This is a genomic window from Amaricoccus solimangrovi, assembly GCF_006385685.1.
In the GTDB taxonomy this organism is placed as follows: Bacteria; Pseudomonadota; Alphaproteobacteria; order Rhodobacterales; family Rhodobacteraceae; genus Amaricoccus; species Amaricoccus solimangrovi.
On the sequence record NZ_VFRP01000005.1, the window covers coordinates 1 to 51611 of the forward strand.

Consider the following 51611-nt stretch of genomic DNA (forward strand, 5'->3'; position numbering starts at 1 on the left):
CTTCGTCTACGTCGCGTTCGTCATCGACGCCTTCGCCCGACGCATCGTCGGCTGGCGCGTGTCGCGCGTCGCCAAGGCGGAATTCGTGCTCGATGCCCTCGATCAGGCGTTGCACCAACGCCATCCTTTCGAGGGTGGCCGGCTCATCTGCCACTCAGACCGAGGGTCGCAATATGTCAGCATTCGCTACACCGAGCGTCTCGCCGAGGCCGGGATCGAGCCCTCCGTGGGCGGCGTCGGCGACAGCTACGACAACGCGCTCGCCGAAACGGTGATCGGCCTCTTCAAGACCGAGGTCATCCACCGCCGAGGGCCCTGGCGATCCTTCGAGGCCGTGGAGTTCGCCACCCTCGAATGGGTCCACTGGTTCAACGAGCGCCGCCTCCTCGAGCCAATTGGAAACATCCCGCCTGCCGAGGCCGAAACGAACTACTACGCCGAACTGGAGACACCCGCCGTGGCGGCGTAGGACTCAAACCAAAACGCCTCCGGCAAACCCGGCGCGCTTCACCTTCGGCGTCATGTCCGCGACTGGCTGCTCGCTTACAACTACGCCAAGCAACTCCAGGCGCTCCGCTTCAGGACGCCCCTCGAAGCAATTCAGCGGATCGCCGTGGAAAGGCCGGAACTGTTCGTTCGTCAGCCAAGCCAAGACATGCTGGGACTAAACATTCCGTTCGTCCCGCGATGTCGGTCCTTGGGTCGGGCTGACGCCCCGACGCGATCAGTCCGGTGAACGCGATCTCGTCGGGCACATCACCAAGGCGGGAGACGCGATGCTGCGAACCGTCCTGTTTCAACGCGGCGACGGTGATGATGCATCGGGCTCGCCCCTGCTGGCTCAAAGCCTGGGGGTCGCGGGTGGCCGGCCGGCGTGGGCAAAAGCGCGCGACGGTCGCGGTGGCGCGCCGCATCGGGTGGCTCTTCACCGCATGTGGATGGACGGCACGGACTTCCGCATGACCCGAGACACGGAAACAGTCGCGGTCTGAGGATCAACTGGCCAGAGCAACAACGAGGCTTTTCAACTCTCGGCGCTGCGATCGCGCCGTGACGATGTCCCCACCGGGACGTGGTTCCTGGAGACGCCGGATATGTCCCTGTCGCCGAACATGCGTTCGAGCACGTTTTCAAGATGGGCGCCCGGGAACCGATCTCACCGACATCATGTTGGCGGCCTCGCGCCGACCACGGACGAACAGGAGTCAGCGGCACGGCCATTCCTGAGCAGGGCCCAGACGATCCTGGCCATGCGATTGGCCAAGGCGATGGCGGTAGCCATAACGGCCGCACTCTGTCGCCAGCGCGACGATGTCCGCAGTGAGCGCCGCGTCATCGGCCCGGCCTCTCGGCGTCTTTCCTTGTGTCGAGCGATGCTGCCCCAGCACGCGGCACGCCAGCCTCTCCGACACGCTGAACTTTGTCCTGACGTGATCGACGCGGCGACGGCGGCGGGTGACCTCGCCGAGCGCGTCGTCATGGGTCTTGCCGTGCTCTGCGGAGATCGCCTCGGCGATGCGGTCGGCGTTTTCCTGGAGGAGGAACTTCAACCTGTCGGGGATGCGCGCGCTCTCCGCCGGCTGCCACATCGGCGACCTCCCTTCCTTCGCCTCCGGAGGTCCAGACCTTCTGGACCGAGTTCCGCCGCGGCCTGGCGGATCGCGGCCTGCGCGGTGTGATGATCGCCGCCGACCACAAGGGGCTGCGTACCACTGCGAGACAGGTGTTCGACACCACTCCCCGGCGCCGACGCGTTCATGCGCCGCGGAACGCGCCGGCGAAGCCAGGCAGGGCCGCGGTGCTCAAGACGCCGCGCGCTTCGTGAGAAGCGGCGCGGAGGCGCGCGCCTTCTGGTCGCGATGTTGCGTCATCCGTCGGCTTCCCTCAAAGAAACATGGCGTCGAGCCGCGCGATACACCAGAACGCCGCGATGGTGCCGATGGCATAGGCCGCGACGGCGGACGCCCGGCGCGGAAAGACGAAAATCCGGCGGAACGCGGCGCCGACCGCGAGGATCGCCGCGATGAACAGAAGTTGCCCCAGTTCCACGCCGAGGTTGAAGGCGAGGAGCGCCATCGGGATGTCATCCGGCGGCAGGCCAATGTCGCGCAGCGCGCCGGCGAAGCCCAGGCCGTGGATCAGGCCGAAGCCGAAGGCGACCAGCGCCGGGAAGCGCTCGGCCACCGGGTCGCGGCGTTCCGGGGGCAGAGCGAGTTCGTGGGCGAGAAAGACGATGGACAATGCGATCACCACCTCGACCGGGGCCGAGGGCAAGGCCAACCAGCCCAGCGTCGCCGCGACCAGCGTGATGCTGTGGGCCAGCGTGAAGGCGGTCACCGCCAAGAGCAGGCGGCGGGGATCGCGGACAAGCAGGAGCAGCGCGAGCACGAAGAGCAGGTGATCGGCGCCTTCGAGAATATGCGTCACCCCGAGCGAGACGTAGCTCGCGAATACCTGGAGGCGACCGGGATCCTTGGGCACGATGAACCCGGGGGCGCCGGGCGTCAGGCGTTGCGTCACGGCCTTGCCCGGTCTGGTTTCGTAGCGCACCAGCGTGTCGGTGCGGGTATTCTCCAGCCCCTCGACGCGGATCTCTCCGCCCGCGAGGCCGCCGGGGCAGGTCGCGACATAGGCCGTGCTCCAGCCGCGCCCGTCGAAACGCGGGGCCGGTGGATCGTCGCTGGCGCAATTCCCGGGCAGCCGGGGGGCGATCGGCATCGGGCTTCCGCCGACATCAGGCATCCGCCAGGTGACCCGCCAGCGATCCCCGTCCATCGCCGACAGTTCCAGATAGCCGGGATCCAGCGCATGGGCGAGGACCGCGACCGGCCAGGGGATCGCCAGCACGAGCACCAGAAGCGCCGCGCGAAGCATCATTTCGGATCCCCGTCCGCGATCGTCGGCAATTCGAGGGTGTAGCGCCCGAGCAGGCTCCGCAGATAGCTCTCGCGCATCTCGCGGGCCTTCGCGGCCCGCCAGTCGGCCAGGACGCGATCGCGCACCTTCGCGAGCGGCGGCGGCGCGCCGGCCCGGCGGCTCTCGAGTCGCACCAGATGCCTGCCGTAGCCGCTCGTCACCGGACCGGACCAATGGTCGAGCGGCAGCGCCGCCACCTCGCCACCGAAGCCCGCCCCGAAGACGCGCTCGACCGCCGGGGTCGCCATGGCCTCGACGAGCGGCGGCAGCATGGTGGAGGCGCTGAGGTCGCCGGGATCGGCGCCTTGTTCGAGCTTCGCCTTCACCGCCTCGACCTCGTCGGGGCCCGCGTCGGCGGGAAGCAGGACCTGCTCGAAGCTCAACGCGCCATCGCGTGCGAAGCGCGCGGCGTTCGCCTGGTAGTAGGCTTCGAGCGTGGCGTCGTCCGGGATCAGCGCGGCCGCCGGGGCCTCGGCCAGGAACTCGACCTTGCTCCGCAACCGGTTTCGGATCATCGCGTCGCCCTGGTCCAGCCCGAGCGCCAGCGCCTCGCGCACCGAAGCCTCCTCGACCGCCCAGTCGCGGATCAGGCCGCGAACCTCCTCGGGATCGGGGGTGCGATGCCGGGCGGCGATGAAATCCATCACCAGCCGCTGGGCATCGGTTTCGGACAGCCGCAGCACGTCGTCGCGCGGCGGCTGTTTCGAAGCGGGGTTCGTCAGATCGTAGGCGAAGAAGACCAAGCCCCCGAGAACGAAGAAACGCAGCAGCGGCGAGGCGAGCACCGCGCGGATCCGGGTCACCGGCATCGTGTCCTCAGCCCTTGGCCCCGCCCCGCAAGGCGAGGGCGACCCGGCCCAGCCGGGCCGAGGCATCGGCGCCGAGTTCGACGATTTCGGGCGTCCGCCCCAGATCCCCGATGCTCATCATCGAGGCCGCGTCGATGATCCGGACGACGCGGCCCCCGGGGGTGTCCTCGATGGTCACATTGCAGGGAAGCAGCAGCCCGACCTCCGGCCGGGCGGTGACGGCCTTGTGGGCGAGCCCGGGATTGCAGGCGCCGAGGATGGTGTATCTATGGAAGTCCCGGCCCAGCTTCTCGGCGAAGGCCTTGTCCAGATCGATCCGCGAGATCACGCCGAAGCCCTCGGCGGCGAGCGCGGCGGTGACGGCCTCGACCGCCCCGTCGAAGGGGAGGTCGAGGGTCACGGTGGAACCAAGCGCGCTCATGTCTCACTCGGCCGGGGTGTACCAGATGGGCGAGCTGTAGGCGCGTTCGTTCACGGTCATCGGCACGTCATCGGTGAATTTCGAGTCCTTGAAATAGGCAGCGTCGTAGGCCGTCCAGCGCGGCGTCGGGATCTCGAGCACCCGGGCATAGTAGAAGGCCTTGAGCGCCGGATCGAAGTCGGGATCGGTCCAGACGGTGATCAGCTCGGGCGCCCCGATCGTGTTGGTGAAGGTCGCATGCTCGACATCCACGGTATTGCCGACGGGGGGCAGCTTGCCGTCGGCATCCGGTTCGCGGTCGCCCGACCAGGCAACGTCGTAGATCTTTTCCCGCATCCCGCCCTCCGCGTCCAGCCAGCCCTTGATGATCTGGATCCGGTCGAGGTTGCCGGAGAAGGGATCCTTCATCGCGGCGACGAGGAAGTTCGGGCCGCTCGCGCCCTCGGGGGCGGGCATCAGGTCGCCCCCCATCGGCACGCCCTTGCCATAGCCGATATTGGCCGGGGTCCGGCCGAGGGCATCATCCGGCACGAAGTCCCAGCCGCCGAAGAAGCGCAGCGTGATCCGCGTGCCGGTGGTGCCGTAGACCTCCTTGCGCTTCATCGCGTCCCAGATCGAGGCCCGGGTGTTCTCGGGCGCCCAGACGGCGGTCAGACCCGAGGCCCCCAGCTTCCAGTCCTTCACCGTGCGGCCGTCGAAGTCGAAAGCATTGCCGGTCGAGCGCTCCGGCCCCGGCTCGCTGGCCGGGAACTTGCCCCAGAAGTTGTTCTCCTCGGTGGAGGAGACGCCGGTATGGTCGTCGGTCGAGCCGATCAGCCCGAACTTGAACGGGTTGGTGCCGAATTCCTCCTGCAGCTTCAACCCACGCTTCAGCGCCTCGCGGGCATATTCATAATCGATCATGCCCGGCTCTTTCGGCACGACGTTCAGGTTGCCCTTGTCCCAGATCTCGAAATCGGCGAACTCGTCGCTCGGGGCCAGTGAGGGGTGCTGTTCCGAAGTGCCCTTGCTCTGGGTGACCTCGTAGAGCGGCTCCCAGCGGGCGCGGGTCTCGGCCCATTTCGCGTCGATCGGCTTGCCGTCCGGGGTCTCCGTCGCGAACATCAGCCCGTTCGAAAGGTTGCCGTTATGCGGCACGGCCAGGACCTGACCGCCGGTCTTGTCCTCGTAGGCCTGCATCCAGTCCCAGAACTTGTTGGGGATGTCGCTGTCGAAGGTCGTCATCGGCCGGACCATGTCGGCCTTGTCCTTTCCGTCGCGGTAGACCACGTTGCGGTGCAGGTTGTTGCCCCCGCCATAGTTCGACGTCCATTCGTACCCGATCAGCGCGGTGAATTTTCCGGGATCGTTGTGGCTTTCGACGATCTCGGTCATCTTGTGCCAGATATCCATCTGGGTATTCGGGTCGGTCATCGGCTCGGGAACCTTGCCCTCGCCCTGCAGGGTGATCATCTCCATCACGACCGCGCCGGCCGCCGCGCCGCCCTTCTGCATCTCGTCATGCCAGCGCTTGAGCGTCGGGTCGGCCATCATCGTCGCGTCACCCTCGTAGATGCTGGCGACGACGCCCAGGGCGTCGGAATGGTCGGCGACCATCAGGAAATCATAGGGACGCGAGAGCCGCACCGGCTGGCCGGTGCTCGAGGTGATCTCCTCCCCCTCGGCATAGCGCAGCGCCTCGTCCGGTCCGACGCGCGTCCCGCCGGCGAACGCGTCCGGCGACCAGCTGGTGTGCAGGTGTATCTCGCCCCAGAGCGGCTGGGTCGCGAAGTTTCGCCCGGCATAGGGGGAATAGCCCGGCTGGTTGAAGAAACGCTCAACCATGGCGGGATTGATCGTGCCCGCGTCGGTATTGACCTGCGCCGCGAGCGGACTGGCGAGGAATGTGGAGGAAAGGGCGAGAAGAGCTAAGCGTCGCGTCATGATCCGACCTTTCGGCAGACAAGTTGGGATCTCGGGTATGGGATGAAGATCAGAACCTCCGAACCCGCGGGTGAATCGCCATGGCCCGCGGATCGTAACACGGAATCCGCCGCGGGCACCCGACAACGACGTCGCCGCGGGCGCGGGCGCCACGCCGGAAGGACCCCTTCACCCACGAGATCATCCCCACGGCGGCCAGCTATTTCCGCCGCGCCTCCGCGGCCCTGTCCAAAGTCCTGGGCCGCTCCTCGGAGGGGAGGGCCAAACCTGGCGACCCGCATGCCTATCAGCGCCAGCGGGACCAGCGGCGGCCGCGGGGACGGCTTGTCCCTCGCGCGCGGGATCAGATCCCCGGCGCCGATCATGGATTTGTCCATGTCACGAGCCGCACCGGAAGCACGACCCCCGGTCCGTTCGCCGCGCAGGCGCCGCCCGGGTGGGAATTCACCCCCGCCGGTATCGGAAAGGTGTGAGCCCTGCCCCGCCCGCGCGGCCGCCGACCAGGCGATGACGGCGCCGGAGCGGCTCGATCGGGGCCGTCAGGAGGGATAATTTCGCGGTATGGGCCGGAGGTACGGGATGGCCGCGCCCCTGAAGACAAAAACTTCGGTCTCCCTCGACGCATCCGCGCTCGACGCGCCGCGGGAGTTCGGTGTGAACGTGTCGGCCGTCGCCGAGGTCGCGCTGAAACAGGCCGTCGCTGAGGCGCGCCGACGGAAATGGCTCGAGGACAACGCGGCGGCTTTCGCGGGACACGCGCGACGGCCATCCGCTGGCGGATATCCTCGCCGCCCCTGGCCGGACGTCATGGAGCGGTTGAGGCCTTGAGGGCGTTCGGAAGCCGATCCGGTTCCCCGCCCGCCGCGCGTTCGTATCCCCGAGCGAGTCGCAGCACCGAGAGATCGGCCTGGCGCGGGCCGATGATCTGGATCCCCATTGGCAAGCCCGATGGCGAGAAGCCCGCCGGCAGGCTGATCGTCGGGCAACCGGAGAGGGAGCCGGGCACGACGACTTCCATCCAGCGATGATAGCTGTCCATCGGACGGCCCGCGATCTCTCTCGGCCAAGCCTCTTCCACCGGGAATGGAAAGACCTGCGCGGATGGGAGGGCGAGGAAATCGTAGCGCTCGAACAGCTTCAGCAGGGCGGCGTACCAGGCACTGCGGATCGTGTTCGCCCCGTGGACGTCGGCCCCCGACAGCGCGAGACCGCCCTCGACCTCCCAGCGCGCCTCGGGCTTGAGGTGCCGGCGCTTGGCCGGATCGGCGTGGAGCGCCCCGAGCAGGCCCGCGACGCCCCAATGGCGCAACGTCAGCCAGCACTGCCAGAGCCGCGCCGGGTCGAAGTCCGGCACCAGCTCGTCGACCTCGCAGCCGAGATCCCGAAAGGTGCCGAGGGCGTTCTCGCAGAGCGACAGGATGCCCGGTTCCATCGGCAGGTATCCCCGCCAGTCGCCGATCCAGCCGACGCGGACTCCCTTCAGGTCCCGGTCGAGGCTCCCGGCGAAGACGGCGGGATCCTCGTTGATGGAGAGCGGCGCCCGCGGGTCCGGCCCGGCCTGCGTGGCGAGCATCCGGGCGAGATCCGCGACGGTGCGCGCCATCGGTCCCTCGGTCGCGAGCTGCTGTCCGAAGACCTCGGGCGTCGGGCCGAAGGGCACGCGACCGAAGGATGGCCGCAGGCCGTAGACGTTGTTGAAGGCGGCGGGATTGCGGAGCGAGCCCATCATGTCGCTGCCGTCGGCGACCGGCAGCAGGCGCATGGCCAACGCCGCCGCGGCGCCGCCGCTCGATCCGCCGGCGCTCCGGCCCGGATCATAGGCATTGCGGGTCGCGCCGAAGACCGGGTTGTACGTGTGCGAGCCGAGGCCGAACTCGGGCACGTTGGTCCTGCCGATGATGATCGCGCCGTCGCGCCGGATCCGCTCCACCATGATGCTGTCCGAGCCCGGAACGTGATCGGCGAAGAGCGGCGAGCCGAGCGTCGTCCGGTGGCCGGCGGTGGCGGAGAGATCCTTGATCGCCTGCGGAATGCCGTGCAGCCAGCCCATGGACTCGCCCTGGGCGAGCTGCCGGTCACGGACGTCCGCCTCGCGCAGAAGCGCGTCGCCGTCGCGGAGCGAGACAATGGCGTTCACCGCGGGATTGTGCCGCTCTATGTGGGCGAGGTAGGCGGCCATGACCTCGCGGCAGGAGATCTCCCGGGCGTGGATCGCCCGCGACAGCGTCAGGGCGTCCCAGGCAACGGGTTCCGGCGGGAGCTGGCCGGGCGGGTTACCGGTCCCGGTCCTTGTCTTGGTGAGCACGGTCATCGTCTTGTCCTTTCGCGCCAGCGGACGCCGCGGTTCAGTTGACCCGGCGCTGCCCGGCCGGACGGAACCTTCCGACATTGGTCAGCACGACGGCGGCGATGGCGAGGATGCCGGCGCCGGCCGCGCCGAAGATCTCTGGGACCGGCGACAGGAAGACTACGAGGCCGGCGAGGATGCCGGTGAGCGCGTCGCGCCGGGTGGCGCCGCTCATGAACATCACCAGGACCGCGCCGTAGAGGGCGGGCAGGGTGTAATCCTTGACCGCCTGAGCGACCGGAGCGGGCAGGATGTCGATCAGGGCCTTGCCGATCACCACCAGGGCGATCAGGAAGACAAGGTTCACCAGCACCGAGACAGCGATGCCGATCACCGCGGCGACCTCGGCCTTGCGGCTGCCGGCCTCGGCCTCGATGGCGTTCTGGCAGGAGACCACCACGGGCATGCGCATGTTGCCGATATTGCCCGACAGGAAGCTCATGTAGGTGCCGCAGACGCCGAGAACGGGGAAGTAGGAGATCGGCTCGACCACCCACATGATGCCGACGAAGGCGGCGATCGCGAGAAAGCCGGTCAGGATCACCCCGACGCCGGGAAAGGCGCCGAGCACGAAGGACAGGTAGAGCGCCGGCAGCAGGCAGAACACCATGGCGACGAGCAGGGTGAGCCGGCCGATACGGTGCGCGCGGGGGATGAAGCGGGTCCGGTAGAACCCTTCGAGGGTCTGGTCGGTCATTGGGACGGTCTCCGGGATGATGGGGCGATCAGGCCAGGGACTGGCTGACGAGATAGCCGGCCGCGAGGCCCGCGACGAGGCTGAGGCCGACGCTCCATTCGCGGAGCCACGGGCGGCCGCGGCCGGCGAAGTGAAGCGCGACCATGCAGAGCGCGCTGACCGCGACCGCGGCGAGATCGTCCATCGCGACGGTGATGTCGCTGAGCCACTGCTTGTCGACGGCGGCGTTGGCGCCGAGGATGAAGAAGATCGCAACCGGGGTCGCGGTGCCCATGGCCCGGATCAGCGCGGGGTTGCTGACGCTCAGCTTCTCCTGCGCGCGGTCGAGCGTCTTCGTCATGAAGAATGTCGAGAGCAGCCAGCCCATTCCGCCGAGCGTCATCACCCAGACGGCGGCGGTGAAGGCTTGCAGCGTGAAGCTGTCGGTGCCGAGCTGCGCGCCGGCGGCCCGCGCGCCCTGGTCGGCGGCGACGAACTCGAAGATCGCCGAGCCTATGACGCCGACCCGCATCAGCGTGACTGGGCTGCCGACCATCGCGACCAGAGACACCGCGACGAAGAACACGGCGATCGCCGGCCCGATCGAGTTGATCGTGGCGGTCTTGAAGACGATCCGCCGCTCTTCCCCGGTGAGGATCCGGAAGCGGTCGGAGAACGACAGGGTCATGCGCAGGTAGAGCAGCGCCTGCGCGACGACGACGCCGACGATGAGTGTCGCCAGGAGCCACAGTACCGGGCTGTTGGCGATCCGGAGGACCTGATCCATGCTGTTTCTCTCGGTTGGAGCTGCGTCGGGCTTGCGTCAGGCGAGTTCGAGCTGGACCAGCCGGCAGAAATAGCTGGCGACGACCGGGATGATCTCGTCGTTGAAATCATAGCCGGGATTGTGCGGCATCGCACCGGGGCCGGCGCCGACCCAGATGTAGTTGCCCGGAAGATCCTCGACCATATAGGCGAAATCCTCGCTGCCGGGGATCGGCCGCGCGTCGCCATCGACCTTGTCCGCGCCGACCGTGTCGATCGCGGCCGCGAGGGCCATCGCGGTCGCGTCCGGATCGTTGACGAGAGGGACGAAGATCTCCTCGAACTCGATCTCGACCGCGCCGCCGTAGGTCGCGGCGACTCCCTTCGCGACCGCTTCCAGCCGCTCGGCCATCTCGGTGCCGACCTTCTTGTCGAAGTAGCGCAGGCAGCCCCTCAGCGACGCCTTGTCGGGGATGACGTTGAAGCTGTTCGTCCCGGCATAGACGTCGGTGAACGAGACGATGCCGGTCTCGATCGGGTCGACGTTGCGGGCGACGATGCTTTGCGCCGTCGTCACGATGTTCGAGGCGATCTGCGTGGCGTCGATCGTGGACTGCGGCATGGCCGCGTGCCCGCCCCGGCCCTGAACGCGGATGGTGAAGAACATGCTGCCCGCCATCAGCCGGCCGGGCCGGGTGAGCATGTGGCCGACCTCCCAGCCGGGCATGTTGTGATAGGCGTAGATCCGGTCGCAGGGGAAGCGCCGCAGCAGGCCGTCCTCCAGCATGGCGAGCGCCCCGCCGAGCCCCTCTTCCGCGGGCTGGAAGATGAAGACGACCTGGCCCGCGAAATCCCGGTCGCGGGCGAGCTGCCAGGCGGTCGCCAGCAGCGTCGCGGTATGCCCGTCGTGCCCGCAGGCATGCATCACGCCCGGCACCCTGGAGGCATAGGGCTTCCCGGTCTCCTCGGCGATCGGCAGCGCGTCCATGTCGGCGCGCAGGCCGATCACCCGGTTCGACGGGCGCGCGCCACGCAGCACGCCCACGACGCCGGTGCCGCCAATGCCGGTATGCACCTCGTCGAAGCCGAACTCGTTCAGCTTGCGGGCCACCAGTTCGGCCGCGAACGTCTCCTCGAAGCCGAGCCCGGGGTTTTCGTGCAGCGCGTGGCGCCAGGCGACGAACTCGTGCTTGCGCGCGGCGATATCCTCGAGAACGCTCATCTCGGGTTCCTCCTGTTGTATATCTTTTTTCAAGACAATATCATTTTAAGACAATTGTACCAAGAGATTTTTTGCCCTTTGCTACGCGCGGGCAAGCGCGGCGACAGGTCGTTGAAATTTTAGGGAATGAGGCGAACCATGGTCAGAAACTGGTCAGAGACCTTTCACCGGGGAAACCCCATCTACCAGCTGAACATGCTGGCGAGCGTCACGGTCGATTCGGTCGAGGATCGCTTCGTGGAGCACGTGGGGCTGGATGTCAGAACGGTCCGGGTTCTCCGCCTGGTCGGCGACAATCCCGGCATCACCTTCGCGGACATCACCGTCAGGGCCGCGCTGGAGCGCAGCCTCGCCTCGCGGCTGATCCAGAACCTCGTCCGTGGCGGCCAGATCGAACGGCGCAACTTCGAGTCCGACGCCCGCCGCTTCGGCCTCTACATCACCGAGGCCGGGCAGGTGGCGCGGTCGCGGGCGGACAGGCTCACCGAGATCGGGCTGAAGCTCGTTTTCGAAAAGCTCGATCCGGCCGAGGTCTCGGCCTTCATCGCCACGATGGACAAGATGGCAGACTGGCTCGACAGCGACGAATTCGAGGAGAAGGTCGAGCAGGCCTACGGGTCGGTGACGTTCGACGACCGCCCCAGCGAGACCTGAAAAGCCGACCGGGGTCGACCGGATCTGATGTCAGCGCCCAGGAATCTCGCGCTTCTCTTCGCGGCCGGCCAGACGGCCCGCGACCGCGCCGAGAGGCGATCATCCGGGGCGATGACATCGGCCTGCAAGCGAAGTCTGCGAGCATCCGCTTGGGCCACCGCCGCAGGTTTCCCACCCTCACGGCCAGGGGTACTGCGCGGTCGGGATTCCCGCGCCGGAAAGCTCGGCCGCGACCCGGCGGCGTTCGGCGACCACGTCCCCGACGGCCACCGCGCGGCGCCGCGTCACCTCCGCCGCCGTGAAGGGGGACGCGCCGGCGCCCCAGGCATCGAGGACGTAGTTCATGACCTCCGCGATCTCCGCGTCGGTCAGGCCGGCGGAAACCACGCCCGGAACATGCATCATGTAGGTCCGGCCCGCCTCGGAGCCCGCGATGTTGCCGACCGAGTTCCGGAAGTCGGGAATGCCGGCCTCCGGAGCCCCGCCGCCGCTCATCGTGTGGCAGCCCGAGCAGTGCAGCGCATAGCTGGCATGGGGCGAGATCGGTCCCGCGCCGGAGAGCGCCATGCACGAGAGCGCCAGACCCAGGCCGATGGAAATGCCTCGCATCGCGTTTCCCCGAGGCCCTATTGCGTTTCCGGCCGCAGGTTCTTCAGGGCACCCATCGTCATCGTGTCCCGAGCCGCGGCGATATCGGCGGGCGCGACCGCGAGCTGCGTCCCGCCCAGCGTGTCGAGCACCCAGGTCGCGACGGCGGCGAGTTCCTCGTCCGAGGCGCCCGCCACGGGCGGCATCATCGTGCCCATGTACTGCTCGCCGCGCACCGCGATGCGCATGTTGAGCCCCTTGGTGACGACGCCGCCGATGTATTCCGGCGCGTTCTCGCCCAGGGCCTGCCAGAAGTCCGGGCGGTCGAGCGGCGGGGCGAGGCCCGGAGTGCCGACACCCCCCGCGCCGTGACAGGCGGCGCAATGCGTCTCGAACAGGGCGGCGCCGTCGAGATCGGCGGCCCCGCCCGGGGCCGAGGCGAGTGCCATCGCGACCGCGAGGCCGGTGAGAAGCGGCGCGCGCGTCATTCCGCCAGCCCCATCACGATCGAGACCGTGCAGTGGTAGCCTTTGTCGGCGTTGGCCATGCACCAGTTGACGTCGTTGTAGAGACCCATCCGATAGCCGGGCCGCTCGCCCTTGTTGTTGTTGCAGAAGGTCGCGGTCGGCACCATCGGCTTGCCGCAGCAGTCGTTGTAGCTCACCAGATAGTCCTTGCCGTCCTCGGGATTGGAGCAGGTTCCGACCCAGGCGACCGCCGAGGCCGAGGAACCCGGCGGACAGGCGGTGAGCGACCCGCCGGACTGCTCGCAGAGCACGCCGTCGATCGCGCAGTGCCGCCAGTAGGCGCAGGGGTCGTCACCCTCGGCGGGTTCGGCCGCGTTGGCGCGCCGGTCGAACGGCAGGACCGGCAGGCCGGCCGCGGCGCCGAGGAGCGCGGTGCCGGTCGCGGCGATGAAGGAGCGGCGGCCGAAGACGCGCGCCGAGGACCTGACGTTGGACTCGACGCTCCGGTCGAGTCGGCTCAGCAGGGTTTCGATGATCCGGGACATGATGGGGTTCCCTTGGTTACGAGGTCATGCCGGCGATCGCGGCCTGATAGGAAGGAATGCCGGTCTCCGAGGCGGTGAAGAGGCTTTCGAGCTGCTCGCGGCTGTTCACGAGCCCCTTGGCCGCGACCTTGCCGCTCTGGTCGATCAGCACTGCGAAGGGCAGTTTCGCGACCCGGAAGCGCATCCCGAGTTCGGGAGACAGCACATAGGGGAAGGACTCGAGCCCCTCGGTCTCGATCAGCCGGCGGTGCGGCGCCTCGCGCCCGTCGGAGGCGAGCACGATGTCGAGCCAGCCCGCCTCGTCGGCGCGGATCGACTTCAGCGCCGGCAGGAGCGCCTTGCAGATCGGGCAGCTGGTCGAGAGGAAGAAGACCAGCCGGGCTCGGCCGCGCGCCGCGCCGAAGTCGAGCGGCGCGCCGTTGAGGTTGGCGAGCGTCAGCTCGGGCGCCGCCGCGCCGAGCTCGGGGCCGCTCGAGGACACCATCGCCCCGACCGGCGAGACCCGCTCGAAGAGAATGCCGATCTGGCGCGCGAGCGCGAAGATCACGGCGGTCTGCAGGATCACCGCGATCCACAGGATCACGACGGAATATGCGAGAAAGCTCATCTCAACCCTCCTCTCTCCGGCTGTACGGCAGGTGGGAGGCGAGCTTCTCGATGACGCCGTGAATGGCGGCGAGAACCAGCGCCCCGGTGATGGCGACGAAGGCGCCCGTTGGCGGCGCCGATGTCGCGGGAAGAATGGCGACCGCGAGGCCGAGCGCCGTCAGGACCGCGTTCCGCCCGAGCGTGAAAGCCGAGACGATCTGCGGGGCGCCCCCGCAGCCGCAGTCGATGCGCCGCCTGCCCCCGAGGAGCGCGGCGGCCATGAGCAGGCCGTAGCCGGCGAAGAGCGCGGCCGCCATCGCCCCGCCCTCCCGCCGCGTGGCGGGGATGAAGAGGGAGAGGATGATCACGCCCTCGGCCACGCTCAGCGCGCGGACGATCGGCCCGGTCCAGGTGGCTGGCACGAGCCCGTAGCCCTGGGCGAAACCGACGGTCTCGAGATGCCGGTCGAGCTTGTGCCAGAGCGCGCGCGCCAGCACGATCACGAGAAACGCGGTGATCGTCAGCGATGCGAGGATCCCGGGTTCCGCCATCTCAGAAGTCCGTCAGCACCATGGTGGGGAAGATCGCGACGCCCTCGCGCGAGGCGGTCTCGGTCAGACTCACCTGCCCGTCCGTGGCGACGTCGTAGCGGTGCACGCCGCCCATGTGGTCGATCCCGACGAGCACCGGCTTCTCGCCGCCGCTGACCGAGATGCTGGTCTCGCCATGCGCCGGCGACCGGCCCACGACCTTCATGCTCGCCATGTCGATCGCCCAGATCTCCTCGGCCGGGTTCTTGTGCGACCCGTCGTAGGGGTTGGAATGCATCAACACGAAGAGCGTGTTCGCGGGCTTGCTGTAGGCCATCAGATTGTAGCCGCCGGGCGCCCAGCCGGCTTCCGCGAAGGGCACCGTCCTGTCGAGCACCGGCTTCTCGCCGGCGTCGTCCACGATGTAGAGCGTCCCGCCGTAGGAGAGATAGACGAGCTTGCCGTCCACCCGCGTCGCATCGCCGTAGAGCGGGTCCTTGTCGACGTCGAAGATCCTGTCGGACTTGGCCGGCGCGCTGGCCTTGCCGCTGGCGTCGTAAGTGTGCTTCGTGATCGTGCCGTCGCCGCAAAGCGTGGTGAAGGCGGTTCCCTCGACCGAGGGATAGGCGGTCCAGCAGCCGGGAGTGGGCACTTCGCCGAGATCCTTGCCCTCGGCGAGGTCGGCGATCGTGACCGAGGTGGCCGGGGTGGCGTTCTGCGCGAGCAGGTACTTGCCGTCCGCCGAGAGGTTCAGCGTGCCACGCTGGCTGAGCGCCTGGGCGAGCTTCGGCGAGACCATGAACTCCTTCTTCGCCTTCAGCGTCTGGGAGTCCCATTCGTGGATGACGGCCTCGACATCGCCGTAGGTATAGCGGCGCAGGTAGGCCGAGGCCGAGATGAGCGTCGCATGGTCGGGGCTCATCATCATGGTGCCGAAGGTGCCGGTCCCGATCGAACCGACCAGCGACAGGTCGTCGGCGTTCAGCACGTAGATCGGGCTCGAGCCGTTCATGCCGAAGTCCATCACGTAGAGATGCGGCCCTTCGGGAATGCGCTCCAGCACGCTCAGCGTCTCGGGCTCGATGCCCGCGTCCTGGGCGAAGGCGCCCGCCGCGGTGGCGGCGAGGACCGAAAGGGCGATGGCGAGATGACGTTTCATGGCAAACCTGTTTCGGTTCTGGCAGGGGGGAGGCGAGGCGGCATGGCGCCGGGGCCAGCATCGCCCGTGGCGGCTGGCCTTCCGGATGCGGGCGGTGGGTGCCGGTTATCCGGCCCCGCCGCCGCCGCTCAGCTGAAGACGACCTGGGCCGAGGTGTATTCCCTCAGCCCGTCCTCGGCGAATTCGACGCCGAGCCCGGATTGCTTCACGCCGCCGAAGGGGGCGTTCGGCTGGATCGCGCCGTGCTTGTTGATCCAGACCGAGCCGCATTCCATCCGCTTCGCCACCGCCCTGGCGGCCTCGATGTCGGAGGACCAGACCGAGCCGCCGAGGCCGTTCGGGCTGTCGTTCGCCGCGGCGATCGCCTCTTCGACATCGGTGTAGCGGATGACGGGCAGCGCCGGGCCGAACTGCTCCTGGTCGACGAGGGCGTGGCCGTTGGTTAGGCCGGCGATGATCGTGGGCGGGAAGAACAGCCCCTCGCCGGGCGCGCCGCCGAGCAGAACCTCGCCCCGGCCCGCCGCGTCGGCGACGAGGCGGGAGAGCTTGTCATGCTGCATGCGGTTCTGCACCGGACCGAGGACCGAGGCCTCGTCGAGCCCGTCGCCGACCGGGATCTTCGCGGCGTAGGCGACCAGCGCGTCGCAGACCGCGTCGTGGATCGAGTCGTGGACGTAGAGGCGTTTCATCGCGGCGCAGGTCTGGCCGTTGTTGAGGAACGCGCCCCAGAACAGACCCTCGGCGATCTTCGCCGGATCGGCGTCGGGCAGCACGATGCCCGCGTCGTTGCCGCCGAGTTCGAGCGTTAGACGCTTCAGGGTATCAGCGGCGGAGCGCATCACGTGGCGTCCGGTCACGGTCGAGCCTGTGAAGACGATCTTGGCGATGTCCGGATGCGCCGACATCGCGGCGCCGATGTTGAACTCGCGGTCATCGCCCGAGACCGAATTCAGCACGCCCGCGGGCAGAACCTCGTTCAGGATCTCGACCATGCGCAGCGTCGCGAGCGGCGTATAGGGCGAGGGTTTGATCACCACGGTATTGCCGGTCCGGAGCGCGGGCAGGACATGCCAGACCGCGATCATCACCGGGAAGTTCCAGGGCGTGATCGAGCCGACCACGCCAAGCGGCTTGCGGTAGAGCTCGACCCGGCCCTCGTTCGTGTCCTGCAGGGTCTCCATGGGGAGCGAGAGGCTCGCGGTATGGTCGGCCCAGGCGGCGGCGCCGCCGAGTTCCCAGCGCGAGCCGAGGCCGTTCAAGGGCTTGCCCTGCTCGAGCGTCAGGATGCGCGACAGTTCCTCGGCGTGCTCCCGAAGCTTCGCGGCGACGGCCTCGCAGGCCTCGCGCAGGGTCGCGTCGTCCTGGGCGGACCACGCCGGAAACGCCCGCTTCGCGGCGGCGACCGCGGCTTCGAGCGTCGCCGCGTCGCCATTGGGCGCCCGTCCGGCCTCGCCGCCGGTCGATGGGTTCGCGACCGCGAAGGTTTCAGGGGTGGTGACGGACGTCCCGTCGATGACGAGGCGGTAGTCGGTCATGTGATTTCCTCCGGTTGGCGCCTCATTCCGGGCAGCCTGGTTGCGAGGGAATCTAGCCGTTCAACAGGGGCGGATCTTGGACGAGACCGCCAATCGGATTGGAGTCTTCCGACACGGCCCTGCTGATCGCGCCCGGCGGCACGCCGTAACGCGTCCGGAACTCGCGATAGAAGTAGGACAGGTCGTTGAAGCCGCTCTCCATCGCGATCGCCGCGATACTGGCCGAGGCGGGCCTGGCGCGCGCCCCGACCAGTCTCGCATGCGCGGTCCGGAGCCGCGCGGCGAGGATGCGGCGGCTCGCGGTTTCGCCCAGCGTCCGGAAATGCCGCTGCAGGGTGCGCTCCGAGACGTTCAGCCGTTCCGCCAGCGCCACCGGCCCGAATTCGGGATCCGGCGCATGGCGGTCGATCAGCCGGAGCGCGCGCGACAGCACGGCCTTCTCCGCCCGCTCCCGCAGCGAGACCTGCGTCGAAAGGCACTGGAAATAGGCGCCGAGCAGGCCGAGAAAGGCCTCGCCGAGCACGGAGTTCGCCGCCTCCGGCTCGCTCGCCATCTTGGTCACCACGGCGCGCATCGCCTCGAGCAGCGGATCGTCGCGCCGGATACGCTGGCCGCCGGCGCAGATGGCGCCGAACCGGCCGAGCATCTCCCGGCGGGGCAGGTGCATCGAGATCTGGGTGGAGGCGCCGTCATAGGCGAAGTCCGAAGGTAGCGTGGAATCGACGAGGTACATGTCGCCGGGCAGGAGATCGGCGCTTCGCTCGCCCTGGGTGATGCGCGCCGCGCCGGCCGCCTGGATCAGCAGGAACAGGTGCTCGCCCGGCTGCTGCCGCGCGAGGCGCGCGTCGCGTACCACGCGCGTCGCCTCGAACGACACCACCGCGGTCTCGACCCCGCCGAGGCTGCGCGGCCCGACGTCGCCCACGACGACGTCGCGCCTGGTCGGGCCCGGCTCGATCGAGAAGAGCCCGCAGACCGCGCGCAGGTCGTCCTGCAACAGGTCGACCGACTTCGGAGACAGGGTCTCCGGGAGCGGGACGCCCCAAGCCCTCCCCACTCCCGGCTCGGGCAGCCGAGGCGGATCGGCCGACATGGCAGGATGCTCCATTCCCGAGGCCCTCCCGGCGCTCATTGACCCAAGACGCTACACCCGCCGTGCCGGCGCGGCGAGCGCGGAGTCGCCTTCAGCCCTTCCCGCCGGTCTGGAACATCGGCCCGCCGCGGTGGCGCGGGAAGCCGTAGCCGTGGATCTCGACGAGGTCGATATCCGCCGCCTGCCCGGCGATCCCCTCGGCGAGGATGGCCCCGCCCTCCGCCGCCATCTCGCCGACGAGATGCCCCGCGATGTCGGCCGGCAGCTCCCCGCCCCCGATCTCGCCCGCGAGCAGCCCCGCGACCGTCTCCGAGGGCCGCGGCTTCCGGTCGCCGGGGGCGTAGTCGTACCAGCCGCCGCCGGTCTTCTGCCCCTTGCGCCCGGCGCGCACCAGAATGTCGCCGAGCGTCGCGGGTACGTCCTCGCCGCGCGCGCGGGCGCCCTCGCGCTGAAGGAAGGCGATGTCGAGCCCGCCCAGATCCTGCGCCTCGAACGGCCCCATCGCGAAGCCGAAGCCGCGCATCGCCGCGTCGATGCCCTCGATGGTCGCGCCCCGGCGCAGCAGATCCTCGGCCGCGGCCCGGTAGCGCTTCAGGATCCGGTTCCCGATGAACCCGTCGCAGATCCCCGCCCGGACCGGCACCTTGCGCAGCCTGGCGGCGAGGGCGAAGCCGGTCGCGAGCGTCTCCGCGCTGGTCGCGGGCGTCGGCACGATCTCGAGGAGCTTCATCACATTGGCCGGGCTGAAGAAGTGGAGGCCGATGAAGCGCTCCGGCCCGGCGATGCCTTCAGCGATCGCGCGCGGGTCGAGATAGGAGGTGTTGGTCGCGAGGATCGCGTCGGGCCGGCAGGCGGCGGCGAGCGCCGAAAAGACCGCGCGTTTGACCGAGATCTCCTCGAACACCGCCTCGATCACGAGATCGACCTCGGCGAGCGCGGCATAGTCGGTGGCGCCCGCGACCCCCGCCGTGCGCTCGGCCGCCGCCGCCTCGCTCAGCCGGCCGCGCCGGACCGCGCCGTCGAAGATGCCGCGCAGATTGGCGAGCCCCCGGTCGAGCGCCTCGCCGTCCCGCTCGACCAGCGTCACCGGGATGCCCGCGTCGCGCAGCGCCGCGGCGATGCCCGCCCCCATCGTGCCGCCGCCGACCACGGCCGCGCGCCGGATCTCGCGCGGGGCGACATTCTTGAGCGAGGCCGGGCGCGCCGCGGCGCGTTCCGCGAAAAAGACGTGCCGCAGCGCCGCCGCTTCGGGACTGGCGCGCAGCTCCAGAAACGTCTCGCGCTCGAAGGCCATCGCGTCGGCGAAGTCACCTTCCACCGCCCGCTTGAGACAGACGAGCGCGCGGCCGGGCGCCGCCGCGCCGCGCGCGGCGCGGGCGACGGATTTCTCCGCCGCCTCCCAGAAGCCCGGCTCGGCCGGGAGCGGCGCCCGCGCACTGAGCGGGGCCGGCACGGGGCGCTTCCCGGCGGCGAAGGCGAGCGCGCCGTCGCGCAGGTCGCCCTCGATCACCGCGTCGATCAGCCCCAACTCCAGCGCCTTCGGCGCCTTCACCGGCTTGCCCCCCGTGACGATCTCGACCGCGACCGCGGGCGGCACGAGGCGCGGCAGCCGGACGGTGCCGCCCGCGCCCGGCACGAGGCCGAGCGTCACTTCGGGCAGCCCCACCGAGGCGGAGGCGAGCGCGACGCGGAAGGCGCAGCCGAGCGCGATCTCGAACCCGCCGCCGAGCGCGGAGCCATGGATCGCCGCGACCCAGGGCTTGCGCGCCGCCTCGATCGCCGCGACGACGTCGGGCAGATGCGGCGGGGCGGGCGGCTTGCCGAATTCGTTCACATCGGCCCCGGCGATGAAGGTGCGGCCGGCGCAGAGCAGCACGACGGAGTCGACGCGCGCATCGGCGTCGAGCCGCGCGACGGTCTCCAGAAGCGCCTGGCGCAGCGCCAGCCCGAGCGCGTTCACCGGCGGATTGTCGATGGTGACGACCGCGACCCGGTCCTGGATGTCGATGGCGAGCGGCTGCTCGACGGTGAGTGTCATGGTCATATCCCCAGATAGGCTTCGCGGATCCGCGGATCGGCGATGAGTTCCTCGGCCGCGCCGCTCATGGTGACGCGCCCGGTCTCGAGCACATAGCCCCGATCGGCGACGCGGAGCGCGCCGAAGGCGTTCTGTTCGACGAGGAGCACGGTGATCGCGAGGTCGCGCAGGCCCCGCACGACATCGAAGATCTGCGCGACGATGATCGGGGCGAGCCCCATCGACGGCTCGTCGAGCAGGAGGCAGGCGGGCCGCCCCATCAGCGCGCGGGCGATGGCGAGCATCTGCTGCTGCCCGCCGGAGAGCCCGCCCGCCGCGAGGTTGCGCTTCTCCTTCAGGATCGGGAACATGGCGAAGGCGTCGCCCATGTCCTTCTCCACCCGGTCGTCGGCGTAGAGGAAGGCGCCAAGGCGCAGGTTTTCCTCGACCGTGAGATTGGTGAAGATCTGCCGCCCCTCGGGCGACTGGGCGAGCCCGTGGCCGAGCCGCTTCCAGGCGGGAACGCTGACGAAATTCTCGCCCCGGAAGGTGACGCTCCCGCCCGAGACCGGCTGGACGCCGGAAAGGCAGCGCAGGAGCGTGGTCTTGCCCGCGCCGTTCGCACCCACAACGGTCACGATCTCGCCCGAGGCGACCGAGAGGTCGATGCCGTGCAGCACCTCGATCCGGCCGTAGCGCGAGCGCAGTCCCTCGACCTCAAGCATGGGCCACCTCGCCTTCGTGGAGCGCCGCCGCGTCGGGCCCGAGATAGGCTGCGATCACCTTCGGATCACGGCTCACCGCCTCGGGCTTGCCCTCCGCGATCTTCTCGCCGTGGTCGAGCACGACGATATGGTTCGAGATGCGCATGACCATCTTCATGTCGTGCTCCACCAGCAGGATCGCGACGCCCGAGGCCGCGACCTCGGCGATCAGGTGATCGATCTCCTCGGTCTCGACCGCGTTGCAGCCGGCCGCGGGCTCGTCCAGCAGCAGCACGCGGGGCTCCAGCGCCAGCGCGCGGGCGATCTCGAGCCGCTTCAGCGCGCCGTAGGACAGCGCGCCCGCCTCGCGCTCCGCCGCGTTGGCGAGGCCGACACGCTCGAGCAGCGCCCGCGCCCCCGCCTCCGCCGCCCGCGCCCGCCGCCGAGTCGAGGGCAGGTTCAGCAGGTCGGCGAGGAGCGGGCCGCTCTCGCGGAGATGGAAGCCCGCCACCGCGTTCTCGAGCACGGTCATGTTCTGGAAGATCTGGAGGTTCTGGAACGTCCGGCTGAGCCCGAGACGGGCGAGCAGGAACGGGTCCATCCCCGTCACATCCCGGCCGTCGAGCACGACCGCGCCCGCGCCCGGGCGGTAGACGCCCGAGATCATGTTGAAGAGCGTGGTCTTGCCCGCGCCGTTCGGCCCGATCACCGAGACGATCTCGCCCGGGTTGGCCGCGAAGCTCACGTCATGGACCGCGCGCAACCCGCCGAAGCTGATACCGAGGTTCCGGATTTCGAGGAGCGCGCTCATTTCTCCCTCCCCCGCACGCGGCGCGCGAGGCTGGGCAACAGCCCTTCGCGCATGAAGATCATCACCAGCATCATGACGAGGCCGAGCAGGATCTGCTCGTATTCCTGGAACACGGTCAGCACCTGCGGCAGCGTGGTCAGGATCGCCGCGCCGAGGAAGGCGCCGAGCACCGAGCCCGCGCCGCCAAGCACGGCCATCGTCACCATCTCGATCGAATGCATGAACCCCGCCACGTCGGGCGTGATGAACTTGTTCTGGAGCGCGAGCAGCGAGCCCGCGAGCGAGGCATAGACCGCCGAGATCACGAAGGCCCGCAGCTTCAGCCGCGCCACGTCGATCCCGACCACCCGCGCCGCGATCTCCGACCCGTGCAGCGCGCGGAGCGCCCGGCCGGTCGGGCTGTCGTGCAGGTTGAGCGCGATCCAGGCGCCGACGACCATCACGAGGCCGGAGAAGAAATACCAGAACTGGGTGTTCCTGATGTCGATCCCGATCGCCTCCAGCGCGTCGTTGAGCCCGAGATCAGGAACCTCGATCCCGTCCGGGCCGCGCGTGAGCCAGGCCTCGTTCGCGAGCACCATGGCGACGAGGATGCCGAGGCCGAGGCTCGCGACGGCGAGGTAATAGCCCCGGAGCCGCAGGATCGGCCGCCCGACGAGCCAGGCGACCCCGCCCGAGAGCGCCGCGCCGAACAGCGCGGCGAGGCCCGGATGCAGCCCGAGATGGACCGGGGCGAGCGCGCAGGCATAGCCGCCGATCCCGGCGAACCCCGCGTGGCCGAGGCTGACCTGACCCGCGTAGCCGGTCAGGATCACGATCCCCGTCACCGCGAGGGCGTTGACGAAGATGAGCGAGCCCACGCGGTAGTAGTAGTTCGACGGGAAGAAGAACGGCGAGACGATCACGATCGCCGCGAGGATGAGGAGGGTGGCGCGTTTCGTCGTCATCGTCACACCCGGTCCGTCGTCTTGGAGCCGAAGAGGCCCTGGGGCATGGCGAAGAGCACGACGAGGATCACGACGAAGGCGGCCGCGTCCTTGTAGACCGAACTCACGTATCCCGCCGTCAGCGCCTCGATCAGCCCGAGCAGGATGCCGCCGACCAGCGCGCCCTTCGGGTTGCCCATGCCGCCCAGCATCGCCGCCGCGAAGCCCTTGAGCGCCAGCGCGATGCCGATGTCGTAGCTCGTGTTGGTGACCGGCGTCGCGAGCACGCCCGCGAGCGCGCCGATCGCGGCCGAGAGCGCGAAGGAGAGCGTCATCACCCATTTGACGTTGATCCCCACGAGCTGCGCCGCCAGCCGGTTGTTCGAGGTGGCGAGCACCGCGCGGCCGGTCAGCGTGCGGGTGAAGAAGGCCCAGAGGCCGATGAAGACCGCGATGGCGCCCGCCAGCATCCAGAGCGACTGCGGCAGGATCGTCGCGCCAAGGAGCGCGATCGGCGCGTCGCCGGTGAAGGCCGGGAAGCGGTGGAGCTGCTTGTCGAACACGAGCTGCGCCACGCCCCGGATGAAGATCGAGGCGCCGATCGTGATGATGATGAGCGAGACGACCGGCGCGCCGCGCGCGGGCTCGATCGCGAGCTTGTCGAGCGCGACGCCGACCGCCGCCGTGGCCGCGATCGCGATCAGCGCGGCGAGCGGCAGCGGCAGGCCTGCGAGATGGGCGAAGGTGGTGATCATGCCGCCGAGCATCACGAATTCGCCCTGGGCGAAGTTCACGACGTCGGAGGCGTTGTAGATGATGGTGAAGCCGAGGGCGACGAGCGCGTAGACCGCGCCGACCGTCACCCCGGACATCAGGAATTGCATGAGTTCTGACATGGGCTTGCTGGCTCCGCGAAGGCATCCGGGCGATGGATGGACCGCCCGGGGCGCGAGGCCCGGGCGGGACGGGGTCAGTCGGCGGCGCTCAGTCGACGAGCGTCCAGCCGCCGTCCCTGATCTCCAGCATCCGGAAGGCGGAAAGGTCGAAGCCGAGGTGATCCTCCGGCGTCATCGTCACGACGCCCGTGGTGCCCGCGAGGCCCGCGGTCGTCTCGATCGCGTCGCGGATCTCCTCCGGATCGGCCGAGCCCGCCCGCGTGATCGCGTCGGTCAGGATCGCGAAGGCGTCATGCGCGTAGCCGCCGAAGGTCGAGGGCGCCTCGCCGTATTCCGCCTGGTATTCCGCGACATAGGCCGCGACCACGGGCTTCTGCGGATCGTCGTCCGCCAGCAGGTCCCCGACCAGCAGCGCGGTGCCAGGCAGGCGCACCCCCTCGGCCGCGCCGGAACCGGCGAGGTCGATGAACCCCTTCGAGGCCACGCCATGGCTCTGGTAGAGCGGCAGGCCGACGGCGAGCTGCTGGTAGTTGCGCGTCACGACCGAGGGACCCTGGCCGAAGCCCGCGTTCAGCACCGCCTGAACGCCGGCCCTGTTCTTGATGTTGGTGAGCTGCGGCGTCATGTCCGCGTCGGTCGGGCCGTAGCTCTCGTCGGCGATGACCTCGATCCCCGCCTCGGGGGCGATCTCCAGACACTGCTTGCGCATCGAGGCGCCGAAACCGTCGGTGCCGGAGATCATGCCGATCCTGGTGATGCCCCGGGCCTTCATGTCCTCGAAGATCTTGGCGCAGGCCATCCGGTCGGTATGCGGCGTCTTGAACACCCAGTCCTTGACCGGATCGATGATCTCGATCGCGCCGGCGAGCGAGATGAACGGCACCTCCGCGTCCTCGGCGACCGGGATGATCGACATCGTGGCGCCGGTCGTGGTTCCGCCGATGATCGCCACCACCTCGTCGTCCTCGACGAGCCGGGTCGCGAAGGTGCGCGCCTTGTTCGGATCGCCGCCATCGTCGTAGAGGACGAGCTCGACCTGCTCGCCGTTGATCCCGCCCGCGGCGTTGAGCTTCTCGACCATCATCTCGAGCGTCTTCGCCTCGGGATCGCCGAGGAAGGCGGCCGGGCCGGTCTCGGAGATCGTGGCGCCGATCCGGATCTCGGCCGAGGCGGCCGAGGCGGCGCCGAGGGCCGCGAGCGTGGCAAGCGCGGTCAGGGTCTTCATGGGTGTTTCCTCCGGTTGATTGTTATCTGGTTCTGGGTCTTCGGATCAGGCGGCCGGCCGCGGGGCCGGCCTGCGCCACATCGCGCGAACGAAGCGCCCGGCGACGAAGGCCGTGTCCGTCAGGCAGGCGTTCCCGGCCGGGTTGAGGCCGGTCACGTGGAAGTCGCTGAAAGCGGCGCTCTGGTTGACGAAGATCTCGCCGGTCAGGTTGACCGAGAGATTGACCCCCGCCCGGGCGAAGGCGTCGGCCGCGCGGATGATGCGCGCCTCGTCGCGGTCATAGAGCGCCGCGGTGATCGCCCCCTTCTCCCGCGCGAGGCCGGCGGCGCGGGCGACGCCCTCCTCGGCATCCCCGACGGCGACGAGGAACGCGATCGGGCCGAAGCGCTCAGTGCCATAGGCTTCCGCCTCCGAGGCCTCGACCGCGACGACGAGCGGCGTGGCACTCCGGCCCTCCGCCAGCGGCGCGCTGTCGCGGATCACCCGGCCGAGGCCGCGCGCGGCGGCGATCCGGTCGAGCGTCGCGGGATTGGCGATCGCCCCGCAGACCGCCGTCGCGCGGGCCGGATCGGCGAGGAGCGCGTCGATCGCCCCGGCGATGCCTTTCGCGACGTCGTCGAAACTCTTGTGGCCCTCGTCGGTCTCGATCCCGCCGCGCGGGATGAAGATGTCCTGAGGCGCGGTGCACATCTGCCCGGAATAGAGCGCGAGCGAGAAGGCGATATTGGCGCACATCGGCCCGAAGGCGTCGGTACTCGCGATCACGATCGAATTGACCCCGGCTTCCTCGGTATAGACCCGCGCCGCGCCCGCGTTCGCCCGTACCCAGGCGCCGAAGGCGTTCGAGCCGGTATAGTCGATGATCGCCGCGTGCCGGACGAGATCCTTCGCGACCGGCGCCTCGGCGGAATCGACCGCGAGCAGAACCACGTCGCGCGGCAGCCCCTGTTCGGCCAGCAGATCGCGCAGCACGGCGACGCTCAGCGCGAGCGGCAGGATCGCGCCCGGATGCGGCTTCACGATCACCGGATTGCCGGTGGCGAGGCTCGCGAACAGCCCCGGATAGCTGTTCCAGGTCGGGAAGGTCTGGCAGCCGATCACGAGGCCGATGCCGCGGGGCACGACCCGCCAGTGCTTCTCGATCAGGATCGGCGCGCCCTTCGCGGGCTTCTCCCAGAGCGCGCGGGCGGGCGCGCGGCCCATCTCCGCCCAGGCGGCGGCGACCGCCTCGAGCCCGCGGTCCTGCGCATGCGGCCCGCCTGCCTGGAACGCCATCGGGAAGGCCTGCCCCGTGGTGTGGACGACGGCCTCCGCCATCTCGAAGCTCATCGCGTTGAGGCGGACCAGCGCCTCCGCCAGAATGCCGACGCGCGCCTCCGGCGCGAGCGCGGCCCAGACGGGCGCGGCGGCCTCGGCGGCGGCGACGAGCGTCGCGGGCTCGGCCGCGGGATAGGTGATGCCGAGCGCCGGCCCCCAGGGCGAGACCTCGGCGCCGAGCCGGTGCGATTCGGGATGGCCTTCGAGCGCGAAGGGCTGGCCGAGGCGCGCCTCATGCGCCAGCCGCCCGTCCTCCCGCGCTGTGGCGCCATAGATCTTTCCGCTCGGAACCTCCGGGAAAGGCGTCCAGAATCCGCGCATCCCGAGCGCCTGCACGGCGCGCTCGATCAGATCCCGGTGCCGGGCGAAGAGCGTGTTCAATTCTTGTCCTCCCGTTCGTTGGATTTATAATTGACCGGACGGTCGGTTTATGCAACTGTTTTTTGGAAGCCGCCCGGGACGCGCTCCCGAGACAGAATCGCGGCGGGAGGAACCGAATGGCTGACACCGATACCCTGTCGGAAACCGTGCTTGTCTCGCTCGAGGCGGGGGTGCTGCGACTGACCCTGAACCGGCCTGACAAGCTCAATTCCTTCAACGAGGACATGCACCGCGCGCTGCGCGCCGGTTTCGAGCGCGCCGCCGCCGACCGGGAGGTCCGCGCCGTGTTGCTGACCGGCGCGGGCCGGGGCTTCTCGGCCGGGCAGGATCTCGGCGACCGCGACCCGCGCAAGGGCGGCGGCGCGCCGGATCTCGGGCATACGCTGGACACGTTCTACAACCCGACGCTCCGCCTGATCCGCGCCCTGGAGAAGCCGGTGGTCTGCGCCGTGAACGGCGTCGCCGCCGGCGCTGGCGCCAACATCGCCTTCGCCTGCGACATCGTCTTCGCCGCGCATTCCGCGAAGTTCATCCAGGCCTTCGCGAAGATCGGCCTCGTGCCGGACGCGGGCGGCAGCTGGTCGCTCGCCCGGATCCTCGGCGAGCCGCGCGCCAAGGCGCTCGCGCTCCTCGCCGAACCGCTGATGGCCGAACAGGCCGCCGACTGGGGACTGATCTGGAAGGCGGTGGACGACGCCGATCTGCTCGCCGAGGCGACGGCGACCGCGACCCGCCTCGCCGCCGGCCCGACGCGGGGCCTCGGCCTCACCAAGCGGGCGATCCAGGCGGCGGCGACGAACAGCCTCGACGCGCAGCTCGACCTCGAACGCGACCTGCAGCGCGAAGCGGGCCGGACGCGCGACTACGCCGAGGGCGTGACCGCCTTCCTCGAGAAGCGCCCGGCGGAGTTCAGCGGAGAATGAGCACCGCGACCAAGCTCTCGCCCCAGGCGCTCGCGGAGGCCTGCGCCGATGCGATGTGGACGGGCGACTTCGCCGCCCAGCGGCTCGGCATGGTCCGCGACCATGTCGCGCCCGGCGAGGCGGTGCTCTCGATGACGATCACCGAGGCGATGCTGAACGGCCACGACCTCGCCCATGGCGGCTATGTCTTCACGCTGGCCGACACGGCCTTCGCCTATGCCTGCAATGGCTACAACCAGCGCACGGTCGGGCATCAGGCCTCGATCACCTACGTGGCGCCGGGCCATCTCGGCGACCGGCTGACCGCGACCGCCCGCGAGATCCATCGCGCGGGACGCGGCGGCATCTACGACATCACTGTCACCAATCAGCGGGGCGAGCGGATCGCGGAATTTCGCGGCCACTCGCGCACCGTCAAGGGAACCCATCTGCCGGAATGATCCGGTGCCAGCAACGTTCTGGGAGGAAAACCGAATGACCACCGTCCTCAGCCGCCCCGGGGGCCTGCATGCGATCGAGAACGCCTCCCGCGACGAGATCGCGGGGCTCCAGCTCGAGCGGATGAAATGGTCCGTCCGCCACGCCTACGAGAACTCCGCCTTCTACCGGAAGCGGTTCGACGAGCACGGCGTGCATCCGGACGACCTCGTGACCCTCGCCGATCTCGCGAAATTCCCTTTCACCGTGAAGCAGGATCTGCGCGACACCTATCCGTTCGGCATGTTCGCCGTGCCCCGCGAGCGGCTCTCCCGCATCCACGGCTCCTCGGGCACGACCGGCAAGCCGACCGTGGTCGGCTACACGAAGAAGGACATCGACACCTGGGCCGATCTCATCGCCCGCTCGATCTACGCCTCCGGCGGCCGCCCCGGCGACATCGCCCATATCGCCTACGGCTACGGCCTCTTCACCGGCGGCCTCGGGGCGCATTACGGCGCGGAACGCCTCGGCTGCACAGTGGTGCCGATCTCGGGCGGCATGACCGAACGGCAGGTCACGCTGATCCAGGACTTCAAGCCCCGGATCATCATGGTCACGCCCTCCTACATGCTCTCTATCCAGGACGAGTTCCGCCGTCAGGGCCTCGACCCGCGCGAGAGCTCGCTCGAGGTCGGCATCTTCGGCGCCGAGCCCTGGACGAACGCGATGCGCCAGGAGATCGAACACGCATTCGCCATGGACGCGGTCGACATCTACGGCCTCTCCGAGATCATGGGCCCCGGCGTCGCCAACGAATGCGTCGAGACCAAGGACGGGCTGCACATCTGGGAGGACCACTTCTACCCGGAGATCATCGACCCCGAGACCGGCGCGGTGCTGCCGGACGGCGAGATGGGCGAGCTCGTCTTCACGACCCTCACCAAGGAGGGGCTGCCGATGATCCGCTACCGCACCCGCGACCTCACCCGGCTCCTGCCGGGCACGGCGCGCTCGATGCGGCGGATGGAGAAGGTCACCGGCCGCTCCGACGACATGATCATCCTGCGCGGCGTCAACGTCTTTCCGACCCAGATCGAGGAGCAGATCCTGAAATGCGCCGGTCTCGCGCCGCATTTCCAGATCGAGCTGGTCCGCGAAGGGCGGATGGACGGCATGATCGTCCATGTCGAAGCCAACGCGGCGGCCGCCGCGCCGGAAGCCCGCGCCGCCTCGGCGAAGGAACTCGCCCATCACATCAAGAGCGTCGTCGGGGTCTCGACGAAGATCGACGTCTGCGCGCCCGACGGCGTGGCCCGCTCCGAGGGCAAGGCGAAGCGGGTTCTGGACAACCGCGCCAAAGCATGATGAGTTGACCGGCCAGACGGACAACTAATTCTCGGGAGGGGCCCGCGCGGGCCTCTCCCTTTTGGGCGTTTCCGCGCCCCCGCGTAAGGACGATACCCACCATGGCACGGACCCGCGCCAGCGATTTCGAGGAAAAGCAGCAGGGCATTCTGGAGGGCGCCGCCGCCGTCTTCGCCGAGCAGGGCATGGACAAGGCCTCGATGGCGCAGATCGCGAGCCATTGCCACGTCTCAAAGGCCCTGCTCTACCACTACTATCCGAGCAAGGACCAACTCATCTTCGCGATCATCCACGGCCATCTGGTGGAACTCGAAGCAGCGGTCGCGCTGTCGGTCGATCCCGCGCTGCCACCAGAGGAACTGCTCGGCCAGATGGTCGGCGTCGTGCTGGAGAAATATCGCGGCGCCGACGACGCGCACCGCGTCCAGCTCATCGGCGCCGGCACGCTCTCGGAGGAGCAGCGGGCCGAGATCCAGGCGGTGGAGCGCAAGATCGTGCGCCATTTCTCGACCGTGATCCGCGCGATCAACCCCGCGCTCGACCGGCCCGATCGTCCGCTGCTGATGCCGGTCACGATGTCGCTCTTCGGAATGATGAACTGGGTCTACATGTGGTTCCGCGACGGCGGCGCCATCAGCCGCGCCGATTACGCCGGCGTCGCCACGACGCTGATCCTGCGCGGCATCCGCGAGGTGCGCTAACTGCGCGAGGCTCAGTCCCCGAGCTTGCGCCGCTCGACGCTCAGCGGCTCATGCGCGGGAGCGCGTGCGCGGCGGCGGTCCGGCTCCGGCGCGGCGAGCGGCTCGGCCCGCGCGAGCTTGTCCCGCGCCTCGAGCGCGAGGCGCTGGTAGACGCCCGTGCCCCTGGTCTTCCAGGCAACCTCCTCGTCCGAAAGCTGGCGCACGACCTTCGCGGGCGAGCCGAGCGCGAGGGCGCGCGGCGGGATCCGCGCCCCGGCCTTCACGAAGGCCATCGCCCCGACGATCGCCTCGGCGCCGACCTCGGCCTCGTCCATCACCACCGCGTTCATCCCCACCATCGCGTTCCGCCCGATCCGGCAGCCGTGCAGCACCGTGCCATGGCCGATATGGCCGGAAGGCTCGACCACCACCCCGAGGTTCGGGAAGGCATGCACCACGCATGTCTCCTGCACATTGGCCCCCGCCCCGATCTCGATCCGGCCGAAGTCGCCGCGCAGCACGCACTGCGGGCCGACATAGACGCCGGGGCCGATGATGACATCGCCGATCACCGTCGCGTCCGGATGGACAAAGGCGGAAGGATCGACCACGGGGATGATCCCGTCCCACGACCAGATGCCCATGCGTTCATCTCCCTCTCAGCCTCGGGGGCGGAGGGGCGGGGCGAAGGGGCAACCCTTCCGCCTCGCCCCCGCCGGCTCACGCCTCCGGAGGCCAGGTCTTCGCGACCATCGTGAGCACGTCGTATTGCGCGACGGTCTCGCCCTTCTGGTTCGTCACCTGACAATCCCAGCGCACCTCGCCATGATCGGCGCTGGCGCGGGGGTTGATCTCCTTCGCGGTCAGCCGGACGCCGAGCGTGTCGCCGGGATAGACCGGCGTCAGGAACCGCAGGTTGTCCACGCCGTAGTTCGCGAGCACCGGACCTGGCGCCGGATCGACGAAGAGCCCGGCGGCGAAGGAGACGATCAGGTAACCATGCGCCACCCGGCCGTCGAAGAACGGATTGGCCCGGGCAGCCGCCTCGTCCATATGCGCGTAGAAGGTGTCGCCGGTGAATTCGGCGAAATGCTCGATGTCTTCGAGCGTCACTTCCCGGGTCGCGGTCACGAGCTGGTCGCCGATCCGAAGCTCCGCGAGTGACTTGCGGAACGGATGCGCGCCGCCAGTCTCCGCGTCCGCGCCCTCGATCCAGCGGCCGGTGACGGCCGAGAGCAGGCGCGGCGCGCCCTGGACGGCGGTGCGCTGCATGTAGTGCTTCACGCCCCGCATGCCGCCCATTTCCTCGCCGCCGCCCGCGCGGCCCGGGCCGCCGTGGACGAGGACCGGAAGCGGCGAGCCGTGGCCGGTCGAGGATTTCGCGCTCAGCCGGTTGCCGATCAGCACCCGCCCATGGAACGGCGCGAGCCCGAGCACGACTTCCTCGGCAACCGCCTTGTCGTCGGTGAAGACCGAGGCGACCAACGAGCCCCGGCCGCGCTTGGCGAGCGCCACGGCCTCGTCGAGATCGTCATAGGGCATCACGGTCGAGACCGGGCCGAAGGCTTCGACGTCGTGGATCGCGCTCTTGGAGAGCGGGTTCTCGGCGTAGAGCACCACCGGATGGAGGAAGGCGCCTTTCTCGACGTCACCCGAGTTCACTCGCACCTCGTCGGGATTGCCCGCGACGATCTCGGCCTCCCGCTGCAATTCGCGGATGCGCTCGCGCACCTCGCGCCGCTGGTCGAGGCTCGCGAGCGGTCCCATCCGGGTCGCCTCGTTGGCCGGATCGCCGAGCGCGGTCTTGCCGAGCCGGTCGCCGAGCGCCGCCACCAGCGCCTCTGTGAAGGCGCGCGGCGCGATCACGCGGCGGATCGCGGTGCATTTCTGCCCCGCCTTCGCCGTCATCTCGCGCGCGACTTCCTTCACGAAGAGGTCGAATTCCGGCGTGCCCGGCCCCGCGTCGGGGCCGAGGATCGCGGCGTTCAGGCTGTCCGCCTCCATCGTGAAGCGGACGGAGTTCTCCACGATCGCGGGGCTGGTCTTGAGCTTCCGCCCGGTCCAGGCCGATCCGGTGAAGGTCACGACGTCCTGCTCGGCCACATGGTCGAGCAGATCCCCCGTGGAGCCCGCGATGAGCTGGATCGCGCCCTCTGGCAGGATGCCGGACTCGACGATCCGGCGGACCACCAGTTCGGTCAGATAGGCGGTCTGGCTCGCCGGCTTCACGATCGAGGGCATGCCGGCGATGAAGGTGGGTGCCACCTTCTCCAGCATCCCCCAGACCGGGAAGTTGAAGGCGTTGATGTGCACCGCCACGCCTTCGAGCGCCGTCAGGATATGCTGCGCCGAGAAGGAATTGTCGCGCGACAGCGGCTCGACGTCGCCATCGATGAGAACGCGCGTGTTCGGCAGTTCCCGCCGGGCCTTCGAGGCATAGGAGAGCAGCGTGCCCGCGCCCCCCTCGATGTCGATCCAGCCGTCAGCCCGCGTCGCGCCGGTGGCGAGGCTCTCGGCGTAGAACTCCTCCTTGAGCTCCATGAGCTTCAGGCCGAGCGCCTTCAGCATCAGCGCCCGCTCGTGGAAGGAGAGCTTGCGCAGCTTCGGGCTCACCACCTCGCGGCCATAAGCCAGCGCGGCGGCGAAATCGGCGCCGGAGGAATCGATCGTGGCGACGGGCGCGCCGGTCGCGGCGTTGAGGAGCGTCTGGGCCTTGCCCGCGCCCTTCACCCATTCGCCGCCGAGATAGCTCCGGAGTTCGCGGGGCTTCGTTGTCACGTCAACGGTCATGGTCCTCTTCCTCAGTCGAGGCCGAGCGGCGCGAGCGCGCGCTGAACCGAAGTGGTCCAGTCGGCGAGCAGCGCCTCGTTCGGGCGGTGGCGAAGGCCGAAGCGCCGCAGCGTCTCGTACCGGGCGGAATTCTGCGCGCCGAAACTGTCGGCGACCCTCGGGCGCCAGTAGGCGATCGAGGCCTTCGCGGCCGCGCGGCCTTCCTCGGTCGCGGCGATCTCGGCGAGGCCGGTCAGGCCAAGCTCGGTGTGGCGCTTCTCGCGCGGGGCGATCTCGCGGAGCACCTCGGCGAGCGGCGCGTAGGAGACCTTGCCCATCTCCTCGAGCGTCACGGCGGCGGCGAGGCCCTGGAGCACGTTCATCACCACCGCGTCCACCCAGCCCGAGATCGGGTAGTGAAAGACGGCGAGACGGAGGTCGTCGCCATGGCGCGCCCGGCCGAGCTCCGCGTCGCGCGGCAGCCGGTCGGCCCAGGGGTGATGCGCGGCGTAACGCCCCTCGTCGGCGCCGAAATCGCCCATCAGATCGAGCACCCGGCCCGCGTGATCGGCCTTTTCGAGCGTGATCCGGCTCGCCGCGATCCGCGCCGTGATCCCCGGCGCCGCGTTCACCGTGTCGGCGAAGCCCGCCGAGGCCGCGAGCTCGCTGTCGACGAAGCTCGCCATCAGCCGCAGCAGCTCGCCCCGGTAACGGGGGGGCACGTTCGCGGGCGAGGTGAGCTGGCCGCCCCGCGCGAGATAGTCCTCGATCGGCATCGCGGCCGGTTCGGTCGTATCGGTCATCTCTCCCTCCCTCACTGGTCGTAGCTGACGACGACCTTGTCGCTCAGAGGGAAGCACTGGCAGGTCAGCACATAGCCCTGCTTCACTTCGTAATCCTCGAGCGCGTGGTTGATGGCCATCTCGGTCTCGCCTTCCAGCACCTTGGCGCGGCAGGTCGAGCAGACGCCGGCCTTGCAGGCATAGGGCGCGTCGATATTGGCCTCGAGCGCCGCGTCGAGCAGGCTCACCCCCGCCTTCGGCATCCGGAAGCTCCGGGTCGCGCCGTCGAGCGTCACCGTCGCCTCGGTCGAATTCGAGGTCGAGACCTCGGCCGAGACCACGCGCTTCTTCGCCCGCCCCGGCTGGCCGGAGGCGAAGAGCTCGAACTTGATCTGCTCTTCCGAGAGCCCGTGCTCCTTCAGGGCACCGGCGATCGCGAGCATCATCGGCTCCGGCCCGCAGATGAAGGCGGTGTCGATGCTGGGCAGGTCGATCCAGGACTTGAACAGCGCCCCGCATTTGGCCGCGTCCACCCGACCCGTGAAAAGGTCGATGTCCTGCGCCTCGGATTCGAGCACATGGATGATCGAGAGCCGCCCGAGATAGCGGTTCTTCAGATCGTCGAGTTCCTCGCGGAACATGATCGAGCTGATCTGCCGGTTCGCATAGACTAGGGTGAAGGTCGAGGCGGGCTCCGCCGCGAGCACCGTCTTGATGATCGAGAGCACCGGCGTGATGCCCGAGCCGCCGGCGAAGCCGAGATAGTTCCGCGCCGCGTCGGGATCGAGCGCGGTGAAGAACCGGCCCATCGGCGGCATGGCCTCGATCGTGGCGCCGGCCCGGAGCTCCTCGTTCGCCCAGGTCGAGAAGGCGCCGCCATCGACGCGCTTGATGCCGACCTGAAGGAAACCGTCGTCCTTGCCCGCGCAGATCGAATAGCTGCGGCGGAGCTCGTCCTCGTCGAACCTGCGGCGGAAGGTCAGGTACTGGCCTTGGGTGAAATCGAACAGCGCGGCGTCCTCGTCGCGCGGCTTGAGGGTGACGACGACGGCGTCGCGCGTTTCCTTGCGGACGTCGACGACATCGAGGGAATGGAAGCGTGCCATTTCTTTGTCTCCGGTCCGCTCAGATGCACTTGAAGTAGTCGAAGGGTTCGAGGCAGTCGTCGCAGCGATAGCTCGCCTTGCAGGGGGTCGAGCCGAACTGACTGACCTTGCTCGTATGCGACGAGCCGCAGCGCGGGCAGGCCACCACGCGGTTGCCGCCTGCGAGGCGGTCGATCCGCCCCATCAGCCGCCCGTCCGCCGCCGTGCCATCGATCGGCGGCGCGATCCCGTAGGCGCGCAGCTTCTCGCGGCCCTCCGCGCTGATCCAGTCGGTGGTCCAGGGCGGCGAGATCTGGCGCTTCAGGCGCAGCTTCCCGATCCCCTTGCCCCTGAGCGCCGTCTCGATATCGAGATTGATGATCGAGGTGGCGGGGCAGCCGGTATAGGTCGGCGTCACTGTGACGACGAGCGTGTCGTCGTCCCAGGCGACATCGCGGATGATGCCGAGATCGGTGAGCGAGATCACCGGGATCTCCGGATCCGGGACATGGCTCAGCCAGTCCCAGACCTCGGCGGTGCTGGGTTGGGTCGCTGTCATCATCGGATCCCGTCCTACCAGGAGCTGCCGGGATAGGCGCGCTGCAGGAACTGCATCTCGGCGAGGATGTAGCCGAGGTGCTCGGTATGGACGCCGCGCTTGCCGCCCTTGTGGGCGAAGGTCGAGGCGGGCACCGCGAGCGTCGCCTGTTCCAGCACGTCGCGCACCGTCGCTTCCCAGGCCGCGCGCAGGCTCTCCGGATCCGGGGCGATCCCGGCCTCCGCCACGGCGCGATCCTTCTCGTCGGCGGTGAACATCTCGCCGGTATAGGCCCAGAGCGCCTCGAGCGCCTCGCGCATCCGCCGGTTGCTCTCCTCGGTCCCGTCGCCGAGCCGGATCACGAGATCCGACGAGCGTTCGAGATGATAGGCCACTTCCTTCAGCGCCTTGGCCGCGATCTCGCCGACCCGGGCGTCGGTCGAGGCCGCGAGCGCGTTCAGCAACTCGAAATGCCAGGCGTCGAACAGGAACTGGCGCATGAGCGTATGGCCGAAATCACCGTTGGGCCGCTCGACGAGCAGCAGGTTGCGGAAGTCCCAGGCGTCGCGCAGATAGGCGAGATCGTCCGCCGTGCGCCCCTTGCCCTCGACCTCGGCCGCGAGGCCGAGCCACATCTGGGTCTGGCCGATCAGGTCGAGCGCGACATTGGCGAGCGCGATGTCCTCCTCGAGCGCCGGCGAATGCCCGCACCATTCGGAGACGCGGTGCCCGAGGATCAGCGTGGTATCGCCGAGCCGGAGCAGGAATTCGAGGAAGGCGTCCTGATCCACATCCGGGGTCGGGATCTCGGTGTGATGGGAGTGAGCCGCCGCCTCGCGCGCGAGCTCCGCCACATCGGGCGTGTTCATGTCGGGAAGCGAGGGCATCTCACATATGCCCCACTTCTTCGGGGATGTCGTAGAAGGTCGGGTGACGGTAGACCTTCGAATTCGCCGGCTCGAACAGCGGACCCTTATCCGACGGGCTCGACGCGGTGATCGCGGCCGAGGGCACCACCCAGATCGACACGCCCTCGTTGCGGCGGGTGTAGACGTCGCGGGCATTGTTGATCGCCATCTCGGCGTCCGGCGCGTGCAGGCTGCCCACATGGCGGTGGTTCAGCCCGTGCTGGCCCCGGATGAAGACTTCCCAGAGCGGCCATTCCTTGGACATTGCAATCTCCCTAAACTCGGGCCGCGCCTTCGGGCGGCGCTTTCCTGGCTTTTATTCGGCGGCGAGCGGCGCCTTGCGGGCGGCCGCCTTCTCGGCGTGGGCGACAAGCCCCTCGCGGAACCAGGCGCCGTCGTCCCAGGCCTTCACCCGGGCGCCGAGCCGGTCCTTGTTGCAGGGGCCGTTGCCCGCGATCACGTCGAAGAATTCCGACCAGTCCGGCTCGGAGAAGTCATAGCCGCCCTTCTCCTCGTTCCACTTCAGCTCCGGATCGGGGATGGTCAGCCCGAGATACTCGGCCTGCGGCACGGTCTGGTCGACGAACTTCTGCCGAAGCTCGTCATTGGTGTTCATCTTGATCTTCCAGGCCATCGACTGCGCCGAATGCACCGAGTCCTTGTCGGACGGACCGAACATCATCAGCGACGGATACCAGAGCCGGTTCAACGCATCCTGCGCCATCGCCTTCTGCTGGGGCGTCCCCGCGCACATCTTCATCATCACGGCGTAGCCCTGCCGCTGGTGGAAGCTCTCCTCCTTGCAGATCCGGATCATCGCCCGGGAATACGGCCCGAAGGAGGTCCGCTGCAGCGGCACCTGATTCATGATCGCCGCGCCATCGACCAGCCAGCCGACCGCGCCCATGTCGGCCCAGGTCAGCGTCGGATAGTTGAAGATGGACGAGTATTTCATCTTGCCCCTGTGCAGGAGCTCCATCAGCTCGTCGCGGCTCACGCCCAGCGTCTCCGCCGCGCAGTAGAGATAGAGCCCGTGCCCCGCCTCGTCCTGGACCTTGGCGAGCAGGATCGCCTTGCGCTCCAGCGTCGGCGCGCGGGTGATCCAGTTGCCCTCCGGGAGCTGGCCCACGATCTCGGAATGCGCGTGCTGACCGATCTGGCGGATCAGCGTCTTGCGATAGCCCTCCGGCATCCACTCCTTGGGCTCGATCTTCTCGCCCCGGTCGATGCGCTCCTGAAAGGCGCGTTCCTCGGGGCTCATCTCCTCGGGCTTCTTCAGGCCGTCGGTCTGGACCAGCTGGGCATACATGGGCTTTCCTCCTCAGACGCGCTCGATGATCGCGGCGATCCCCTGCCCCACGCCGATGCACATGGTGCAGAGCGCGTAGCGGCCGCCGCGGCGGTGCAGCTCGTACATGGCGGTGGTGACCAGCCGCGCTCCCGACATGCCGAGCGGGTGGCCCATCGCGATCGCGCCGCCATTGGGGTTAACATGCTCCGCGTCGTCGGGCAGGCCAAGCTCCCTCAGCGTGGCGAGCCCCTGCGCCGCGAAGGCTTCGTTGAGTTCGACCACGTCCATCTGGCCGATCGTGAGGCCGGCGCGCGCCAGCACGCGCTTCGCCGCCGGTGCCGGGCCGATGCCCATGATCCGGGGCTCGACGCCCGCCGCCGCCATCGCGACCACCCGCGCCTTCGGCGTCAGCCTATGCGACTTCGCCGCCGCCTCGGAGGCGACGACGAGCGCCGCGGCGCCGTCATTGACGCCCGAGGCATTGCCCGCCGTCACGCTCAGGTCGGGTCCGTTGACGCCCCGGAGCTTCGCCAGCGTCTCGACCGTGGTGCCGGGGCGCGGATGTTCGTCGGTATCGACCACGATCGGATCGCCCTTCCGGGGCGTGATCGTCACCGGCGCGATCTCGTCGCGGAACTTGCCCGCCTTCTGGGCCGCCTCCCAGCGCGCCTGGCTGCGCGCGGCGAAGGCGTCCTGATCGGCGCGGGAAACATTGTAATCGGCCGCCACGTTGTCGGCGGTCTGTGGCATCGAGTCGACGCCGAATTCCTGTCTCATCCTCGGATTGACGAAACGCCAGCCGATCGTCGTGTCATAGACCGCGTTGGCGCGCGAGAAGGCGCTCTCGGCCTTCGGCATCACGAAGGGGGCGCGCGTCATGCTCTCGACGCCGCCGGCGAGCATGAGATCGGCGTCGCCCGCCCGGATCGCCCGCGCCGCCTGTCCGACCGCGTCCATGCCCGAGCCGCAGAGCCGGTTGATCGTCGTGCCCGGGACCGCGACCGGCAGCCCCGCCAGCAGCACGGCCATCCGGCCGACATTGCGGTTGTCCTCGCCCGCCTGATTGGCGCAGCCGTAGATCAGATCGTCCACCTCTTCCCAGCGAACGCCGGGATTGCGCTCCATCAGCGCCTTGAGCGGTATCGCCGCCAGATCGTCGGCGCGCACACTCGCGAGAGCTCCCGCGTAGCGTCCGATCGGGGTCCTGACCGCGTCGCAGATAAAGGCTTCCGCCATCCGTTTCCCTCCCCGGGTGAGTCGTCTGTTTGGTTGTCACGACATTAGCCGACCGTTCGGTCAATGTATAGCGAAAAATGTCACACTGATCGTCGAAACCGTGGACATCATGTGACGCTTTTGAAAAGCTTGGGTTGCCTGGCCGAGGGAGGGATCATGATCGACGCGGCGACGGCCGAACCGGCGGCCGTTCTCACCGCCTGGCGCTACGAGGCGGCGCGGATCAGCGCGGCCGCCGTCGTCGTCACGCTCTATGGGGACGTGGTCGCGCCTCGGGGCGGCGAGCTCTGGACCGGGAACATCATAGAGACGCTGGCGATGGCCGGGATCACCGAGACGCGTGTGCGGACCGCGCTGAGCCGGCTCGTCGCCGCCGGTCAGCTCGAGGGTGCGAAAGTGGGCAGGCGCAGCTACTATCGCCTGACGCCGGCGGCGGAGCGGGAGTTCGCCCTTGCCGCGCGACTCATCTACGCGCCCGTCGAGCCGCCGCCCCAACGCGGCTGGCATCTCGTGCTGCTACCCGACGGCGAGCGAGAGACCCACGCCCCGGCGCTCGCCCGCGCGCGCTTCGGCTTCGCCCTCCCCCAGCTCGCGGTGCTGCCCGACCGGGGGGAGCCGCTCCCGCCCCTGCCCGGGACGCATTTTCGCGCCACCACGGCCGACGATTTCGCCCTCGCCAGGGCCTGGCAGCTCGACGCCCTGGCGGAGCGGACACGGCGTTTCATCGACTTCTTCGCGGGTCTCGAAGCCCGCGCCGCCACGCCGGACCAAGCCTTGGGCCTGCGGCTCGCGCTGACTCACGCTTTCCGGGAAATCGCGCTGCGCGACCCCCACCTGCCGCCCGGGCTGCTGCCAGCCGACTGGCCCGGCTCCGCCGCGCGCCGTCTCTTCGTCGAGCTCTATCTCGCCCTGTCCCCCGCCACCGAGGAGATCATCTCCACCCGCTTCAAAGACCGCGTCGGCCCGCTCCGGCCGAACCGCGAGCGCCTCGACCGGAGGATCCGCGACCTCAAGGGCGAGCCGCTCACGGAGTGAGGGGCATTCGGTTCCATGGCGAACCTCCCGGCGCGACCGAGGTAGCAGGGGCGGACCGCCTCCTCGGCGCCGCGGCGCTTTCTGGCCACTGGGTGCCACAAACCGCTGTCCGGTCCGCCTTTCTCTAATATCTGGTAAGTCCATGCGCGCCTTCAAACCTCGGACCGGCCGCCGCTCGAATATACACGAGCGCGCCGGCTCGATCGAAAAATTCACGGCCGCGCCGACGTCCCCCATCGGCGGAACGCCGCAAGCTCCACGCCAGCGGAAATTCCCCCAGGCGCCCGACGGAGCGCGCGAGCGTCAGCCTTACCCAGGAGCGGCGCCCGGGGGCTCTCCGGTTGTCAAACGAACTGGGGATTTGACCCCGTTGCCGCGCCGAAGAACTGACCCCTGTTCATGATGCTAAGCAGATGATCGAGGGGCGGGTGGTCAACCAGCGCCGTATTATCGCGTCACCGCCTGGAGTAGCGCGAGATCCTTCGCCTTCGACGCCCTGCACGGGATCGGGCTGGTGCGCTCGGTCACGCCGGCGGGCCGCGCCCGCGTCTACAACCTCGCAGTCCATGAAGATGAAAGCTACACAGCCGATGGAATCGCCGTCCACAATTGCCAGCCTTTCAGCGCGACAGGCGGCGGCCTCGGGTTTGATGACGAGCGGCATCTCTGGCCCGCCGTCTTCCATCTCGTCGACACCCTCCGCCCTGACCTCGTCCTTGGCGAGCAGGTTGCGAGCGCGGCCGGGCTCCGCTGGCTCGATCTTGTTTCGGCTGACCTGGAGGGAGCGGGCTACGCCGTCGGGGCGCTCGATCTGTGCGCTGCGGGCTTCGGCCCGGCATGGGGGGAGGGGAGCGACGCGCAAGTCCTCCGGGCCGCGCTTCGCACTTGTCCCGATCCCATGGTCGCCTGGGACCTGCGCGATTTTGCCGATTGGGCTGACCGGAACCTCGTGGTGGGCGGCGCTCACGCCCGGAGCCGGCTCTACTGGTGCGGCCGCGCCAGGCGGGGCGATTCCGGGGACGCCAGGCGTGTCCGGGCTCTGGCCGCCGCGGAGCTGGCCGACGCCCCGGGCGAGCGACGGCGCGAAGAACGTCCGGACCCGCGAGGGCGCGCTCCGGGAGATCGCCCGGAAGGGCGCGCCGCGGGATCTGGCCTCGGTGGCGGTGATCACCAGCGGCTTGCCGGAGAGGACGGCTGCGTCCGGCCGGCTGAGCCCGGAGCTTTCCCGCTGGCTCATGCGTATCCCGGCCGCCTGGGACGCCTGCGCGCCTACGGCAACGCCCTCGACGCCGCGACCGCGCAGGCCTTCGTCGAAGCGGTGACGGCCGAGCTCGCCGGCTAGGCCAGCGCCTCCGCCACCATCTCGGGGTGGCGCGCGATCACCCGGACATAGGCCACCGCGAAGTCCGGCGCGGTCGCGCGCGCCTGCTCCCAGTCGCGCAGGGTGCCGACCGGAACCCGGAACCGCTTCGCGAACTCGACCTGCGACAGGCCGAGGGCGGTGCGCGTCCGGCGGATCAGCCGGGCGCGCTGGCCGCGCTCCATCCCTTCCCCGGTCACGTCGAAATCTTCGGGATCGGTCGGGTCAGCGGGCATCATGATATGATCTCTCCTCACCTCTGTTGCTCCTTCTCACCGAAATGAAGCGGGGCAGGTCGTCCCACCAGACGAACAGGGCGGTAAACAGCTTCTCGTCCACGATGCCCACGACCTTGAACCTCTCCTCGCCGTCCATCTCGCGGATCGACGGGAGATCAGGTGGTCCTTATCCTCGAAGATCCGGTCGCCGAAGATCAGCGGGAGGCCGTGCCGTTTCCGGTTGATGGCGTCCTTCTTGGGGTCGAACCTGTCTGCCATGCCTCGGATTGTACGGGAATTCCGCATATGATACAACGCAAGAATTACGGGATGCCCGTAGGATCGGCACGGTGAGCTCCGCCGGCGCGGTGGCGCCGAGCGGTCAGGGGCGGAACAGGCGGCGCTTCGCGAGGTCCGCCCTGAGTTCGGCGAACTCGGCCCGGAGCTCCCCGAGCGTTTCCGCGGGGGGAGCTTGTCGCCATGATCGACCAGGGCCATCTCGTCCGGCATATGGGTGTAGACGAGGATCCACCCCGCCATGCCCTTGATCACATAGGCGCCGTCGATGAAGACGCTGTCGTCGAAGGCGTGATGCGTCACGCGAAGGACCGGCCCGCCGGCCGGAACACCGGCGCCGGAAACCGCGCCCCCTCGTCCGCCTCGCGATCGAGCGCGAGGAGGAGCGCGCCCATCTGCGCCGCGAGAAGTCCGAACGCTTCCGCCGCGCCGCCCCCCGAAGGCGAGCCGCCCGGCGCGGCGAAGATCGCCCCGACGAGTTCGCTCCGCGCGAGCATCGGCACGCCGATCTGACTCTGCGCGTCCGCGAGTCCCGGCGGCGGTATCTCCGCCGCGCCGGGCGGCTGCTCGCGGATCGCCGCGCCGAAACGGCGGAGCCGGCTCATGTCGCTCACCTTTACGACCCGGCGCGCCCGCGCCGCGCCGCGCCGCCCGCGATCCCTTCCCCGAGCTCCACCTCGGAGCCGGCGCCCGAGGCCGGGTAGCTTGCGACCGTCACCAGCGCCGACCGGCGGGATCGCGCTGAAAGAAGATGGCCGGCGCAAGGGAAACTCGCCTGCGCGCGGCCTCCCCCCGCTGTCCCCGGGGGTGCGACCCGAACACCCGGCCGCCGATCGAGCGCGCGATCCGACCGGTTCGTCGGCTCCTGGCGGCCGTCCGCGCGGGTGCTTGGCGGGTGAAGTCCGGCATCGAAGCCGTCAAGGCCGGGATCGCGACCGACCGCGTGGTGGCAACATAGCGCTCAATCAGCGCCCTGGCAGATGTAGGCGCAAAGTTAGAATGTCGCACCTGAGCAAAGTAGAATGTCAGGCTTCCCTTCCGGAATCGAGGAATTGGGGGCTGGACATGGTGCTGGTGCTGATGAGCGAGCGCGAGTTGAACCGGATCGAGGTGCTTTCGCGGATTGCCGACGGCAGCCTGTCGGTGGCCGGGGCGGCGACGCTGCTGGCGTTGAGCCCGCGACAGGTGCACCGGTTGATGCGCGCGTTCCGGCAGGACGGCGCGTTGTCGGTTCGGCACAAGGCCCGGGATCGACGCTCGAACCACCGGATCCGCGATGGCGTGCGCGACTACGCCCTGGCGCTGATCCGGGAGCAGTATGCCGACTTCGGACCGACGCTTGCCGCGGAGATGCTGGGCCGGCATCACGGCCTGGGGGTTTCCCGCGAGACCGTGCGCGGCTGGATGACGACCGCCGGCCTCTGGCTTCCGAGAGCTGAGCGGCGGCGGCTGCATCGGCCGCGGCTGCGCCGCGAGGCCGTGTGCGAGCTGATCCAGATCGACGGCTCCGCTCACCGCTGGTTCGAGGACCGCGGTCCGGCCTGCACGCTGCTCGTCTTCATCGACGACGCGACGAGCGCGCTGATGCAGCTGCGTTTCGTGCCGGCGGAGAGCACCTTCGCCTATTTCGAGGCGCTCGAACACTATCTGCGGGCGCATGGCCGACCGGTGGCGTTCTACTCCGACCGGCACTCGGTCTTCCGTGTGGCGGCCGAGGAGGCCAGAAGCGGTCACGGCATGACGCAATTCGGCCGCGCGTTGAACGAGCTCAACATTGAGATCCTGTGCGCGGCGTCGAGCCAGGCCAAGGGCCGTGTCGAACGGGCGAACCGCACGCTGCGGGACCGCCTGGTCAAGGAGCTGCGTCTCGCCGGCGTCTCCGACATCGCTTCGGGCAACGCCTTCCTCCCGGCCTTCACCGAGCGGTTCAACCGGCAGTTCGCCACGCCCCGGTCCGGCCGGACAACCTGCACCGGTCCCTGAACGTGGAACCCGACCGGCTGCGCGAGATCCTGTGCTAGCGCGACCAGCGCCATGTCAGCCAGCAGCTGAGCTTCAATTACGAACGGCGCAAGGTCATGCTCGAGGTCAACTGCTCGAGGTCAACGACGTGACCCGCAGCCTGGCCGGTCAGTATGTCGATACCTACGTCTTCCCGGACGGCCGCCTCGGCCTCGACTGGCCTCGCCCTGCCCTGCACCGTCTTCGATAAGCACCAGCGCGTCACCCACGCCGCCATCGTCGAGAGCAAGCATCTCGGCGCCGTCCTTGCCTACATCAAGGAGCAGCAGGAAAAGGCGCCGCCGGCACCGCTCCCGGCCGTCGGCAAGCAGCGTACCAGCTATACCCCGACTGGCAGGAAGTCCCCGGGCCGAAAGACCTTTGTCGACCAGATCGCCGCGCAACGACCCAACGCGGCCGCAGACGCGGCCCGCGCGGGGCCGGCCAGCCCTCCGATACTTGAGGTCTCCGGCCTGGCCGGCCCCGCTCCGCCACCGCCAGAGTGACATTTCTACTTTGCGGGCCTGCGGACATTCCAACTTGGTTGCAACAGCAGACGTCCTCACCTCGCAATGGGGATGCTGGCGGGCTCATGTTTGCCAGGCGCCAAGCATACCTTCATCTCGCAATCTTCCGACCCGAGTTGTCCTTCCGGTCGGACCTTCGCTACGAACGTTTTTTTGCGCGCTCCAGTAGGCGTGGCTTTCCCGCCGCAGGAGCTCATACGATGCGATTCGCTCGCGCGCGTCCGCGCCTCCCTGCGCGACCAGCAGTGCGATCAGCGTTTCAATGAGGGCGGTCGCGCCCGCGTAGCACCCGAAATGATGCGTCGACAGCACCGACGCGATCAGCGTCTCGTCGGCGCTGAACTCGGGCGCGACGATCTCGCTGTCCGAGATCAGCACCAGCTTCACGCCCCGCCGGCGCGCGAAGGCGCAGGCTTCGATCGTCTCGCGCGAATAGGGTGTGAAGGTGATCGCGATCATCACGTCGCCTTCACCCGCCGAATTCAGTTCGTCGATGGCCGAGCTCACATGACGCGGGATCAGCTGGAGGCTCGGCAACGCCATGCGCCCGACATAGTGGAAGTAATAGGCCATGGCGTAGCTCGCGCGCACCGCCGTCAGGTAGACCGTGCGCGCCTCGAGCAACAGCGAGACCACGCGACCGATCTTCTCCGGGGTCTGGCGGTCGAGGGTCCGGCGCACGATCGCCATCGCGTTCAGCGCGGCCTCGGCCTGCGCCTCGCCCAGGGGACCGCTTGCCCTGAGATTCCGGAGCCACGCGTCGTCTTCACCGGCCGCCGGCGCCGAGACCAGGGCATGCCGGAACGGCTCGCGCATCTCCTCGTAGCTGGCGAAGCCCAGCCTTTCGGCCATGCGCACCAATGAGTTGGTGCTGACGCCGGCCTTGCGCGCCGTCTCGCGGATGGAGTCGAGTCCGAAGTCCGAAGGGTTGTCGACGACGTGCTTCGCCACGGCGCGCAGGCCGCGCGGCAGATCCGGCAGCATCGCCTTGAGATCCGTCAGCACCCGGGTTTTCAGCGTTGGATCCATGGATCGGCTTCTCCGAGGCAAGGCAGAACGTTTGTGATTTTTATTGATTGTTGACGGGAAATGTTTTTAGCGCAAGAGATTTCGGCATCGAAGCGCTCCGGCCCCCGCCGACCAGCCCCAGGACAACCATGGCCCAGACCTTGCCCTCCCACGCCTCCGTCGTCGTAATCGGCGGCGGCATCATGGGGTGCTCGACCCTCTACCACCTCGCAAAGATGGGCGTGACGGACGCGATCCTGATCGAGCGCAACAAGCTCACCTCGGGCACGACCTGGCATTCAGCGGCGCAGGTGCGCGCGCTGCGCCACTCGCGCAACCTGACCCGCATGATCCAGTATTCGGTGCAACTCTATTCGCAGCTCGAGAAAGAGACCGGCCAGTCTGTGGGCTGGATCCAGAAGGGGTCGCTCTCGATCGCGACCAATCAGGACCGTCTCACCCACATCAGGCGGCAGGAGGCGCTGGCCCATGCCTACGGGATCGACGCGCGCTCGATCTCGGCGGGCGAGGCGAAGGAGCGCTGGCCGCTGATGAACGCGGAGGACGTGCTGGGCGCGGTCTGGTCGCCCGACGACGGCCGCGTCTCGCCCTCGGACGTCTGCGCGGCGCTGGTGAAGGGGGCCAGGGGCCTCGGCGCGAGGATCTTCGAGGACACGGGCGTCACCGGCATCCTGACCGAGAACGGCCGGGTCAGGGGGGTGGAGACCGCGCGGGGGACCGTGATGTGCGACGCGATCGCGCTCTGCGCCGGCCTCTGGTCGCGCGAGGTGGGCGCGATGGCGGGGGCCGACGTGCCGGCGCTGGCCTGCGAGCATTTCTACCTGCTGACCAAGCCGATCGAGGGCATCGTCGGCAACACCCCCACGCTCTCGGACCACGACAGCCACCTCTACATCCGCGACGACAGCGGCGGGCTTCTGGTCGGCTGCTTCGAGCCGATGGGCAAGCCGATCGCCCCGGGCGTGCTGAACGAGAGCTTCTCGTTCGGCCTGCTGCCCGAGGACTGGGACCATTTCGAGCCGATGATGGAGCTGGCGCTGCGCCGCCTGCCCGCGCTCGAGACGGCGGAGGTGAAGATGCTGCTGAACGGCCCCGAGAGCTTCACGCCGGACGGCACCTTCATGCTCGGCGAGACCGCCGAGACGCGCGGGCTGTTCCTGGGCTGCGGCATGAACTCGGTCGGCATCGCCTCGGGCGGCGGCGCCGGCATGAACCTCGCACACGCGATCATCCATGGCCGCGCCGCCTATGACCTGAGCGAGGCCGATGCCAAGCGCTTCGCGCCGGTCTTCAACTCGGTCGAGCACCTGATGGCGCGCGCCCCCGAGATCCTCGGGACGCACTACGACATCGCCTTTCCCGGGAAGCAGCTGAAGACCGCGCGCGACCTGCGCGCCCTGCCGCTCGATGCCGAATACCGGGCCGCGAAGGCCCACATGGGCCAGTTCTACGGCTGGGAACGCCCGCTGTTCTTCGGCAAGACCGCCGAACCGGCGCCGCGTTTCGACCGCCCCGACTGGTTCGAGAACGTCCGCGCCGAGGTGACGGCCGCGCATGAGAAGGCCGCGATCTTCGACGCCTCGCCCTTCGGCAAGATCGACGTCGAGGGACCGGATGCCGAGGCCTACCTGATGAAGGTCTGCTCGGGCCGGATGGACCGGGCCCCGGGCGCGGTGATCTACACCGCCATGCTCAACGACCGCGGCACCTTCGAAAGCGACCTGACGGCGCAGCGCATCGCGGCCGATCACTACCGCCTCTTCGTCGGCGCGACGGCGATCAAGCGCGACCTGTCGTGGCTGAGGAACCACTCCGAGGGCTTCGCCGTCACCCTGACCGACACGACCGAAACCTATGCCGTGCTGGGACTGATGGGCCCCGAGGCCGCGCGCGTCGCTGCGGACTGCGGCGCGCCGGAGCTGGTGGACATCGGATACTACAGGCAGGCCGGTGCCCATATCGCCGGCAAGCATGTCCGCGCCGCGCGCATGTCCTACGTCGGCGAGGCGGGATGGGAGCTGACCTGCCGCGCCGAGAACGCGCCCGCGATCTATGCCGCGCTGACCGCGGCCGGCGCCGTGCCCGCGGGCATTTTCGCCCAGACCTCGATGCGGGTCGAAAAGGGCTTCTGCGCGATGGGCCACGAGCTGGACGGCGACGTGACGCCGGTCGCGGCGGGCCTCGACTTCGCGGCGCGCAAGTCGGGCGGCTTCATCGGGGCCGACGCGCTGGACGCCGAGCGTGCCAGGGGCGCGGGCTCGCTGATGGTGTCGCTTGTGCTCGACGACGTCGCGGCGGTGCCGCTGGGCCACGAGCCGGTCTATCTGGGCGACGAGATCGTGGCCAAGACCACCTCCGCCGCCTTCGGCTACCGGGTCGGCAAGCCGGTGGCGCTGGCCTTCTGCAAGACGCCGGTCGCCGACGGGACACGGGTGAAGGTCGACATCGCCCGCGCCCTCTTCGACGCGACGGTGATCGTGGGCCCTGCCTATGATCCGACCGGCGCGCGGATGAAGGGCTGACCCCGATGGCCCGCCCGCTGATCATGGTCGCCCCGAACGGCGCCCGGCGCGGGCGGGCCGATCACCCCGCCCTGCCGGTCACCCTTCGGCGGATCGTCGAGACCGCCGCCACATGTCACGCGGCCGGGGCCGACGCGCTGCACCTGCATGTGCGCGACGCGGAGGGACGGCATTCGCTCGACGCCGGCCTCTACCGCGAGACGCTGGCCGAAATCAGCCGCGCCGCGCCCGACCTGCGTCTTCAGATCACCACCGAGGCGGCCGGGATCTTCGACGTGCCGGCGCAGCTCGCCTGCCTCGAGCGGGTACGCCCGGCCTGGGCCTCGATCGCGGCGCGCGAGATCGCCCGCGACCCGGACCTCGCGCCGCGCGTCTACGCGCTCTGCGCCGACATGGGCATTGAGACGCAGCATATCCTCTACGACACCGGCGACGTCGCGCTCTTGGCCCGCTGGCGGGCGGAAGGCATCGTGCGCCCGAAGCAGGACAGCGTGCTCTATGTCCTCGGACGCTACGCGACGGGGCAGGTCTCGGACCCCGGCGATCTCGATCCCTTCCTCGCGGCCGATCCGGACCGCGACGACTGGATGGTCTGCGCCTTCGGCCCGGCCGAGCACGCCTGCCTCGCGCGCGCGGCGCGGCTCGGCGGCAAGCTCAGGGTGGGCTTCGAGAACAGCCTGACCCGCTCCGACGGCGCGCCCCATCGCGACAACGCCGCCTCCGTCGCCGACCTCCTGAGCCTCATCGAAGGGCAATGCCAATGAGCCACGTCTTCCCGCGCCACAGCCACGCCGCGCTGCCGACCGCCGTCGGCGGTGACGGCTGCTGGCTGATCGACGCCGACGGCAAGCGCTATTTCGACGGCTCGGGCGGGGCCGCCGTCTCCTGCCTCGGCCATTCCAACGCCCGCGTCACCGAGGCGATCAAGGCGCAGCTCGACAGGATCGCCTTCGCCCACACCGGCTTCTTCACCTCGGAGCCGGCCGAGGCGCTGGCCGACCTCCTCATCGCCAACGCGCCGGGCGATCTCGACCGGGTCTATTTCGTCTCGGGCGGGTCCGAGGCGGTCGAGGCGGCGATCAAGCTCGCGCGCCAGTTCCATCTGGAGAACGGGGAGCCGGAGCGGCGCCACCTGATCGCGCGGCGCCAGAGCTACCACGGCAACACTCTGGGCGCGCTCTCGGCCGGCGGTAACGAGTTCCGCCGCGCGCAGTTCGCGCCCCTGCTGGTCGGGATGAGCCATATCGCGCCCTGCTACGAATATGCCGAGCGGGCCGAGGACGAGACGCCCGAGGCCTATGGCCAGCGCGTCGCGAACGAGCTCGAGGCCGAGATCCTGCGGCTCGGCCCCGAGACCGTGATGGCCTTCATCGCCGAGCCGGTGGTGGGCGCGACGCTGGGCGCGGTGCCGGCGGTGCCGGGCTATTTCGCCCGGGTGCGCGAGATCTGCGACACCCACGGCGTGCTGCTGATCCTCGACGAGGTGATGTGCGGCATGGGCCGCGTCGGGCATCTCTTCGCCTGCGAGGCCGAGGGCATCGCCCCGGACATCCTCTGCGTCGCCAAGGGCCTCGGCGCGGGTTACCAGCCGATCGGCGCGATGCTCTGCGCGGGCCGGATCCATGACACGATCGCGGCCGGGAGCGGTTTCTTCCAGCACGGCCACACCTATGTCGGCCATCCCGTCGCGACCGCCGCCGGCCTCGCCGTCGTGAGCGAGATCCTCGAGCGCGACCTCGTCCCCCAGGTCCGGGCGCGCGGCGCCTATCTCGAGGCCGCGCTGCGCGACCGTTTCGGGCAGAACCCGCATGTCGGCGACATTCGCGGCCGGGGCCTGTTCCGGGGCATCGAGTTCGTGGCCGACCGCGAGACGAGGCGGCCCTTCGCGCCGACGACGGGGCTCGCGGGCAGGCTGAAGAAGGCCGCCTTCGCCGAGGGGCTGATCTGCTATCCCATGCCGGGCACCCGCGACGGACGCAACGGCGACCACGTCCTGCTCGCGCCGCCGTTCATCGCCACCGAGGCCGAGCTCGACGGGATGGTCGACCGCCTCGAGCGCGCGGTGACCGCGGTGCTGGCAACGGCCGGCTGAGCGCCCGGCATCATCAGGAAGGAATGACGATGAAGATCCTGGTGCCCGTGAAGCGGGTGATCGACTACAACGTGAAGGTTCGGGTGAAGGCGGACGGGTCGGGAGTGGATCTCGCGAACGTCAAGATGAGCATGAACCCGTTCGACGAGATCGCCGTCGAGGAGGCGATCCGCCTGAAGGAGAAGGGCGTCGCGGAGGAAGTGATCGCGGTCTCCATCGGGGTGAAGCAGGCGCAGGAGACGCTGCGGACGGCGCTCGCGATGGGAGCCGATCGCGCGATCCTCGTGGTCGCCGCGGAGGATGTCGCGACCGACATCGAGCCGCTCGCGGTGGCGAAGATCCTCGCGAAGGTCGCCGAGGCCGAGGGCGCGAAGCTCGTGATCGCGGGCAAGCAGGCGATCGACAACGACATGAACGCGACCGGCCAGATGCTCGCGGCGCTCCTGGGCTGGCCGCAGGCGACCTTCGCCTCCGAACTTGCGATCGAGGGCGACAAGGCGAAGGTCACGCGCGAGGTCGACGGCGGGCTGCAGACGATCGAGGTGAAGCTGCCCGCGATCGTCACCGCCGACCTGCGGCTCAACGAGCCGCGCTATGCGAGCCTTCCGAACATCATGAAGGCGAAGAAGAAGCCGCTCGAGGAGAAGACCGCCGCCGACTACGGGGTCGATGTGACGCCCCGGCTCACCGTGGTGAAGACGACGGAGCCGAGCGTGCGCAAGGCGGGCGTCAAGGTCGGCTCGGTCGACGAGCTGATCGCGAAACTGAAGGACGAGGCGGGGGTGCTCTGATGGCGGTTCTCATTCTGGCGAAGCACGACAACGCCCATCTCAACGAGGCGACCGGCAAGGCCGTCACCGCCGCGACCGCCATGGGCGGCGACGTCACCCTGCTGGTCGCGGGCGAGAACTGCGGCGCGGTCGCCGAGGCCGCCGCGAAGCTCGGCGGTGTGACGAAGGTCATCCATGTCGAGGGCGCGGAATACGCGCACCGGCTCGCCGAGCCGCTGACCGACCTCGTGAAAGCCTTCGCGGAGGACTACGAGCACATCGTCTTCCCGGGCACCACGAGCGGCAGGAACGTCGCACCGCGCCTCGCGGCGCTCCTCGACGTGATGGTGATCTCGGAGATCACCGGCGTGGTGGCGCCCGACACGTTCGAGCGGCCGATCTATGCCGGCAACGCGATCCAGACGGTGAAATCGAGCGATCCGAAGAAGGTGATCACCGTGCGCGGCGCCTCCTTCGCCGCCCCCGGCGAGCAGGCGCCGGCGCCGATCGAGACCGCGACCGGCCCGGCCGATCCGGGGCTCTCGTCCTGGGTCGAGGACAAGACGCAGGTTTCCGACCGGCCCGAACTCGCCTCCGCGAAGATCGTCGTCTCGGGCGGGCGCGGCGTTGGCTCGGAGGAGAACTTCGCCATCGTCGCCGCGCTCGCCGACAAGCTCGGCGCCGCCGTCGGCGCCTCCCGCGCGGCGGTCGACTCAGGCTACGCCCCGAACGACTGGCAGGTCGGCCAGACCGGCAAGGTCGTCGCCCCCGACCTCTACATCGCCCTCGGCATCTCCGGCGCCATCCAGCACCTCGCCGGCATGAAGGACTCCAAGGTCATCGTCGCCATCAACAAGGACGAGGAAGCCCCGATCTTCCAGGTCGCCGACTACGGCCTCGTCGGCGACCTCTTCACCCTCGTGCCGGAAATGGCGGAGAAGCTGGGATGACGCCGCGGCCGACCGACGCTCCCCGGGCGCGCGCGCCGCTCGCGGCGCCGACGCATGCCGACCCGCTCGCGACCGGACCCGAGGCATGACCCGGTACTGCCTGACCGTCGCCTGCGTCTCGCGCCGCGGCATCGTCGCCGCCATCGCCGGCCATCTGGCCGACACCGGCTGCAACATCACCGACTCATCGCAGTTCGACGACTCGGAGACCGGCCGGTTCTTCATGCGCGTGAGCTTCGTCTCCGAGGAGAAGGCCGATCTCGCCTCGCTGCGCGAGGGGTTCGACGCGGTGGCGGAG

At 69.2% G+C, this 51611-nt stretch carries 51 protein-coding genes and 4 pseudogenes; 18 read left to right on the top strand and 37 right to left on the bottom strand.

The genetic code is table 11. The features are described 5' to 3' along the window. The coding region (locus tag FJM51_RS07575; RefSeq protein ID WP_140453534.1) for a DDE-type integrase/transposase/recombinase at window positions 1-469 on the top strand (469 nt) is incomplete at its 5' end. A gap of 202 nt (window positions 470-671) precedes the next feature. Beyond that, window positions 672-992: pseudogene (locus FJM51_RS07580) on the top strand (transposase); the annotation flags it as partial. 279 nt (window positions 993-1271) lie between these two features. On the opposite strand, the pseudogene FJM51_RS07585 reads toward FJM51_RS07580, so the two are convergent. After that, a pseudogene (locus FJM51_RS07585) lies at window positions 1272-1457 on the bottom strand (IS3 family transposase); the annotation flags it as partial. A 152-nt stretch (window positions 1458-1609) separates the two neighbouring features. On the opposite strand from FJM51_RS07585, the pseudogene FJM51_RS25540 reads away from it, so the two are divergent. After that, window positions 1610-1810 (top strand): annotated as a pseudogene (locus tag FJM51_RS25540) (transposase); the annotation flags it as partial. A gap of 74 nt (window positions 1811-1884) precedes the next feature. On the opposite strand, the gene FJM51_RS07595 reads toward FJM51_RS25540, so the two are convergent. Genes FJM51_RS07595 through FJM51_RS07610 form a run of 4 tightly spaced genes read right to left on the bottom strand, consistent with a single transcriptional unit; the run spans window position 1885 to window position 6069 of the window. Beyond that, a complete protein-coding gene (locus FJM51_RS07595; RefSeq protein ID WP_233713029.1) occupies window positions 1885-2877 on the bottom strand; it encodes a HupE/UreJ family protein in 993 nt (330 codons plus the stop codon). Next, complete coding sequence (locus FJM51_RS07600) at window positions 2874-3725, bottom strand: peptidyl-prolyl cis-trans isomerase (RefSeq protein ID WP_181164480.1); 852 nt, start codon at window positions 3723-3725, stop codon at window positions 2874-2876. Before FJM51_RS07600 ends, FJM51_RS07595 begins: the two co-directional genes overlap by 4 nt. Before the next feature lie 7 nt (window positions 3726-3732). Continuing rightward, entirely contained in the window at window positions 3733-4146 is a 414-nt protein-coding gene (locus tag FJM51_RS07605) for a DUF302 domain-containing protein (protein WP_140453537.1), read from the bottom strand. Window positions 4147-4149: 3 nt separating this feature from the next. Then, a complete protein-coding gene (locus tag FJM51_RS07610) occupies window positions 4150-6069 on the bottom strand; it encodes a DUF3604 domain-containing protein (RefSeq protein WP_140453538.1) in 1920 nt (639 codons plus the stop codon). A 579-nt stretch (window positions 6070-6648) separates the two neighbouring features. Between FJM51_RS07610 and FJM51_RS07615 the strand changes: the two genes are divergently transcribed. Further along, complete coding sequence (locus FJM51_RS07615) at window positions 6649-6897, top strand: type II toxin-antitoxin system CcdA family antitoxin (RefSeq protein ID WP_233713030.1); 249 nt, start codon at window positions 6649-6651, stop codon at window positions 6895-6897. Here FJM51_RS07615 and FJM51_RS07620 read toward each other — a convergent pair. The 4 genes from FJM51_RS07620 to FJM51_RS07635 are packed head-to-tail and all read right to left on the bottom strand — an operon-like array spanning window position 6875 to window position 11079. Further along, window positions 6875-8380, bottom strand: coding sequence for an amidase (locus FJM51_RS07620; RefSeq protein WP_210240222.1), 1506 nt, complete (start codon window positions 8378-8380; stop codon window positions 6875-6877). The two genes, FJM51_RS07615 and FJM51_RS07620, sit on opposite strands and share 23 nt — an antisense overlap. 34 nt (window positions 8381-8414) lie before the next feature. Further along, window positions 8415-9113: a hypothetical protein gene (locus tag FJM51_RS07625; RefSeq protein WP_233713031.1), complete on the bottom strand. Its 699-nt coding sequence runs from the start codon at window positions 9111-9113 to the stop codon at window positions 8415-8417. A gap of 28 nt (window positions 9114-9141) precedes the next feature. After that, on the bottom strand, window positions 9142-9879 hold the full coding sequence (locus FJM51_RS07630) for a DUF5058 family protein (protein ID WP_140453540.1): 738 nt from the start codon (window positions 9877-9879) through the stop codon (window positions 9142-9144). 36 nt (window positions 9880-9915) lie between these two features. Further along, window positions 9916-11079 (bottom strand): amidohydrolase, encoded by a 1164-nt coding sequence (locus tag FJM51_RS07635; RefSeq protein WP_140453541.1) that lies wholly within the window; start codon window positions 11077-11079, stop codon window positions 9916-9918. A 138-nt stretch (window positions 11080-11217) separates the two neighbouring features. On the opposite strand from FJM51_RS07635, the gene FJM51_RS07640 reads away from it, so the two are divergent. Then, the gene (locus tag FJM51_RS07640; protein WP_140453542.1) at window positions 11218-11733 is read left to right on the top strand and encodes a MarR family winged helix-turn-helix transcriptional regulator; all 516 of its coding nucleotides are present in this window, start codon (window positions 11218-11220) and stop codon (window positions 11731-11733) included. A 177-nt stretch (window positions 11734-11910) separates the two neighbouring features. Here FJM51_RS07640 and FJM51_RS07645 read toward each other — a convergent pair whose 3' ends face one another. The 15 genes from FJM51_RS07645 to paaN form a co-directional block, all read right to left on the bottom strand. Then, the gene (locus tag FJM51_RS07645) at window positions 11911-12342 is read right to left on the bottom strand and encodes a c-type cytochrome (RefSeq protein ID WP_140453543.1); all 432 of its coding nucleotides are present in this window, start codon (window positions 12340-12342) and stop codon (window positions 11911-11913) included. A gap of 17 nt (window positions 12343-12359) precedes the next feature. After that, entirely contained in the window at window positions 12360-12809 is a 450-nt protein-coding gene (locus FJM51_RS07650) for a c-type cytochrome (RefSeq protein ID WP_140453544.1), read from the bottom strand. Then, a complete protein-coding gene (locus FJM51_RS07655) occupies window positions 12806-13333 on the bottom strand; it encodes a methylamine dehydrogenase light chain (protein WP_140453545.1) in 528 nt (175 codons plus the stop codon). The genes FJM51_RS07650 and FJM51_RS07655 overlap by 4 nt, the downstream gene beginning before the upstream one ends. Before the next feature lie 16 nt (window positions 13334-13349). Next, window positions 13350-13940, bottom strand: a complete 591-nt coding sequence (locus tag FJM51_RS07660; protein ID WP_140453546.1) for a redoxin family protein — start codon at window positions 13938-13940, stop codon at window positions 13350-13352. 1 nt (window position 13941) lies between these two features. Beyond that, window positions 13942-14472 carry a MauE/DoxX family redox-associated membrane protein gene (locus FJM51_RS07665; RefSeq protein ID WP_140453547.1) on the bottom strand — a complete coding sequence of 177 codons (531 nt, stop codon included), beginning with the start codon at window positions 14470-14472 and terminating at the stop codon, window positions 13942-13944. A gap of 1 nt (window position 14473) precedes the next feature. Then, a complete protein-coding gene (locus FJM51_RS07670; RefSeq protein WP_140453548.1) occupies window positions 14474-15610 on the bottom strand; it encodes an amine dehydrogenase large subunit in 1137 nt (378 codons plus the stop codon). A gap of 128 nt (window positions 15611-15738) precedes the next feature. After that, on the bottom strand, window positions 15739-17145 hold the full coding sequence (locus tag FJM51_RS07675) for an aldehyde dehydrogenase family protein (RefSeq protein ID WP_140453549.1): 1407 nt from the start codon (window positions 17143-17145) through the stop codon (window positions 15739-15741). Window positions 17146-17197: 52 nt separating this feature from the next. Beyond that, window positions 17198-18253: a helix-turn-helix domain-containing protein gene (locus FJM51_RS07680; RefSeq protein ID WP_233713032.1), complete on the bottom strand. Its 1056-nt coding sequence runs from the start codon at window positions 18251-18253 to the stop codon at window positions 17198-17200. A gap of 76 nt (window positions 18254-18329) precedes the next feature. After that, entirely contained in the window at window positions 18330-20276 is a 1947-nt protein-coding gene (locus FJM51_RS07685) for a 3-hydroxyacyl-CoA dehydrogenase NAD-binding domain-containing protein (RefSeq protein WP_140453550.1), read from the bottom strand. Window positions 20277-20278: 2 nt separating this feature from the next. Then, complete coding sequence (locus tag FJM51_RS07690) at window positions 20279-20980, bottom strand: ABC transporter ATP-binding protein (protein WP_140453551.1); 702 nt, start codon at window positions 20978-20980, stop codon at window positions 20279-20281. After that, the gene (locus FJM51_RS07695) at window positions 20973-21770 is read right to left on the bottom strand and encodes an ABC transporter ATP-binding protein (protein WP_140453552.1); all 798 of its coding nucleotides are present in this window, start codon (window positions 21768-21770) and stop codon (window positions 20973-20975) included. Before FJM51_RS07695 ends, FJM51_RS07690 begins: the two co-directional genes overlap by 8 nt. Then, the gene (locus tag FJM51_RS07700) at window positions 21767-22717 is read right to left on the bottom strand and encodes a branched-chain amino acid ABC transporter permease (RefSeq protein WP_210240223.1); all 951 of its coding nucleotides are present in this window, start codon (window positions 22715-22717) and stop codon (window positions 21767-21769) included. The genes FJM51_RS07695 and FJM51_RS07700 overlap by 4 nt, the downstream gene beginning before the upstream one ends. Window positions 22718-22719: 2 nt before the next feature. Then, window positions 22720-23592: a branched-chain amino acid ABC transporter permease gene (locus FJM51_RS07705; protein WP_140453554.1), complete on the bottom strand. Its 873-nt coding sequence runs from the start codon at window positions 23590-23592 to the stop codon at window positions 22720-22722. 88 nt (window positions 23593-23680) lie between these two features. Next, on the bottom strand, window positions 23681-24817 hold the full coding sequence (locus FJM51_RS07710) for an ABC transporter substrate-binding protein (RefSeq protein WP_140453555.1): 1137 nt from the start codon (window positions 24815-24817) through the stop codon (window positions 23681-23683). A 45-nt stretch (window positions 24818-24862) separates the two neighbouring features. Next, complete coding sequence (gene paaN, locus FJM51_RS07715) at window positions 24863-26515, bottom strand: phenylacetic acid degradation protein PaaN (RefSeq protein ID WP_140453556.1); 1653 nt, start codon at window positions 26513-26515, stop codon at window positions 24863-24865. 134 nt (window positions 26516-26649) lie between these two features. On the opposite strand from paaN, the gene paaG reads away from it, so the two are divergent. The 4 genes from paaG to FJM51_RS07735 all read left to right on the top strand — a co-directional run bounded on the left by paaG (window position 26650) and on the right by FJM51_RS07735 (window position 29924). After that, entirely contained in the window at window positions 26650-27438 is a 789-nt protein-coding gene (paaG, locus tag FJM51_RS07720; RefSeq protein WP_233713039.1) for a 2-(1,2-epoxy-1,2-dihydrophenyl)acetyl-CoA isomerase PaaG, read from the top strand. After that, window positions 27435-27878 carry a hydroxyphenylacetyl-CoA thioesterase PaaI gene (gene paaI, locus FJM51_RS07725; protein ID WP_140453558.1) on the top strand — a complete coding sequence of 148 codons (444 nt, stop codon included), beginning with the start codon at window positions 27435-27437 and terminating at the stop codon, window positions 27876-27878. Before paaG ends, paaI begins: the two co-directional genes overlap by 4 nt. 34 nt (window positions 27879-27912) lie before the next feature. Next, on the top strand, window positions 27913-29223 hold the full coding sequence (gene paaK / locus FJM51_RS07730) for a phenylacetate--CoA ligase PaaK (RefSeq protein ID WP_140453559.1): 1311 nt from the start codon (window positions 27913-27915) through the stop codon (window positions 29221-29223). Window positions 29224-29324: 101 nt separating this feature from the next. Beyond that, on the top strand, window positions 29325-29924 hold the full coding sequence (locus FJM51_RS07735; protein ID WP_140453560.1) for a TetR/AcrR family transcriptional regulator: 600 nt from the start codon (window positions 29325-29327) through the stop codon (window positions 29922-29924). Between the two features lie 11 nt (window positions 29925-29935). Here FJM51_RS07735 and FJM51_RS07740 read toward each other — a convergent pair whose 3' ends face one another. The 9 genes from FJM51_RS07740 to pcaF all read right to left on the bottom strand — a co-directional run bounded on the left by FJM51_RS07740 (window position 29936) and on the right by pcaF (window position 38512). Next, window positions 29936-30547: an acyltransferase gene (locus FJM51_RS07740; RefSeq protein ID WP_140453561.1), complete on the bottom strand. Its 612-nt coding sequence runs from the start codon at window positions 30545-30547 to the stop codon at window positions 29936-29938. A gap of 76 nt (window positions 30548-30623) precedes the next feature. Continuing rightward, window positions 30624-32693, bottom strand: coding sequence for a phenylacetic acid degradation bifunctional protein PaaZ (gene paaZ, locus FJM51_RS07745; RefSeq protein ID WP_140453562.1), 2070 nt, complete (start codon window positions 32691-32693; stop codon window positions 30624-30626). Window positions 32694-32704: 11 nt separating this feature from the next. Next, the gene (locus tag FJM51_RS07750) at window positions 32705-33475 is read right to left on the bottom strand and encodes a Phenylacetic acid catabolic protein (protein ID WP_140453563.1); all 771 of its coding nucleotides are present in this window, start codon (window positions 33473-33475) and stop codon (window positions 32705-32707) included. An 11-nt stretch (window positions 33476-33486) separates the two neighbouring features. Further along, window positions 33487-34560 carry a 2Fe-2S iron-sulfur cluster-binding protein gene (locus tag FJM51_RS07755; RefSeq protein ID WP_140453564.1) on the bottom strand — a complete coding sequence of 358 codons (1074 nt, stop codon included), beginning with the start codon at window positions 34558-34560 and terminating at the stop codon, window positions 33487-33489. A gap of 19 nt (window positions 34561-34579) precedes the next feature. Then, complete coding sequence (paaD, locus tag FJM51_RS07760) at window positions 34580-35098, bottom strand: 1,2-phenylacetyl-CoA epoxidase subunit PaaD (RefSeq protein ID WP_233713034.1); 519 nt, start codon at window positions 35096-35098, stop codon at window positions 34580-34582. Between the two features lie 14 nt (window positions 35099-35112). Then, window positions 35113-35964 carry a 1,2-phenylacetyl-CoA epoxidase subunit PaaC gene (paaC, locus tag FJM51_RS07765; protein ID WP_140453566.1) on the bottom strand — a complete coding sequence of 284 codons (852 nt, stop codon included), beginning with the start codon at window positions 35962-35964 and terminating at the stop codon, window positions 35113-35115. A 1-nt stretch (window position 35965) separates the two neighbouring features. Continuing rightward, on the bottom strand, window positions 35966-36250 hold the full coding sequence (gene paaB, locus FJM51_RS07770) for a 1,2-phenylacetyl-CoA epoxidase subunit PaaB (protein WP_140453567.1): 285 nt from the start codon (window positions 36248-36250) through the stop codon (window positions 35966-35968). 51 nt (window positions 36251-36301) lie between these two features. Then, on the bottom strand, window positions 36302-37294 hold the full coding sequence (gene paaA / locus FJM51_RS07775) for a 1,2-phenylacetyl-CoA epoxidase subunit PaaA (protein ID WP_140453568.1): 993 nt from the start codon (window positions 37292-37294) through the stop codon (window positions 36302-36304). 12 nt (window positions 37295-37306) lie between these two features. Next, a complete protein-coding gene (gene pcaF, locus FJM51_RS07780; protein WP_140453569.1) occupies window positions 37307-38512 on the bottom strand; it encodes a 3-oxoadipyl-CoA thiolase in 1206 nt (401 codons plus the stop codon). Between the two features lie 156 nt (window positions 38513-38668). Here pcaF and FJM51_RS07785 point away from each other — a divergent pair, with 156 nt between their 5' ends. Further along, window positions 38669-39547 (top strand): PaaX family transcriptional regulator C-terminal domain-containing protein, encoded by an 879-nt coding sequence (locus FJM51_RS07785; RefSeq protein ID WP_181164481.1) that lies wholly within the window; start codon window positions 38669-38671, stop codon window positions 39545-39547. Between the two features lie 514 nt (window positions 39548-40061). Further along, window positions 40062-40889 carry a DNA cytosine methyltransferase gene (locus tag FJM51_RS07790; protein WP_140453571.1) on the top strand — a complete coding sequence of 276 codons (828 nt, stop codon included), beginning with the start codon at window positions 40062-40064 and terminating at the stop codon, window positions 40887-40889. Here the strand turns inward: FJM51_RS07790 and FJM51_RS07795 are convergent. The 3 genes from FJM51_RS07795 to FJM51_RS07805 all read right to left on the bottom strand — a co-directional run bounded on the left by FJM51_RS07795 (window position 40886) and on the right by FJM51_RS07805 (window position 42027). After that, complete coding sequence (locus FJM51_RS07795; RefSeq protein WP_233713036.1) at window positions 40886-41146, bottom strand: helix-turn-helix domain-containing protein; 261 nt, start codon at window positions 41144-41146, stop codon at window positions 40886-40888. The two genes, FJM51_RS07790 and FJM51_RS07795, sit on opposite strands and share 4 nt — an antisense overlap. Then, a complete protein-coding gene (locus FJM51_RS24330) occupies window positions 41133-41282 on the bottom strand; it encodes a BrnT family toxin (protein WP_233713038.1) in 150 nt (49 codons plus the stop codon). The genes FJM51_RS07795 and FJM51_RS24330 overlap by 14 nt, the downstream gene beginning before the upstream one ends. 439 nt (window positions 41283-41721) lie before the next feature. Then, window positions 41722-42027: a hypothetical protein gene (locus tag FJM51_RS07805; RefSeq protein WP_140453573.1), complete on the bottom strand. Its 306-nt coding sequence runs from the start codon at window positions 42025-42027 to the stop codon at window positions 41722-41724. 460 nt (window positions 42028-42487) lie between these two features. On the opposite strand from FJM51_RS07805, the pseudogene FJM51_RS07810 reads away from it, so the two are divergent. Further along, window positions 42488-43929, top strand: a pseudogene (locus FJM51_RS07810) (ISNCY family transposase). Window positions 43930-44013: 84 nt separating this feature from the next. Here the strand turns inward: FJM51_RS07810 and FJM51_RS07815 are convergent. Then, window positions 44014-44979 (bottom strand): MurR/RpiR family transcriptional regulator, encoded by a 966-nt coding sequence (locus FJM51_RS07815; RefSeq protein ID WP_140453574.1) that lies wholly within the window; start codon window positions 44977-44979, stop codon window positions 44014-44016. A 128-nt stretch (window positions 44980-45107) separates the two neighbouring features. On the opposite strand from FJM51_RS07815, the gene FJM51_RS07820 reads away from it, so the two are divergent. From FJM51_RS07820 to FJM51_RS07845, 6 genes are all read left to right on the top strand, one after another. After that, on the top strand, window positions 45108-47501 hold the full coding sequence (locus FJM51_RS07820) for a GcvT family protein (protein ID WP_140453575.1): 2394 nt from the start codon (window positions 45108-45110) through the stop codon (window positions 47499-47501). A gap of 5 nt (window positions 47502-47506) precedes the next feature. Then, complete coding sequence (locus tag FJM51_RS07825; protein WP_140453576.1) at window positions 47507-48265, top strand: beta-keto acid cleavage family enzyme; 759 nt, start codon at window positions 47507-47509, stop codon at window positions 48263-48265. Beyond that, window positions 48262-49593, top strand: a complete 1332-nt coding sequence (locus FJM51_RS07830) for an aspartate aminotransferase family protein (RefSeq protein WP_140453577.1) — start codon at window positions 48262-48264, stop codon at window positions 49591-49593. The genes FJM51_RS07825 and FJM51_RS07830 overlap by 4 nt, the downstream gene beginning before the upstream one ends. Before the next feature lie 29 nt (window positions 49594-49622). After that, complete coding sequence (locus FJM51_RS07835; protein ID WP_140453582.1) at window positions 49623-50384, top strand: electron transfer flavoprotein subunit beta/FixA family protein; 762 nt, start codon at window positions 49623-49625, stop codon at window positions 50382-50384. Next, window positions 50384-51313: an electron transfer flavoprotein subunit alpha/FixB family protein gene (locus FJM51_RS07840; protein ID WP_140453578.1), complete on the top strand. Its 930-nt coding sequence runs from the start codon at window positions 50384-50386 to the stop codon at window positions 51311-51313. Before FJM51_RS07835 ends, FJM51_RS07840 begins: the two co-directional genes overlap by 1 nt. Before the next feature lie 85 nt (window positions 51314-51398). Continuing rightward, window positions 51399-51611: ACT domain-containing protein (locus FJM51_RS07845; protein WP_368733478.1), on the top strand; the 213-nt coding region annotated here is incomplete at its 3' end.

Excerpts from the sequence above, each read along its gene's own strand:
- FJM51_RS07735 (WP_140453560.1), top strand. The coding sequence starts at position 29,325 with ATGGCACGGACCCGCGCCAGCGATTTCGAGGAAAAGCAGCAGGGCATT.
- FJM51_RS07685 (WP_140453550.1), bottom strand. The coding sequence starts at position 20,276 with ATGACACTCACCGTCGAGCAGCCGCTCGCCATCGACATCCAGGACCGG.
- FJM51_RS07675 (WP_140453549.1), bottom strand. The coding sequence starts at position 17,145 with ATGACCGACTACCGCCTCGTCATCGACGGGACGTCCGTCACCACCCCT.
- FJM51_RS07805 (WP_140453573.1), bottom strand. The coding sequence starts at position 42,027 with ATGAGCCGGCTCCGCCGTTTCGGCGCGGCGATCCGCGAGCAGCCGCCC.
- FJM51_RS07695 (WP_140453552.1), bottom strand. The coding sequence starts at position 21,770 with ATGAGCGCGCTCCTCGAAATCCGGAACCTCGGTATCAGCTTCGGCGGG.
- FJM51_RS07830 (WP_140453577.1), top strand. The coding sequence starts at position 48,262 with ATGAGCCACGTCTTCCCGCGCCACAGCCACGCCGCGCTGCCGACCGCC.
- FJM51_RS24330 (WP_233713038.1), bottom strand. The coding sequence starts at position 41,282 with ATGGACGGCGAGGAGAGGTTCAAGGTCGTGGGCATCGTGGACGAGAAG.
- paaC (WP_140453566.1), bottom strand. The coding sequence starts at position 35,964 with ATGCCCTCGCTTCCCGACATGAACACGCCCGATGTGGCGGAGCTCGCG.
- FJM51_RS07785 (WP_181164481.1), top strand. The coding sequence starts at position 38,669 with ATGATCGACGCGGCGACGGCCGAACCGGCGGCCGTTCTCACCGCCTGG.
- FJM51_RS07700 (WP_210240223.1), bottom strand. The coding sequence starts at position 22,717 with ATGACGACGAAACGCGCCACCCTCCTCATCCTCGCGGCGATCGTGATC.
- FJM51_RS07680 (WP_233713032.1), bottom strand. The coding sequence starts at position 18,253 with ATGGAGCATCCTGCCATGTCGGCCGATCCGCCTCGGCTGCCCGAGCCG.
- FJM51_RS07655 (WP_140453545.1), bottom strand. The coding sequence starts at position 13,333 with ATGTCCCGGATCATCGAAACCCTGCTGAGCCGACTCGACCGGAGCGTC.
- FJM51_RS07755 (WP_140453564.1), bottom strand. The coding sequence starts at position 34,560 with ATGGCACGCTTCCATTCCCTCGATGTCGTCGACGTCCGCAAGGAAACG.
- FJM51_RS07640 (WP_140453542.1), top strand. The coding sequence starts at position 11,218 with ATGGTCAGAAACTGGTCAGAGACCTTTCACCGGGGAAACCCCATCTAC.
- FJM51_RS07600 (WP_181164480.1), bottom strand. The coding sequence starts at position 3,725 with ATGCCGGTGACCCGGATCCGCGCGGTGCTCGCCTCGCCGCTGCTGCGT.
- FJM51_RS07610 (WP_140453538.1), bottom strand. The coding sequence starts at position 6,069 with ATGACGCGACGCTTAGCTCTTCTCGCCCTTTCCTCCACATTCCTCGCC.
- FJM51_RS07835 (WP_140453582.1), top strand. The coding sequence starts at position 49,623 with ATGAAGATCCTGGTGCCCGTGAAGCGGGTGATCGACTACAACGTGAAG.
- FJM51_RS07645 (WP_140453543.1), bottom strand. The coding sequence starts at position 12,342 with ATGCGAGGCATTTCCATCGGCCTGGGTCTGGCGCTCTCGTGCATGGCG.
- paaI (WP_140453558.1), top strand. The coding sequence starts at position 27,435 with ATGAGCACCGCGACCAAGCTCTCGCCCCAGGCGCTCGCGGAGGCCTGC.
- FJM51_RS07740 (WP_140453561.1), bottom strand. The coding sequence starts at position 30,547 with ATGGGCATCTGGTCGTGGGACGGGATCATCCCCGTGGTCGATCCTTCC.
- paaZ (WP_140453562.1), bottom strand. The coding sequence starts at position 32,693 with ATGACCGTTGACGTGACAACGAAGCCCCGCGAACTCCGGAGCTATCTC.
- FJM51_RS07630 (WP_140453540.1), bottom strand. The coding sequence starts at position 9,879 with ATGGATCAGGTCCTCCGGATCGCCAACAGCCCGGTACTGTGGCTCCTG.
- FJM51_RS07795 (WP_233713036.1), bottom strand. The coding sequence starts at position 41,146 with ATGATGCCCGCTGACCCGACCGATCCCGAAGATTTCGACGTGACCGGG.
- FJM51_RS07615 (WP_233713030.1), top strand. The coding sequence starts at position 6,649 with ATGGCCGCGCCCCTGAAGACAAAAACTTCGGTCTCCCTCGACGCATCC.
- FJM51_RS07605 (WP_140453537.1), bottom strand. The coding sequence starts at position 4,146 with ATGAGCGCGCTTGGTTCCACCGTGACCCTCGACCTCCCCTTCGACGGG.
- FJM51_RS07670 (WP_140453548.1), bottom strand. The coding sequence starts at position 15,610 with ATGAAACGTCATCTCGCCATCGCCCTTTCGGTCCTCGCCGCCACCGCG.
- FJM51_RS07820 (WP_140453575.1), top strand. The coding sequence starts at position 45,108 with ATGGCCCAGACCTTGCCCTCCCACGCCTCCGTCGTCGTAATCGGCGGC.
- paaA (WP_140453568.1), bottom strand. The coding sequence starts at position 37,294 with ATGTATGCCCAGCTGGTCCAGACCGACGGCCTGAAGAAGCCCGAGGAG.
- paaK (WP_140453559.1), top strand. The coding sequence starts at position 27,913 with ATGACCACCGTCCTCAGCCGCCCCGGGGGCCTGCATGCGATCGAGAAC.
- FJM51_RS07625 (WP_233713031.1), bottom strand. The coding sequence starts at position 9,113 with ATGACCGACCAGACCCTCGAAGGGTTCTACCGGACCCGCTTCATCCCC.
- FJM51_RS07660 (WP_140453546.1), bottom strand. The coding sequence starts at position 13,940 with ATGAGCTTTCTCGCATATTCCGTCGTGATCCTGTGGATCGCGGTGATC.
- pcaF (WP_140453569.1), bottom strand. The coding sequence starts at position 38,512 with ATGGCGGAAGCCTTTATCTGCGACGCGGTCAGGACCCCGATCGGACGC.
- FJM51_RS07620 (WP_210240222.1), bottom strand. The coding sequence starts at position 8,380 with ATGACCGTGCTCACCAAGACAAGGACCGGGACCGGTAACCCGCCCGGC.
- paaD (WP_233713034.1), bottom strand. The coding sequence starts at position 35,098 with ATGACAGCGACCCAACCCAGCACCGCCGAGGTCTGGGACTGGCTGAGC.
- FJM51_RS07825 (WP_140453576.1), top strand. The coding sequence starts at position 47,507 with ATGGCCCGCCCGCTGATCATGGTCGCCCCGAACGGCGCCCGGCGCGGG.
- FJM51_RS07705 (WP_140453554.1), bottom strand. The coding sequence starts at position 23,592 with ATGTCAGAACTCATGCAATTCCTGATGTCCGGGGTGACGGTCGGCGCG.
- FJM51_RS07595 (WP_233713029.1), bottom strand. The coding sequence starts at position 2,877 with ATGATGCTTCGCGCGGCGCTTCTGGTGCTCGTGCTGGCGATCCCCTGG.
- FJM51_RS07815 (WP_140453574.1), bottom strand. The coding sequence starts at position 44,979 with ATGGATCCAACGCTGAAAACCCGGGTGCTGACGGATCTCAAGGCGATG.
- FJM51_RS07665 (WP_140453547.1), bottom strand. The coding sequence starts at position 14,472 with ATGGCGGAACCCGGGATCCTCGCATCGCTGACGATCACCGCGTTTCTC.
- FJM51_RS07840 (WP_140453578.1), top strand. The coding sequence starts at position 50,384 with ATGGCGGTTCTCATTCTGGCGAAGCACGACAACGCCCATCTCAACGAG.
- FJM51_RS07710 (WP_140453555.1), bottom strand. The coding sequence starts at position 24,817 with ATGAAGACCCTGACCGCGCTTGCCACGCTCGCGGCCCTCGGCGCCGCC.
- FJM51_RS07650 (WP_140453544.1), bottom strand. The coding sequence starts at position 12,809 with ATGACGCGCGCGCCGCTTCTCACCGGCCTCGCGGTCGCGATGGCACTC.
- FJM51_RS07635 (WP_140453541.1), bottom strand. The coding sequence starts at position 11,079 with ATGAGCGTTCTCGAGGATATCGCCGCGCGCAAGCACGAGTTCGTCGCC.
- paaB (WP_140453567.1), bottom strand. The coding sequence starts at position 36,250 with ATGTCCAAGGAATGGCCGCTCTGGGAAGTCTTCATCCGGGGCCAGCAC.
- FJM51_RS07750 (WP_140453563.1), bottom strand. The coding sequence starts at position 33,475 with ATGACCGATACGACCGAACCGGCCGCGATGCCGATCGAGGACTATCTC.
- FJM51_RS07690 (WP_140453551.1), bottom strand. The coding sequence starts at position 20,980 with ATGCTTGAGGTCGAGGGACTGCGCTCGCGCTACGGCCGGATCGAGGTG.